The following is a 57,671-nucleotide window of genomic DNA, read 5'->3' on the forward strand; positions in this document are numbered from 1 at the left end:
CTTTTGCTAACTCAACATGCTTGGATTGCTTCGGTACAACAGTTGCCGTACCGCCCAAACCTGCCGAACGGTCGCCTCCCTCTTTCCATGCCGGAAGCGGCCGGATGGCAATCTTCCCTTTCAGATCAGGCATATAATCTATGAATCTTCCCATATACCAAATCGGCATCAGAACCGACGCTGCTCCGCCTTGGTTCATAAAGCCGTAATATTCTTCACTATGATGCCCGCCGCCTGGTGCGGCAATCATCGTTTTATCATTAATCATGTCCTTTAAATATTGAAGTGTTTTTACATTGGTGTCATTATTGAGGATCAGCTTGCCATTTTTATCAAAATAGCCTGAGTTTTGCTGTGAAATCATGGATAAGAACGTTCCGGAATCATTTGTTTCCACCGTTCCCATCGGCTTTCCGGTTACTTTGCGCACTTTCTGCCCGGCTTTATGGTAATCATCCCATGTTTTAATATCATCAGGATCGACGCCGGCTTTTTTCATAACATCCATGTTATAAAACATCACTGTCGTCCCTACATGCGTATCCAGCCCGTAAAGCTTGCCGTTTTTGCTGTACAGGGTAAGCCGTGCCTCAACGAATTTATCGCGGTCCTTTTCAATCAGCGGAGTCAAGTCGGCAAGCGGGATATCAGAGCCCTTCAAAAAGTTTGAAAAACGAGCCAATTCGACATCGGCAATATCAGGGACACCTTCTCCCGCGATTAAGGAGATAGACAAATTATCGTGCATTTGCCCATATGGATAAACGACCGTATTCAGTTTAATTTTGCGGTCAGGATATTTTTTGTTCCATTCCTTCACCATTTCCACATAAAATTGCTCATGAAGTCCGTTAAATGTCCAAAAGGTCAGTTCGGTTTCACCCGATTTCCCGGATGATCTTTCTGCTGAACACCCAGCAATGCATAATGTCAGCAGCATCATGAGCACAAGAAAACAGGCAGTCATTTTTTTCATTTGCGTTACCCCTTCCATTCGAGGTGCGGGCTATTCATATAGACCATGATTGATCAGCGTTTTGTTTTCATTGATGATTCTTAATCCGGTGCAGCGGTCTCTTAAGGTGTGCGCGTGTCTGAAGGCATTCTTGACGGAATCCTGCCCGACACCGATTTCGTCAAAAAACGCAGGGCCTCCGGCTGATCTCAGCCAATTGGCCAATACTTCTCCTTCTGGGAGCGTTTCATAAGCCGATTGAATGGCTTGCCGCTGGCGCGGAGAAAATTCGTTCAGCCCGTCGTCCTGGGCGAGCTTTCTGTATGTGTCAGTTAATAACACAGCGGCACAGCCCACCTTTGCCCCATGGAGAATCTGAGGCCGGTTTTTCTCCATTAATTCCATCTCAATCCAATGGGAAATATGATGCTCTCCCCCTGATGCCGGGCGGGAATGATCTAAAGCCAGCATGACAAGCCCCGACACAATTAAAGATTCCATTAAAACCTGTATGCCTGTTTCCGTTTTCATCGCAATGTCTTCTGTGTGTTCGATACAGGCATCAAGTGCCTCCTGAACGATCTTAGCCCCTGCTGGCGAATAAGGCTCGCCGGCAAGATGGCGGGATATCTCCCAATCAGCTAAAGACGTGATTTTACCGAGCATGTCGCCAAATCCAGCCGCCACCATTAACTGGGGTGCTGCTTTTAATAGATCCAGATCAGCGAACAGCGCGGACGGCGCCTTCGTTTGGATGGTTGTTTTCGTACCGTATAAAATAAGCGGCGCTCCGGCTGATGTAAAACCGTCTACAGATGGGGCAGTCGGGTAAGAAATAAACGGCAAATCCCTCTGAAACGCTGAGAAGCGCACAATATCATGAATCGTGCCCGAACCGACTGCGATCATGACATCCGTTGTTTTTTTCATATGGATCAGTACATGAATGAGAGACCGTTCATCAGCCGTCACATCTCCGGCTTCATTTTCCGGAATGATCAGGCACTCGGCGTGGAATCCTTCTTGATTCAAGCGGTCTTCCAAATCAATTCCGGCAATGCGATGTGTATTCGAGTCGCAGACTAGGACGATCTGTTTGTGTTTTTTTCTTTTTACATACTCTAAAAGCGAATCGGCTGCTTGTTTTTCGAGAGCAATTTCTTCCATTTCGATAGGAAACGTCTTTTCTCCGGCTTGTTCAAAAGCACGCTGAACGTCAGCTGCGATACGATTCATAACAGAATCCCCTCCTCAGCTAATTTGGTTACATCCTTAATAGACTCCAGCACATAATCCGGTGTGTACAAACGCTGTTCACCCGGTTTCGCAGAACCAGTAAGCACTAAGGCGCTTTTCATGCCATAAAGCTTCCCCATCGCAATGTCTGATTCAATGCTGTCTCCGATAATCATGCATTCATGTGCGGACAGCCCCATTGCTGTACATGCAGCCTCCGCCATCAGCCATGACGGCTTTCCGACAACAAGCTCCGTTTTCGCTTGAGCGGAAGCCTCTATCGCCCCAATCATTCCGGCCACATCGATGGCATTGCCGTCTTCATTTGGAAAAGAGCGGTCTTTGTTCGTAGCAATGATACGAGCTCCGCCTGCGGCCGCTTGAAAGGCTTGATTTAAATCTTTGTACGTGAGCGTTTCATGAAGGGAGATCACAAGCCAATCCGCTTCCTTCGGTTCGTTCGCGTGCTGCACGCCGGCCAGCCTCAGCTCGTCAACCAAGCCTTGTTCTCCAAGCACCCACACCTTTGCAAAACGATAATGGTTTTTCAGAAAAGCTGCTGTGACACTTGACGACAGAACAATATCGCTTACATCCGCCTCTATCCCCGCGCCGAGAAGTTTTTTTCTGCACATGGCACGGGAGATATTCCCCCGATTGCTCAAAAAGACGATTTTCTTCCCCATTTCTCGGAGTGTATTGATCGCTTCTCTTGCCCCTTCAATCAATTCATTTCCTCTGAATACAGTACCGTCCAAGTCAATCAGAATGCCGGCCGGTGACACAGCTGAATCATGACTGGCCATAATACGCATTTGCTCCGTGTTTTCGATAAAAATGCTTTTCATGAAGGACTGTATTAATTGGATTTACATCCTTGTTCAACATAATGGAGTGATAGGCCATTTCCGCAACCGTTTCTAATACAACGGCGTTATGAATGGCATTTAAGGCGTCCGTGCCCCAGCAGAACGGGCCGTGATTATTCACAAGCACACCCGGAACCTGTTCGTAGTTATGATGCTGAAAGGTTTCCGCTATGACTTTTCCTGTATTCAGTTCGTAGTCATGAATGATTTCTTCATCGTACATTTCTCTTGTACACGGAATCGCACTGTCAAAGTAATCAGCATGGGTCGTACCTAAAGGCGGTATGTCTCTGCCCGATTGCGCCCAGCTTGTTGCCCATTGAGAATGGGTATGGACAATTCCCCCGATGTTCGGAAAGGCTTTGTACAAATAAACATGAGTAGGTGTATCTGATGAAGGCTTGAGCGAACCTTCGACGACCTCTCCTTCAAGATTCAAAACAACCAAGTCATCAGCTGTCAGGTCGCTGTATTCGACTCCGCTTGGTTTGATGACAATTCTTTCTTTTTCACGGTCAATACCGCTGACATTTCCCCACGTAAAGGTTACCAGCTGATGCTCTTGAAGCTTCAGGTTGGCAGCCAGCACTTCTTTTTTTAATGTTTCAAGCATGCTCCATCACCCTTTATGAATTCTTTTTGGCGGCAGATGAAAATTGAAGATTTTTAATTGTTTTCAGACGTTTCATGACATGGTTTTCTTTTCCGAAGTAGTGAACAAGCTCTTTATATTCAGCGTACAATTTTTCATACACCGCAGCGTTTTCGGCGTTTGGCGTATAAGAAATATCTTTCAGTTTTCCCATGTGCGCCGCTGCCTCTTTGATGTCGTCGTATCCGCCGTTTTCTTTACCGGCAGCAAGCGCGCCGAAAATGGCAGATCCTAAGGCAGGGGCTTGCGGGGAACCAGAGATTTTAATGTCCATGTTTGTCACATCCGCATAAATTTGCATGACAAACGGGTTTTTCTCAGCAATTCCGCCAGCTGCGTACAGCTCCTCAATCGGAACCCCGCTTTCTTTGAACGTTTCGATAATCATCCGGGTTCCGTAAGCCGTCGCTTCAACTAATGCTCTATACATCTCTTCAGGCTTCGTCAGCAGCGTCATGCCAAGCAGCATCCCAGTTAAATCAGCATCAACAAGGGTTGAACGGTTTCCATTCCACCAATCTAAAGCAAGCAGGCCGCTTTCACCTGGCGCTTGAAGGTTTGCCTTCTCACTCAGCAGCTCATGAACGCCAATGTTTTTTTCCTCTGCTTCCTCTCGATACGCTTGCGGGACACATGTTTTTACAAACCAGTCAAAATGATCGCCAACACAGGACTGCCCGGCTTCATATCCCGCGTAGCCCGGGAGAATTCCGTTGTCCACGACACCGCACATACCCGGCACGATATGTACCTCTTCGCCCAGAAGAACATGGCACGTTGAAGTTCCCATAATCATCAGCATTTTTCCTGGCTCTGTGATGCCGACCGCTGGCACGGAAACATGAGCATCAACATTGGCAACCGCAACAGCCGTACCTGGAAGAAGGCCTGTCAGCTGTGCCATTTTTTCAGTCAGTTCGCCGGCTTTTTCCCCTACCGAATGAATAGAACCCGCTAATTTGTCATTTGTAATCGTTTTCATTAAAGGGTTTAATTTGCCAAAGAAATCTTCTGACGGATATCCCGCTTTTTCACTCCAAATTGCTTTATACCCTGCAGTACAGTTGCTTCGCTTAAGCGAGCCGCACAGCTGGTACACGATCCAGTCTGCAGCCTCGATAATCCGGTCAGCCGCTTCATAAATGTGAGGCGCTTCTTCGGCAATCTGCATGACCTTCGGAATCATCCATTCTGATGAAATTTTTCCACCGTACCGCTGTAAAAAAGCTTCTCCTTCTTCTTCCGCGATTTGATTGAGCCGATCAGCATGCTTTTGGGCCGCATGATGCTTCCAGAGCTTCACATAGCTGTGCGGCTCCTCTTCATATTCCGGCAGCATGCATAACGGCTGCCCTGTACTGTCAACTGGCAGGATCGTACAAGCCGTAAAATCAATACCGATCCCGATAATGTCTTTCGGTTCAACGTCCGTCTGTTCGAGTAAAGACGGAATGGTTGTTTCCAAGACTTCAAGGTAATCAGCCGGATCCTGCAGCGCCCAGTCCCGCGGCAGCTTATGACCCGTTTTTGGAAGGACTGTATCAATGACCGCATGCCTGTATTCTTTCACAGCAGACGCCAGTTCCTCCCCTGTTTCGACATGAACGAGCACCGCTCTTCCTGATAAAGTTCCAAAATCAACCCCTATTGTGTAAGCCAAGTGACATCCCCCTCTCTACTTTTGAAGCCGGTAAAGCGCCTCGTTCCATTTTAATTCGTGTTTCAGCTTGTGAATTGTCGTATCACGGGAAATGAGAACACTTTCGATCCCCGCCATTTCCGCCCAATCGAGCATTTGCTCTACTGTCAGTTCATAAGACAAGCAGGTGTGGTGTGCGCCGCCGGCTAAAATCCATGCCTCCGCCGCTGTTTTCAATGACGGCTCCGGCTTCCAGAGAACACGGGCCACCGGCAGATTCGGCATGTCTTTTTCAATTTCCTGTCCGTTGACCTCATTCAAAACAAGACGGAAACGCCCACCAATATCAACAAGGCTTGCTTGAATGGCTGAACCGCTGATGCCGTTAAATACAAAACGTGCAGGGTCCTCTTTTCCGCCGATAGAAAGCGGATGAACCTCAATTTTCGGCTGATCCAAAGCGACAGTCGGACACACTTCAAGCATATGTGAACCCAGAATCATTTCATTTCCCGGTTCAAAATGATACGTATAATCTTCCATGAAGGACGTTCTTTTTCCTTGAGACATGATTTTCATCATCCGTACAAGAGCCGCTGTCTTCCAATCTCCTTCACCTGCGAACCCGTAGCCTTTCTCCATCAGGCGCTGAACAGCAAGTCCCGGCAGCTGTTTCATTCCGTGCAGCACTTCAAACGATGTCGTAAAAGCTGAGTATCCGCCTTGTTCAAGGAATGTGGTTAAGCCAAGTTCAATTTTCGCCTGTTCTTTAATCGACGCTACCTTTGCTTCGTCGCGTTTTGTTTCCTCGCTGATGACATAAAGCCTGTCATACTCCGCATAAAGCGTGTCAACCTCGTCGTCCGTAATTCGGTTCATCACTTCAACAAGGTCTCCGATGCCATATCCGTCAACTTGCCAGCCAAATTGAATATGCGCCCCCACCTTGTCTCCGTCCGTTACCGCGACGTGACGCATGTTATCTCCGAATCTGGCAACCTTAATATGTCGGCTTTCATTTAATGCAGCCGCCGTATCCATCCACTGTGAAATCTCTTTCTTCACTTCTTCATCATCCCAGTAACCGGCAACGACTTTTCGGCTCAGCCCCATTCTCGAGTTGATGTAACCATACTCACGATCGCCATGTGCGGATTGGTTGCTGTTCATAAAATCCATGTCAATCGTACCCCACGGAATATCGCGATTATATTGAGTATGCAGATGCATAAGCGGTTTTTGATAAGAAGAAAGGCCTTCTATCCACATTTTCGCGGGAGAAAATGTGTGCATCCATGTAATGATGCCCGCGCATGTCTCACTGTACTCCGCTTCTCTTAACAGTTGTCTGATGGTTTCCGATGAAGTGACGACAGGCTTGTGAGTGATTTTATATCTAGAAGAAACCCCGCTAAGCCCCTCACAAATGCTTTTCGCATGCTGATCGACCAGTTCCAGAGTCTCTTCCCCGTATAGGTGCTGGCTTCCTGTTACAAACCAGAATTCATAATCCTTTGTCTGAAGCATGTAAACTGCCCCTTTCTTCCTATAGTAAAACGCTTTCAATTACCCAAACAGATACGGACTAATAACAAAAAATAAACTATTTTCAATTAATTTGTACGAACAACTTTATTATATTAGTAGGTTTATTTACTGTCAATCATTTTTGTATTCTTTTACAAAAAGAAATGATTCGTTACCTAGGTTTTCAGGTAAAAAAACGTGTTCTTAAGAACTACGATTGCTCTGTCAATCAATCTTCCGATTCGTTTTTCCATTAGAAAAAGCCCTGATGTATCAGGGCTAAACAAAGATGATAAGATGTGCATGATTAAGCTTTCTCTTAATAAGACGGCCAGCCTGAGCTCCAATTCAAATCATTGATTAACATCTTTGGAGTGCCGTTGTCTTTTGCATCATAAGCATGACGCACGAGTATGTTCCCGTTTACGATATCCTGTCCGCCCGGCCCTTTCCACTGTTCATTGCCGGCATCAAGAATCGTACCTCCTCCGTCCATCATGCTTTTACCGTTTCTGTCTACATAAGGACCTGTAATATTTTTCGATCTGCCGTAAGCAATTTTGTACGTACTATTTACGCCTTGACAGCATTTATCGAATGAAACCATTAAGTAATAGTAGCCATTATTGTATGTTAATGTAGGGGCTTCCAGAGCGCCGCCGTTATTTGGTCTGGCCGCTATCGAATATAATGAACCGGTTGGTTTCATCGTAGATTTATTTAATTTTGTTAATTTAATTCCGCCCCAAAATGAACCAAATGCTAGCCAAGGGTTTCCATCTTTATCAATAGTTAATTCAGGATCAATGGCATTGTAATTATTGGCACTTGTCGACCGAGTAACAAGTCCCTCATCCTTCCAGCTGCCCGAACTGAGACTTGTAGTTGAAGCAAGCCCAATTAAAGAGGTATTGCTGCCAAATGAAGAAACTGAATAGTAAAGCCAGTACTTTCCGTTGTAGTATGTCACATCCGGTGCCCATTGGTTTCGTTCGTAATTAGGCACATATTGCTTCCACCAAGATAAAGGACTAGTGAAAATTGACTTTTGAACCCTCCATACTCCGTTACTGTCCGCTTTTAGAACACGTAATCCGTTTTCCTCAGCAAGACCTGTCCCAAAAGCATACCAAGTATTCCCTTCTTTTGCCATTGTCGGATCATGCAGAAGCTCGTTCGATGCCCCCCAAAAAGCCGCTGATGCCGGTAAAGCGGACAACATTACAGCACCAGCTGTTAAAGCTGCACAAGAAAAACGCAATAATCCAGAAAACGCTTTCTTTTTCATATTCATCAAATCCCCCTTTTTTGGAATATAGAAAACTTGTCTATCATCCAGACTAGCACAAATTTTCTATATATATCCTTATTGTAGAGTTGCTTATTGAATTTGTACAGACAAAAAAATAGAATCCGCCTTTTACAGCGGATTCTGATGGTTTTTATTCATATGTGATTTGGTCAACTGTCTTTCGGTCTAATTTCTTAATCACTTCTGTAATTAATTTGACCGCGTTTTCATAATCATCACGGTGCAGCATGGCCGCGTGCGTATGAATGTAGCGGGTTGCAATGGTAATAGAGAGCGCAGGAACGCCATTTGCCGTCAAATGGATGGCTCCCGAATCTGTTCCGCCGCCGGCGATGGCATCAAACTGGTACGGAATGCCTGCTTCCTCTGCGGTAGCGACAACTACATCGCGCAAGCCTTTATGAGAGACCATGGATGCATCGTAAACGATAATCTGCGGGCCTTTACCCATTTTGCTTTGCGCTTCCTTCTCGGAAATGCCAGGCGTGTCTCCTGCTATTCCTACATCAACACCAAACGCAATATCAGGCTGAATGGTATGCGCAGCCGTTTTCGCTCCCCTCAGGCCAACTTCCTCCTGCACGGTTCCGACACCATACACAATGTTTGGATGATCTGTATTTTGTAAGTTTCTTAACACATCAATTGCAATCGCACAGCCAATGCGGTTGTCCCAGGCCTTCGCCAGTAAGAATTTTTCATTGTTCATGACCGTAAATTCAAAATGAGGTACGATCATATCTCCCGGGATTACACCCCATTCCAAGGCTTCTTCTCGGCTTGAAGCTCCAATATCAATAAACATGTCTTTTATTTCCACTGATTTTTTTCTCGCTTCAGGAGATAAAATATGCGGCGGCTTGGAGCCGATAACCCCTGTGATTTCGCCTTTTTTTGTCACGATGGTGACACGCTGGGCCAGCATAACCTGAGCCCACCAGCCGCCAACGGTTTGAAAACGGATAAAGCCTTTATCGGTGATTTGTGTCACCATAAAGCCGACTTCGTCCAAATGCCCGGCGATCATAATTTTCGGGCCGTTTTGCACACCTGTTTTTTTGGCAATTAAACTGCCCAGCCGATCTGTTGTCACCTCATCAGCAAATGGTTCTATGTATGATTTCATCACTTGCCTTACTTCTCTCTCATTGCCCGGTATGCCTTTTGCATCTGTTAAATCTTTCAGCATGGTCAATGTTTCATCTAATTTTGCCATGTTTCAAAACCTCCTTCATCAGTCCTGCCTTCTTATTATACAAAACCTGGCGCTAACCATACGACTATTTCACTTGAAAATCGGGTATATGTTTTTAGAACTTTCTTTTTAAAAAAGTGAAACCTTTTTCTATGCTCTTCGTATTACATCAGATCATCACAATAAGGGAGGTGCCTTCACACAATGTTTGTCATGGTTTTAAGGATTATATTGCTTGCACTTTTTGCTTATTGTATTTATGCCGCAGTCAAATATGTCGCGAATCCAAAGAGAAGGCTCAAGCTGGCCCAATCAAAAGAACATTTTTATATTATTGATGAACAGAACAATACCCGAAAGAACTTTCAGCTGACGTATAAAGGCGTGCTTTTTGAAGGAGAAAAGCATATTCCTTCCAAGGACCATCCGCTGTTTATCCACACCATCTTTGTCTGGACAGAATCTCCTGAGAAGCTGAAACATTTTTCTGCAAAAGATTTTGAGAACATTGAAGAAAAAGTGCTGGAACGCTATCCGAATTGTAAGATTGACTGGGACCAGCCCATTAAACTCGCAAAAAAAGCAGAAGAGCGTTAAAACGCTTTTCTGCTTTTTATAAATCAAACGGGCTGTAATAAATGCCGATCAAGATCGCTTCAATGACCAAAAGAAGTGGCACTCCGTACTTAAAAGACGTGTGTTTCGTTTTATGTCTGAAGGTTTGCATGCCAAGCCAGACACCGAGCGCTCCAAACACGATCGCTATCAGCCACAGCCGTTCTTCAGAAATTCTCCATTTGTGCTGCTGCGCTTTTCGTTTGTCAACGCCCATCACCCAAAAACCGCATAGATTAATCAGCACCAAATAGACAGCAATAACCATGTGGCCTCATCCTTTATATAAAAAAGCCGCTCTGCTGGAGAGCGGCTCTATATGATTACTTGTTTAATTGAGCTTTAGCAGCATCAGCAAGCTGATTGAATGCAGTAAGATCGTTTACAGCAAGATCAGCAAGCATTTTACGGTTTACTTCGATACCAGAAAGCTTAAGACCGTGCATTAAACGGCTGTAAGAAAGACCGTTCATGCGAGCAGCTGCATTGATACGAGTGATCCAAAGTTTACGGAAATCACGTTTTTTCTGACGACGGTCACGGAAAGCATAGTTTCCAGATTTCATGACCTGCTGGTTAGCTACTTTGTATAATGTATGTTTTGAACCGAAATAACCTTTTGCTAATTTAAGAACCTTTTTACGACGCTTACGCGCAACAGTTCCGCCTTTTACTCTTGGCATTAAATTTCCCTCCTAATTGTTCCTTATCCGATTACTTGATGTTAGCAAGCATTTGTTTGATACGTTTGAAGTCTCCTGCACTTACAACAGCACTCTTGCGAAGCTTACGCTTTTGCTTTTGAGATTTGTTAGCGAATAAGTGACTTGTATACGCGTGAGAACGTTTTAACTTCCCAGAACCTGTCTTTTTAAAACGTTTAGCAGATCCGCGGTGAGTTTTCATTTTTGGCATGGGATTTCCTCCTTATTGCTTTTCGTTTTTCGGCGCGAGCATTAAGAACATGCTACGGCCGTCCATTTTTGGTTTTGTTTCGACAGTCGCAACCTCAGCACATGCTTCAGAAAAACGGTCTAACACACGCTGACCGATTTCTTTATGAGTGATTGCGCGTCCTTTAAAGCGGATAGAAGCTTTCACTTTATCGCCTTTTTCAAGGAATTTAATCGCATTGCGCAATTTCGTGTTAAAGTCATGCTCATCGATTGTCGGACTTAACCGAACTTCTTTTAAGTTAATGATTTTTTGATTCTTGCGTGCTTCTTTTTCCTTTTTCTGCTGCTCAAATCGGAACTTACCGTAGTCCATGATTCGGCAGACAGGCGGTTTTGCATTCGCTGCAACTAACACAAGGTCAAGATTTGCGCGGCCGGCGATTTCAAGTGCTTCCTGACGGGACTTGATTCCAAGCTGGTCGCCATTTTGTCCGATCAAACGGACCTCACGTGCACGGATACCCTCATTAACCAATTGATCTTTGCTAATAATGAGCCACCTCCATAGTTTCTTCGAATTGATTCACAACTCATTTTGACTGCATTCTGCAGGCAAACAAAAAGTGTGGGCATTATAAAACACCCACACTACGAACATCTGTATCAATAAAAATGTACGGTCAACCTGCCAACTACATGCATGTGTCAATCAGGTGAGAAGCGGGTGCTTCTGCTTGTGATTTATATTCAATTCAATAACTATTCTACACAATACCGGATCTTTAGTCAAGGACGACTTATCCGGAACAACTTTTACATTGTAACATGGGTTTTCTATGAGCGCAAGAGAGAAAAAGAAAATCTTTCATCCTCATCCAGAATGTAAAGTTTCTGAACGGCTTAGCCACGCATCAAGTGTTCTGTTGAATAACATCGGTTCAGCCAGCGGTGGCCGATCCCCGGATAGGCTGAAAATAGCTGATTTGCTCTTCCCACATCCAGCCGCTGACACCCCCGCCATGAATAAAGACCATGCGCCGAGGATAGTGTACCCTGATTCTGTTATATGAAGAATCAATAGTCTCCCCCATCCTTCTCCTTATTTCACAGTTTATCATGAAACCACTGACAGGAAAAAATGTAAAGTAAAGTTAATCCCTAACCGATATAGCAAGCAGAAGGGAGTCTGACACATGAACAAACTGATACAGCTTGCTTTATTTTTCACATTGATAGTAACCGGTTGCTCGAATAGCAGCACATCTTCCGAACCAAAAGCTGAAACGGTTAAGACAGCCGTAGCATTTAACCAAAAGGAACTAGAGCTGAAAAAACTAAAACCCGTTTCATTGGAAATGAAGTTTGAAAGTCCGCTCGCTGCTGAATTAGGAAAGCTGAAAGCAAAAGAAGAAGCAGAGAAACAAAGACAAATCGAGGCCGCAAAAAAACGTGAAAAAGAGCAAGAGGCGAAACGAAAGAAACAGCAGGAGGAAGAAGCTGAGAGACAGCGATTGGCAGAGCGGCAGGCGGCAGCAGAGAGACAGCGATTAGCGGAAGCTGAAAGACAAGCTGAGCTTGAAAGACAGAGACAGGCAGCAATCCAAAAAGAGCAGGAAGAGAATGCTGAAAAAAAGCGGCAATCGCAAGCACAACGGCAGCAGACCGAAGCACCCTCATCTAATAGCCAACATGCACCATCTTCTTCGAAACAGACAGATGATACCATTCAACAGCCGGCTTCAGAGCTTCCTGATGACGATGGTTATGGTTATGAAGAACGAAAAAAGTGGCATGACGATCAAGTGGAATGGGGCATTAAACAAGGATATATCGACCCCGAAGACGCACCATAAAATAGAAAAAGCCAAGGCTTTCAGCCTTGGCTTATCCTCCGATCAGCTGCACGAACACAGGAATGACAAGAACCGTTACCACTCCTACTACGACAACCGCAATACTTGCCATCGCAGCTTCGACTTCTCCCATCTCGATCCCGACGGCTACACCGAGTGCATGTCCGGACGTTCCGAGAGCCAATCCTTTAGAAATGGGATTCTTTACTTTAAACACCTTCAAGAACAATGCTCCGAGCGCATAAACAATTACAGCGTTAAAGATGACCGCAAAGGCAGTGATGTCGCTGATGCCTCCAATGTCTTTTGATAGAGGAAGCGCAATTGCCGTTGTAGCCGCCTGCGGAAGCATGCTTTTCATCACTGCCGCATCAAGGTGAATACCTTTTGCGAGCAAATAAACAATCGTGACAGAGCAGATAGAGCCGACAATAATGGAGGACATGATTTGCCACCAGTATTTTTTCAGCTTATCTCTTTGTTTGTAAAGAGGAATTGCAAAAGCGATCGTCGCCGGTTCAAGGAAAAACTTAATGATTTCTCCCCCGTTATGATAGTCCGCATAGGAAAAACCGCCAATTTTTAAAAATGCGATCCCAAGCACCATGGCAACAAACAAAGGAGTGAAAAGGAAGAAGCCTTTCGTTTTCTTAAATAAAAAGGTGCCGATGCCGAATGCAGCAAGTGATACGACAATTCCGAAATAAGGACTCATTGTGCTTTCCATCTGATGAACCTCCTGTTTCCTTAATGGTGAACGAGTTCTTTATTGTTCTGCGGGCTTTGCACTGTTTTTGTTTTCATATCCGCTGCGGATTTGCGTTTTCCGCTCAGCGAAAGAATCAGCTGAGAAAACAATCCTGTAGCCCCTAGCAAAATGATCGTTGCGAGCAGAATGACAAGAACAATTTGCAGACCGTATTGCTGCATCACACCTAGCGAATTCATAACAGATATACCTGACGGGACAAATAAAAACCCGATCAGAGAGGTTAAAGACGTTCCGAGCGTTTCTACTTGTTCCAATTTAATGACTTTCAAACATAATAGAAGAAATAATAAGACCAACCCTACAACCGATGCCGGGATAGGTATCGGGACAATAGCTGCAATCATATTCGAAACCAGCATAATGACGGCAAAAATAAATGCTTGTGTTAAAAACCCGTACACTTTTTTAGCACTCATTTTCTTCACCTCTTTCTCTTTGGTACCCTCATTATAAATAAGAATCCCCTGTTATGAAGCGCTTACAAGATAACATGCCGAATAGCGGGACTGAGTTGCAGAATCAAATGGCTGAAATGCAAAAAGCCGCCCATCAAATATGGAGCAGCTTTTTCAATTCCTTTGCATATGTCCGGCTGACCGGTATTTTTGATCCGTCTTTCATGATCAGATTGTACGTTGAATTAAACCACGGCTGAATTTCTTTAATATATTCGGTATTGACGACAAAGCTTCGATGGACGCGGATAAAGTCAGCATCAGGCAACTTTTTCTCAATCACAACGAGCGTATCGCTGACCGAATAAGATGTATCGAAGGTTTTTACATTGACATGACCATCTTCCGTCCCAGCATAGATAATGTCCTTCGTATCTATGATTACAATTGATTCTCCGACAGATAGCGCGAGTTTATGCTGGCCGGCATGGCTGTTCTGTTCTATTTCAACGATATCCCGATTTACTTTTTTATATTTTTTCAGCGTTTGCTGAATTCTTTCCTCATCGAAAGGCTTAGTTAAATAATCAAGAGCGTCCACCTCAAACGCTTTGAGCGCATATTGGTCATACGCTGTCGCAAATACAACAGCAGGAGGATGCTTCATTTTTTTCAATCGCTTTGCGATATCAAAACCGTTTTCTCCGGATAAATCAACGTCTAAAAACAGCAAATCAGGTTTTTGATCCATCATTTGGTCAAAAGCAGATTCGATATTTTCCGCTTCATTGATTTCTATTTCCTCATTGGTCCGCTTGAGCAAGTAAGCCAGTTCATCCCTTGCCAGCATCTCATCATCAACTATTAACACCCTGAGCATGTTCTTCTCCCTCTTTCATCTGTTGCATTGGCACTCGAAAGGAAACCTCTGTCCCTTTCTGAACCTCACTCCTGATATTCAGTGCGGCTTGCTGTCCGAATAAACCGACCAGCCGCTGATTCAGGTTATAAAGCGCTGTACCGGTTCCCTCCTTAGACGGAAACGGTTTCTTTCCCAGCTCCGGCAGGATGTCCGGCGGAATTCCCCGTCCGTTATCCGTCACCTTCATATAGACGAATGTATCATCAGATAAGACACAGACCGTAACTTTGCACATGTCTTGTTTTTTCGGAAACGCATGACGAAGCGCGTTTTCCACAAGCACCTGTAAAACAAACGGAGGGATTTCAGTCTGTTCCAGCCTGCTGTCGATATTCAGCTCAATCTTATATTTCCCGGGAAAACGCGCCTGTTCTAATGATAAATAGGCGTGGAGGTGGTTCAGCTCCTTTGAGAGCGGAATCAGCAGCTGTCTCGCTCCTTGAAGGTTTGAACGAAAATAAACACTGAGCTGCAATAAGAGCTTACGTGTTTTTTCAACATCCGTGCGGCATAACGCAGAAATCGTATTGATCGCATTAAATAAAAAATGCGGATTCACCTGTGCTTGAAGCGCTTTGATTTCAGCATCCTTGAGAAGCTTGCTTTGCAGCTCTGCTTCCCCAAGCTCAAGCTGTGTCGAAAACAGCATGGCCAGCCCCTCAGCAAGCTCCTCCTCTACTTGGCTCAGGCCAGCCGGGTTTTTAAAATACATTTTTAAAGTGCCGATTGTATTGCCGTTTGATGTCAGCGGCAGGACAATCGCCGCATGCAAAGGACATTCAGAATGCGTGCATTCAATCTCTTCCTGGGAAATCGCCTTCATGATTTGCCCTGTTTTTATCACCTTTTTGGACAGGCCGGTGATCAAGCTTTTTGATGGGATGTGGTGATCCATTCCCGCGCCGACATGCGCAAGGATCTTCTCATTGTCAGTGAGAGACACCGCATCTGTTCCGGTCAGCTTATGGATAATAGCCGCCACACTTTTACAGGAGTTTTCATTTAGACCTTGGCGAAAAAAAGGAAGCGTCTGGTCAGCAATTGTCAGCACTCTGTGCGTTTCAAGCGCCCTTGCCTGCTCTTCCTTGCGGATGATCGCTTGAATAATCGACAGGAAAATAAAACTGCCTGTTCCGTTGATGAGTATCATCGGAATCCCGATCATACTGACAAGCTCCCAAGCGTCACTGAATGGCTTCGCCATCAGCAATATAATCACCATCTGCAGTGACTCCATGCCGATTCCCACAAGAGCGGCGATACGCGGTGTCGGCATTCGGTACCGCTTCGTAAAATACCTGCCGATCAAGCCTGCAAGAACACCCGCTAAAACGGATGATACCGCACAGCTTAAGGCCGTGCTGCCGCCGAGCGAAAAACGGTGCAGGCCTGCCAGTATACCGATCCCCGCTCCTACAAACGGACCTCCGAGAAGGCCTCCGATTTCCACGCCCAAAATACGGGTATTCGCGATAGAGCCCGACGGATCTATCGCAAACACCCAGTCATTGTTTACAATCATATTTTTTTGAATTTCGATGCCTGTATAATTGCTGATGATACTAAAGAGAGAAAAAATAGAGATTAAAACCACTTTTCCTTTATAGCCGTCCTGATTTTGCAAAGCTTGTCTGAAAAGCTTCGTATGGGCGAGAATGAAGCCCAATATAACGATAATCCCTACCCTCTCAAGCATCATAATCATTAAATGAATCATGCATGTCACCTGTTCTTTCCGTTTTCATTCTAGCATGTTTTCGTTTCACGGCTGACTGTTTTTTTAAAATCGTCTGAAAACATATTTCACAAGGCTTTTATCTATTGTAAAATAAAATGTGAGCCTTTTGGCAGAAAGATTTGAATCTGAAGCAGAGGAGAAGATCATGAAAGCCGTATTTTTTGATTTAGACGATACACTACTTTGGGACGAAAAAAGCGTCAGAACAACATTTGCAGAAACTTGTTTACAGGCGGAGAAAAAATATGGCCTTGACCCGCAGGCATTCGAAGCAGCTGTTCGCGAAGCGGCGAGAGAATTGTACATGTCATATGAGACGTATCCATATACAGTGATGATCGGCATTAACCCGTTTGAAGGACTGTGGTCCAATTTCTCCGAACCGATCAGTGAAGGCTTTCAGAAGCTGAACAAGATTGTGCCGGAGTACAGAAGAAACGCATGGATAAACGGGCTGAAAGCGCTTGGCATCGATGATCCTGCATATGGCGAATACTTGGGAGAGTTTTTCGCGGCAGAGCGCAGAAAACGCCCCTTTGTATATGATGAAACATTTGCTGTACTCGATCAATTAAAAGGCAAATATGAATTGCTGCTTTTGACAAACGGCGATCCGAGTCTGCAAAAGGAGAAGCTCGCCGGCGTGCCTGAACTCGCCCCTTATTTCAATGAAATCGTCATCTCGGGCGCTTTCGGAAAAGGGAAACCGGATGTTTCAATTTTTGAACACTGCCTTAAGCTGATGAATATTGAAAAAGACGATGCGATCATGGTCGGCGATAATTTGAATACTGATATTTTAGGCGCTTCAAGAGCCGGTATCAAAACTGTTTGGATTAATCGGACAGATAAGAAAAACGAGACCGATGTGACGCCTGATTACATCATCAGCAGCCTTCATGATTTGTTTCCTATATTAGAGAAATAAAAAAAGCATGATCTCTTCAATGAGATCATGCTTTTTTATGTTATTTTTTCGCTTCAGATACTGCCTTTTTCACAAAATCATCTAGTGAAATGGTTTCAGAGTTCTGCTCTCCGTACTTACGGACGTTTACCGCTCCGTTTTCTGCTTCTTGGTCACCGACCACAAGCATGTACGGAATTTTTTGCATTTGCGCTTCGCGAATTTTGTAGCCGATTTTTTCATCACGGCTGTCGACTTCTACACGCAGGCCTTCACGCTGCAGGCGTTCCTGCACTTTTTTCGCGTAGTCTAAATGCACAGCCGGAGACACCGGGATGACTTGGAACTGAACAGGTGCAAGCCATGTTGGCAGCGCGCCTTTGTGTTCTTCGATTAAGAAGGCAACAAATCGTTCCATTGTTGATACGACACCTCTGTGAATAACAACCGGACGGTGCTGCTTGCCGTCTTCACCGATATAGGTTAGATCGAAACGTTCAGGCAATAAGAAGTCAAGCTGAACCGTAGACAATGTTTCTTCTTTGCCAATCGCTGTTTTCACCTGAACATCAAGTTTAGGGCCGTAGAATGCCGCTTCACCTTCTGCTTCGTAATAGTCATGGCCGATTTCGTCCATTGCCTCTTTCAGCATGGATTGTGCTTTGTTCCACATTTCATCGTCATCAAAATATTTCTCTGTATCTTCCGGATCACGGTAAGACAGACGGAATGTGTAATCACTTAAACCGAAATCTTCATATACATCCTGGATTAAACGGACTGTACGGATAAACTCATCCTTAATTTGATCCGGGCGCACAAAGATGTGTGCATCATTTAACGTCATGCCACGTACGCGTTGAAGCCCTGACAGCGCACCTGACATTTCATAGCGGTGCATCGTTCCCAGCTCCGCAATACGAATCGGAAGCTCGCGGTAGCTGTGAATGTCTTGTTTGTAAATCATCATATGGTGCGGGCAGTTCATTGGACGCAACACAAGGGTTTCATTGTCCATTTCCATCGGAGGGAACATGCCTTCTTGATAATGATCCCAGTGTCCTGATGTTTCATACAGCTCTTTGCTCCCAAGCACAGGTGTGTATACATGCTCATAGCCGAGGCTGATTTCTTTATCAACAATGTAGCGCTCGATGACGCGGCGGATTGTCGCGCCTTTTGGCAGCCAAAGCGGCAGGCCTTGTCCGACTTTTTGAGAGTTCGCAAACAGCTTTAATTCTTTGCCGAGCTTTCTGTGGTCACGCTCTTTCGCTTCTTCAAGCATGCGAAGATGCTCTTCAAGATCAGCTTTTTTGAAGAAAGCTGTGCCGTATACGCGCTGAAGCATTTGGTTGTTGCTGTCACCGCGCCAGTATGCGCCTGCAAGGCTTAACAGCTTAAACTCTTTGATTTTTCCTGTTGAAGGAACGTGCACGCCGCGGCACAGGTCAAAGAATTCGCCTTGCTCATAGATCGAAACGGTTTCTCCTTCAGGAATGGCATCCAATAGTTCAAGCTTCAGGTCGTCGCCGATTTCTGCAAAACGGGCTTTCGCTTCTTCACGGCTGACTTCTTTTCGAACGATCGGGAGGTTCGCATTGACGATTTTTTTCATTTCTTTCTCGATTTTCGGCAGATCCTCCGGTGTAATCGCTTCTTCCATTTCTACATCGTAGTAAAAACCGTTTTCGATGACCGGACCGACACCGAATTTGACATCTTTATAAATGCGTTTAATCGCTTGAGCAAGCAAGTGAGCCGTACTATGGCGCATAATTTGAAGACCTTCTTCTGAGCCTTCAGTAATGATTTCCACTGTACCGTCTTCATTGATCGGTGTTCTCAAATCGATTTCTTTTCCGTTCAGTTTTCCGGCTAATGATTTTTTCTTTAATCCCGGACTGATGGATGCCGCGATATCTTCTGTTGTTGTTCCTTTCGCAAACTCCTTGACTGCTCCATCAGGAAATGTGATTTTTACCATATCTGACATCTATGTCACTCCTTTTTTGCATATAAAAACCCCGCCCCCTATGAAAGGGACGAGGTTGAATAAACGGAATCGTGGTTCCACCCTTTTTTCCGCAAAGCCAATACTCCGGCAACTGCGGCTCTAAGCTCTGTAACGGGAGTTCCCGTCAGCCATTACTGCTCCTTTAAAGGGGTTCACAGCTGAAGTTCAAAGGCGGTAAAGTGAATGGTCCTTAGCTGGGAAGCTTGCAGCCGGGGCTTCCCTCTCTTTGAGCCGGTATCATTCCTTCGTGTCCTTATCAATACGTGTGTCTTTCTTAATCTCCTATGTATTATAAATTGTTCAATCCAAAAAATCAACACGATCGTATTTCCTTTTTCAAACCGACAGCCTTATATATACAGGCTGCCGGCCCTTATCCTTCCGAGTGCTTCACAGGTATTTCTGCGTCTGAAAAAGCGTGCAGCGGAAGCATTTCCATTCTCTCTTGAAATACGTTTTGAATGGTCCTTGCCATCATGTGCTCGGGCTGGTCGGTGTAAAGCACCACTTCATCAGGCGCAATGGAAATCAGCGGCGCGAGCAAATGAGAATCAATGTACATAGGATGATCGCGGACGAATCGCCTGTCTATGTATTTCATTTTTTCCCGTTCCGGCACATAGCGCAGTTCCCATAATGTAAATGAACCATCATGGACAATATGCACCTTTTTGATTCGCGGCTGTTTTGCTGTTACATAGTCTCTGAGTGTTTGAATAAAGTTTTGATATTCCTGTTCCATCTTATATTCATCTATCGCCGCTTCCGTAATGTCTCTAAGCTGCTTGTAGTATTGTCCGAGTCGGAAGGTCTGAAAGGAACGAATGGAAAATAAGCCTTCCTCTAAACAAATCGTTTGGAGTTCATCCAAAATTGATTGTTTCCGCGAAAGCTTTAGCGGCTCAAACGGCAGATCGTCCGCTTCTCCTTCAATAATACTGTGTGCGAGCTGAAGGATTTGCTGCTGTTCATCCTGGTCCGTGAAGCAGTATGTTCCCTCAATCAATGACAGCATATGCTCGTCTTCTTTGCATTCTAAAAAAAACTTGACCAGAATCGGCTCCATAAAATGCTGAATAGAGAAAGCCGGCTTAGCTTTTTCAATCCCGATTTTCCGTATGCCTTCACGGACAATGATATTGTTCCGATCGTCCGAATGCTGAATGAGATGTAAAAAAGCGGCTGCATCATGGTCATCTTCAAAGATTATTTCAAGCATGTTTGTCCCCCCTTACGGCATCTGTTACAAGTATATGGGGGATGTTTTTAAAATAGACGTAAAGGTCATTGGCAAATCTTAATTTGATTCTTGGAACAGGTTTTGCATTTTCTTTCTGAAGATGAACGGCAGCGAGATAAACACGATATACAAAGCGAGCACCATAAAGAAAGCGGGCAGATTGCCAGCCAAAAAGCTCGCACCCAGCACATTAAGCGCAATGGTCCCAGGGATGATTCCCGCGGCCGTCGCCGCAAAATATGGCAGCGCTTTGACATTGGAAAGACCTGCCGCATAACTGACGAAATCAAAATTGATCGGCAGGATTCTTAAAAGAAAGATATAAAAAAATCCGTTATCCTCCATCTGCTTCTGAATGGCTTCCAGCTTTTCGTAATGGCCGTTCTTTTTCGCAGCAAACAAACCCGCTGCAAAAAACGAAACAGCTGAGGCGCACATCGAACCGAATAACGTGTAAAGCGTGCCGAGAAGCGGGCCAAACGCAAGCCCGCCCGCTATAGAAATAACAGACACCGGAAATAAAACAAGAGGTCTGACGATGGATATCCCGATAAACATCAGCGGTGCAAAGACCCCGAATGACAATATCCATACCCTGATCTCTTTCGGCGATACATTCAAATACCTTTTATTTCCCCAAAAGATTAAACCTGCAACGGCCAGCACTGCCAGCCATTTAAGAGCGGTTTTTCGTTTCATACCCTCAGTTCCTTCCCCTTTGAACCGCAGCGATTACGGATGGCGGCGGTTTTCTCCGTCAAGGCGGATTGGAGCAGCCAAATATAATATCCGCTCCATTAATCTTGCCGCTTTTACTTCTTCCTTTTCTCCCCTTTGCGAATACGTAAAATGATGCTTCAGTTCGTCAGGTGAGAAATTAGAAGAAAAGAACGTCGGAAGCTGCTGGGACATTCTGTGCTGAAGCACCGTTCCGATGACTTCATCCCTTACCCAGCTCGTCATTGATTCCGCTCCGATGTCATCAAGCATCAATACAGGTGTTGTTTTGACCATATTGAGCTTCTCTTCCAATGAATGGTCTTGAAGCGAATTCTTGAGCTCTCTCACAAATTCGGGTACATATACGATCATGGAGGAATACTCTTTTTCCGCCAGTTCATTGGCAATCGCAGCGAGCATAAACGTTTTTCCTACCCCGAATTTCCCGTATAAATACAGTCCTTTCCCTTTTCCCGTCTCATTATAGCTTTTCAGAAAATCCGTAACATGCTGGAACATCGCGAGCCTGCTCGGATCACTGATATCAACCTGCTGGAATGTCGCTCCGAGAAGGTCCTGCTGGATATACATGCTTTTCATAAGAGACTTTTGTTTTTTCTGTTGGTCGAGCTTCCGTTTGACCGGACATTCATAATACTCGATATCAATAGAACGGCCATTGACAACAAGCTTCGGATGGTAACCCTCCAACAGATTGTTGCAATCTTCATCTTCTGAACAATAGGAGCAATTCTTGCTTTGTCCGCTATATTCATAAAGCTTATTTAAGCTCTTTTCAATCATTTTTTGATCAATCATTTCTTCGTTTTCCTTCAAAAATGCCTGAACATCTTGATCCTTCATGACTTTTTCCTTCATTTGTTCAAGACGTTTTTGGAAATCCGGTCTGCCGGTTACGCCCTGCAGGGAACGGCCGATTGGTTCCATCTATTACTTCACCCCGCATCTCTGTCTTTAATAGGCAGAGTATTTTTTCAGTTTTTGCATCTCTTCCATCATCTTTTTCTTCTGTTCTTCCAAATCCTGAGGTTGCAGCTTCTGCTGTCCGGATTCTGAATCGGAGGCTGTTTCCTTTTCTTTCATCCAGTCAGGAAGTTTTTCTTCGCGAATCACTTTTGAGTTTCGTTTTGATGGCTGATTTGCTTTCCCTTCAGCCCATTCAAGGTATTGGCGGTTTTCTTCTATCGCGAGCTTCATCGCTTCTCTGACCGTTTTTACCTTTTTGCGCGCCCAATGCGACGCGATTTTTTGGATATAGTTTTTCGACAGCTTCATATCGGTTTTCAGCATGACGTAATAAATTAACACATTTGTAACGCCTGGCTCGAGCTTCTGTTCAAACATAATTTCTTCTATGATTTTCAGATCAGCTTTTGACGGCTCAGTTCCGTCGGCAATGTCCTGCAGAAGCTTCTTCGGAGAAATCGCCTCAAGCAATGCGATCAGTTTCCCGTCCAGCGAATCCCCTTCCGCCGGTTTTTCGCCTTCACGCAGATGCACCGGCTGTGTTTTTTCCACTAAGTCAGGCAGTTGTCCGTTTCTTTCGATTTGATACCAGTCACTTGCCGCTTTTCTTAAAGCCTCCGTCGTAATGACGTCACGCTCATCAATCGCGCTCATCACGACATTTTGCATTTGCAAAGGATCTATGCCGTACAGATAAGAAAGCTTTTTGATTGTGTCCCGCACCTGCTGAGTCATTGCTTTTCTCGGAATCATCGTCTCAGAAAGTCCCGCTAAAAACAAATCAAAATCAAACACATCCTCCGTTATGGTGTAGGACGGTGCCTGTCCGACAGAAGTATACTCTGTGCCCTGCGCAAGTTTCACCGTTTCCTCCATATCAGATGTGAGCTTCCATTCACTCGGCTGCAGCGATTCAAACGCATGATTAAACGGCCGCGTAATGTCCTTCGCATCTTCTGAAATGGCCGGGTGCGTGAAAAATTGTTTTAATTGCTGATATTTTGTTTTTCCGACTCTATTGTACAGAAAAACATTCAGCATTCCGTCTTCAAAAAAATCATTTGGCCTGAGCGGCGGAAGGAGTTCATATATAAAGAGGCGCTCCTGCCGCTCGGATTCCTTCATATATACTTTTAGCAATCCGATGCCTTCGAGCTTCCCCTGTTCCTGATGGATCGTTTTTAAGTTAGACTGTGTCATCCCCATCAGCTGTCTATGTGTGGACTCTCCGCCCCACAGACGGTTTTGTTCAAGCTCTCCCCACAATGTCATATAAAGAGAGAATGCAACAGGGCCGATTAAGGGCTGATACAGTTGTGTAATAATTTGTCTGTCTATATCCTGCAGCATCGATCTGCTTTTGACCACATACGGATCTACAGGCAGTACATCTTTCCAATAGTCAGCCATACATTCTCAAACCTTCCGAATTTGTTTCTACCTTTCATTTTACACCGTTTCTCATATCTATCAAATGCCAATTTTGCACATGAGAAAAGAGCTAGAAGAATCCTCTTAGCTCTTTTAACGCTCTTTCTTTATTAAATCTTTTAATTCATCGATAAAGACGTTTATATCTTTAAACTGCCGATAGACTGACGCGAACCGTACATATGCGACTTCATCAATCTTAGCCAGCCGGTCCATCACCATTTCTCCGACGAGCTCGCTTTTCACCTCAGAGCAGCCTTGATTGCGAAGTTCTTTTTCAATATCAAAGCACATGTCTTCAAGCGTTTTGAGTGAAACAGGTCTTTTTTCACATGCTTTTATGAGGCCGCGCAGCATTTTTTCTCTGCTGAATTCCTCACGCACACCTTCTTTTTTCACGACGATGAGCGGGGTTTCCTCCACTTTCTCAAAGGTCGTAAACCGGTAGTGGCAGGATTCACACTCGCGTCTTCGGCGAATCGATTTTCCGTCATCCACAGGCCGTGAATCGAGGACTCTCGTTCCGTTATGCTGGCATGAAGGACATTTCAATAAAATCAGCTCCCAACTATTTCGTTCCCTGCAATGTATTTTCGGCAGCCTCCGCCTTTTAAAATAGATGTGAAAGCATCTGTCGGGAGAGCCGTTGTGTAAAGCTGTGTCTACAGCATCTGGTGGTTTGTGAAAATCTCTTTCTTATTTTACAAAAAAAACGAAAAAAGAAAAAGCTGGACCACCCTTGTTTCTTTATAAAAATAAAAGGAGCATAAGCTAAAAAGCGCAAAATGGCTTTCTAGCTTCAGCTCCCTTTGTGTTCGTGTTTACTATAGTACTTTCGCTTGCGCCTGTTTAATTTGCACAGGCCCCATTCCTCTTGGTATTTCAATGTTTTCTCTTGTATCAGCATGTAATGCCTCTGCGATGTAATCAGCAGCGACATTAGGATCTAAGTCTCCACAAGTATAAACATCAATGCTCGCATATCCGTGCTCAGGAAAACTGTGAATTGTTAAGTGTGATTCAGAAATAATCACAACTCCGCTTACGCCTTGCGGTGCAAATTTGTGAAATGCAACCTCGCGCACCTCAGCACCTGATTTTAGAGCAGCATTTACAAACGTTTTTTCAATAAAATCCATGTCATTCAGCTTATCAAAATCGCATCCCCATAGCTCGGAGATAACGTGACGCCCCATTGTTTCCATAGTCATGGACCCCCCTTAACAAGAATTAAAAAGTGAAATTCCAACAACTGGGTCGGCCATTTACCACGGGGGAAAGTTAGTCCGGAGAGGTCCTAACCCTTTAAGTAATTCCGAAACAGTCTCAAGCAAGAAGTTCACGAAAAATAGTATACTGTGTTTAAGTCTAATTTGCAAGGTGCGTTTTTTCAGAAATATGCTGTTAAGGGTTTTTTCTTCAAAATGCGTCCATGACCTTATTTTATACAGCAGACGGATGTTTCATTCGTGCCGCTACATGGCGGATCAGATCAACGACTCTGCATGAGTAGCCCCATTCGTTGTCATACCATGCGAGCACCTTTACTTTTCTGTCTTCCATTACCATTGTCGTAAGCCCGTCAATGATCGCTGAATGCGGATTTGTATTATAGTCAGTCGAAACGAGCGGTTCATCTGAATAATCAAGAACGCCGTACATCGAAGTTTTGGCAGCCCGTTTAAATGCCTCGTTTACCTCTTCAGCCGTTACATCAGTTTTCAGATCGACAACGAGATCAACCAGTGAGACGTTCGGAACAGGGACGCGCAAGGCAAGGCCGTGAAGCTTTCCTTTCAGATGCGGCAGCACGAGCGAAAGCGCCTTTGCCGCTCCTGTTGTCGTCGGAATGATGGATTCACCGCATGCCCGCGCCCGGCGCAAATCTTTATGCGGATTATCAATATTTTTCTGGTCATTCGTATATGCGTGAACTGTAGTCATCAGCCCGCTCTCAATGCCAAATTCTTCATCCAGCACTTTTACAACAGGCGCAAGGCAATTTGTCGTGCATGACGCATTTGAAATAATGACATGGCGGTCGGCGTCGAATTGGTCCTCATTTACTCCCATCACAATGGTAACGTCTTCATTTTTTCCCGGAGCAGTCAGAATGACTTTTTTGGCCCCCGCTTCTATATGACCCATCGCTTTATCTTTTGAATTAAACTTCCCTGTCGCTTCGACGACAATGTCAATATCATATTCCCGCCAAGGCAGCTGTTTTGGATCACGGCTGTTTAATAAAAGCACTTTCTTTCCATTCACGATTAGGCAGTCTTCACCAGCCACAACCTCTTTGTCGTACCTGCCGTGATTTGTGTCATACTTTATTAAATGAGCCAGCGTTTCTGCGGAATAGCTGGCGTTAATGGCCACTACTTGAATTTGATCATCTAACATTGCTTTTCTAAAAACCATTCTCCCGATTCTTCCAAACCCGTTGATCGCTACTTTTACCTTCATGTTGGACACCCCTTATCGATTATGTCATTCTAATTTGTTGTCATCTGTAATTAGTATAACACATTAAAATGGATTCGCCAGTACATATTGTTAAAAATCAACGATTACAACGCTAATTTATGATACATTATATGTTTTCTTGCACACAAATTAGGCGTAAGAACCAAAAAGCAGCCAGCGTTCCGCACTGACTGCTCTCATTTTTTATGACTCCTGTTTTAACTTATCATTGAGCACACTTTCTTCTAACACAGAAAATGTATCCCCGTACACTCTGTTAATATGACTCGCTCCCCAAGCACACAGCATGTCTAAAATCCCTTCTAAGCTGCGGCCGTATTCGCTAAGCTCGTATTCCACTTTGGGAGGAACCTGATTGTACACGATCCGGTTAATGACACCGTCCGCTTCCAGCTCGCGCAGCTGCTGGGTCAGCATTTTTTGCGTGATGTTAGGCATCAGGCGCTTTAATTCACTCGTGCGTTTTTTTCCGTGCGTCAGATGGCATAAAATGACGCATTTCCATTTCCCGCCGATCACTTCAAGAGTCGCTTCAACTGAAATGTTATATTTTTTCTGCTCCATGCGGTTCACTCTCCTTACAGGCACTAAAAAGTGACTATAGCACTTAAAAGTACGTACTTTTCTTTTTTGACGATATCTTTCATAATCACATTTGCCGGCTGATTTGAATCTGCTCTTTTTTATTTATATAGCTTACTCGGCAGAATTTCAATCATACAACACATCATACAAAGGAGGAACATGATGACTTCAGCCAATAAAAGCAGCATTCCTGCACTACTGGCTTTGGCCGTAAGTGCATTCGCCATAGGAACAACCGAATTTATCAGCGTCGGCCTTTTGCCGCTCATTTCTGATGACCTGCACATCCCTGTCACAACAGCGGGATTGACCGTTTCCCTTTATGCGCTTGGCGTTACATTCGGTGCACCTATATTAACTTCATTGACCTCAAGCATGTCACGTAAGACGCTATTGCTTTGGATCATGTTGATTTTTATTGCCGGGAATACGATGGCCGCTACCGCTTCAAGCATCGGGATTTTATTAGCAGCACGTGTGATATCAGCTTTTTCGCACGGTGTGTTTATGTCGATCGGTTCGACAATCGCAGCGGATATCGTCCCTGAGGATAAAAGGGCTAGCGCGATTTCGATAATGTTTACAGGGCTCACTGTGGCAACTGTAACCGGAGTTCCTTTCGGCACGTTTATCGGCCAGCAGCTCGGCTGGCGTTTTGCCTTTATGGTCATTATCGCCGTCGGAATCATTGCTTTCATTACAAATGGCATTCTTGTCCCGTCCAAATTACGAAAAGGGACGAAAACAACGATGCGGGATCAATTGAAGCTTGTGACAAACGGCCGGTTATTGCTTCTATTTGTCATTACAGCTCTTGGATACGGAGGAACATTCGTTGTATTCACGTACCTGTCTCCCCTGCTTCAGGAAGTAACAGGCTTCAATGCCGGAACTGTAGCAGTGATCCTGCTTGTATACGGAATTGCCATTGCAATCGGCAATATGATTGGCGGAAAGCTGTCAAACCGAAATCCGATTGCCGCTTTATTCTATATGTTTATCGTACAGGCACTCGTTCTATTCACGCTGACATTTACGGCTCCATATCAAACAGCAGGCCTTATCACCATTCTCTGTATGGGATTGCTGGCCTTTATGAATGTGCCCGGCCTTCAGGTGTATGTCGTCATGCTGGCTGAGCGTTTTGTCCCGAGTGCAGTTGATGTCGCATCCGCGATGAATATCGCTGCCTTTAATGCAGGGATTGCGCTTGGCTCATATCTTGGGGGTGTGATCACCGATTCAATCGGACTGATTCATACCGCTTGGATAGGCGGATTAATGGTAGTCGGTGCAGTTATCTTAACAGGCTGGAGCCGCTTGATGGAAAAACGGGATCAACAGGAAGCCTGACAATTTTAAAGGAGGAAATCAATATGACAACACATTTACAAGCAGCAGCAACACTTCATAACAGGGTAAAAATGCCATGGTTCGGCCTAGGCGTATTCCAAGTGGAAGAAGGATCTGAACTGGTAAACGCAGTTAGAGCCGCCATTGTTCACGGATACCGCAGTATTGATACTGCCGCTATCTACGGAAATGAAGCTGGAGTCGGAGAAGGGCTTCGGCAAGGCATTGAAGAAGCAGGCATCTCAAGAGAGGATCTGTTTATTACATCAAAAGTGTGGAATGCAGATTTAGGCTACGAGGAAACACTTGCCGCATTTGAAGCAAGCGTGTCAAAACTCGGTTTGGATGATTTAGATCTATATCTTATCCACTGGCCTGTAGAAGGAAAATATAAAGAAGCCTGGAGAGCGCTTGAAACTCTGTATAAAGAAGGCCGTGTCAAAGCGATCGGCGTGAGCAACTTCCAAATCCATCATCTTGAAGACCTGATGACGGCTGCTGAAATAAAGCCTATGATCAACCAAGTGGAATTTCACCCGCGTCTTACACAAAAAGAGCTGATGGCATACTGCAAAAAACAAGGCATCCAGATGGAAGCTTGGTCACCTTTAATGCAGGGACAGCTGCTGGATCACCCTGTACTGGCAGACATCGCTCAAACATATAACAAATCAGCAGCACAAATTATTTTGCGCTGGGATCTGCAGCATGGCATCATTACGATTCCTAAATCAACGAAGGAACACCGCATTAAAGAAAATGCCAATGTGTTTGACTTTGAGTTAGCACAGGATGACATGAACCGAATCGATGCGCTGAATGAAAACCTGCGCGTCGGTCCTGATCCGGACAACTTTGATTTTTAATGACAAAAACACCGTTCTAACGAACGGTGTTTTTGTATTCTGCCCAGCTAGTGATGATTTCATCAAGCTGCTGTTTGGTCTCTGCAAGCGTGCCGCTGTTATCAATGACTTGATCTGCTCTTGCTGTTTTTTCCTCTAAGGGCATTTGAGCACGGATACGGCTGACCGCCTCTTCTTCCGTCAGCTGATTGCGCTTCATCAGACGTTCCAGCTGAAGCTCTTTGGTCACACTGACCACAATAATTTTATCAACTAAAGATTCCAATTTGCTTTCAAACAATAGCGGGATATCTAATACAACAAATGCCTCGCGATTTGCTATGGCTTCATCACGGCGATTGAGCATTTCCTGCCTGACTGCGGGATGAACAATTGCATTTAAAGCAAGACGCTTTTGTTCATTTGTAAATACCAGTGCCCCAAGCTTTTTTCGATCTATATCACCGTTTGGGAGCAGGATGTCTTCACCGAATTCGTCAATGATTTGCCGGTAGGCCGGCATCCCTTTTTCTACCGCTTGTTTGGCAATGATATCTGCATCTATAACTGTTATTCCTTTTTCAATCAGCATATTGGCTACCGTACTTTTGCCGCTAGCTATTCCTCCCGTTAAACCAATGACTAAGGTCAAGAGATCCACTCCTTTTTACAATTTCCAGAGCCCAATCGTGATCAGCAGAAGCCCCGGCAAAAACGCCATCTTATCAATCCATTTCCATTTAGAAAGAAAATGGCCGGCATTGATTCCGATTGATACAAACAGCGAGCTCATGATTGCCACGGCGATGCTCATCACAATCGGTGAAAAACCGAGAATGGCTGCGCCAATACCTGCTCCGAAGGCATCAATCGATAAGGCAAATCCCAACAAGACCGCCTCAATTCCATTGATCACACCCGATTTGTCGATATCCGCACTCATAGGTTTTCTCAAAATATGAATCACAATCCCTAATGACCGAACCTCTAAATTAAGCAGCGTTTTTTCATGCAATAAGTATTCTTTGTCTTTTGCCGGTTTGAAAAATTGATACAGAACCCACGCACCGATTCCGACCAATACCAAACCGCCAAGCTTCTCCGTTACATATACAGGAAAAAACTTTGTAAGAAAGCTTCCGATCAGCATGGATATAAACATGACAGCACCGGAACAGCAGGCGATAATTAAAATCGCTTTAAACGGTATTTTCATTTTTCTCAATCCGTACGTAAATCCGACTGAAAAACTGTCCAAGCTGACAGCCAACGCCAGCAGCAGTATAGAAACCATTTGCATATCCGTTTCTTCCTTTCTGTTGGTGCTCTTGTATCAGATGTAAAATGCCCGGGATTCATCACAATCATATATATGGTAAAGTGAAAAATCCGTGTTTCGAAAATGGCATCCTCTATTACAGAGTTACTGATATATGCACCGACAGCTTGGACGATGAAGCATTATGCTACTTTTTTTTCTGGCACTTCGCGCAAAAATGCGTGCCCCTGCCTCCGACGACAATTTTTGAAATCATCGTTCCGCAATTTTTGCACGGCTCGTCTTTTTTTCCATACACAAAATGCTGCAGCTGGAACATTCCAATTTCCCCTTGGGAGTTGATATACGAGCGGACTGTGCTGCCGCCCGCGTCAATCGCCTCCTGCAGGGTGTTTTTGATTTCAGCATGAAGTGTTTTGATTGTTTTATCTGATAATTGATTTGCTTTCGTCTCAGGATGGACACCTGCTCTGAAAAGAGCCTCGTCCACATAAATGTTCCCGAGTCCCACAACTGTTTTCTGATCCAGTAGGGCGGTTTTGACAGCACGGTTTGTTTTGGCAAGCCGTTCTTTTAAATATGCACTCGTAAATTCTTCTGCATCCGGTTCCGGCCCTAATTGAGAAAGAGGGAGCTCGCCCGCTTCCTCTCCCGGTTTAAATAAGTGCATGGTCCCAAACTTCCGCACATCCCTGTAACGAAGCTGTGTTTCGTCTGTCATCGTGAATATGACATGCACGTGTTTATCGTCTGGCTCCTCCGCTTGATGAAGCCCGTATTTCCCTTCCATTCGAAGGTGGGAAACCATGACATAATGATCTAAATGAAACAGCAAAAACTTTCCCCGTCTTCCGATAGACTGTATCGTTTCTCCTGCTAGATTTCGCGCAAATTCCTCCGGTTCGGCAGGCCGTTTGATGATATTCGGCCATCTGATCTCTACCGATTTGATTGTTTTTCCCTTTACAAGCCCGGTCAGAGTGCGCCGGACCGTTTCAACCTCTGGTAATTCCGGCACATCCATCACTTCCTATCTCTGTTTATTTCGCATCGTACCAAGATGGGCCTGATGCAAAGTCCACCTTTAACGGCACATCTAATGCAAGCGCATGTTCCATCACTTCAGGAACAAGCTTTTCAAGAATTTCAATTTCTTCTTGCGGCGCTTCAAAAATCAATTCATCGTGTACTTGAAGCAGCAGTCTTGCTTTCAGCTGTTTTTCTTTCAGCTTGGCAGCCATATCAATCATGGCTTTTTTTATAATATCAGCTGCGCTTCCTTGAATCGGCGTATTCATTGCCGTACGCTCCGCAAAACTGCGGATATTAAAGTTTCGGCTCGTCAGCTCAGGAATGTAACGGCGGCGATGCATAAGCGTTGTCACGTATCCTTTTTGCTTCGCGTCCTGAACTGAATCTTCCATGTACGCTTTTACGCCTTGGAAGCTTTCCAAATAGCGTTCGATGAATGCTCCGGCTTCCTTCCGGGTAATGCCGAGGTTCTGTGACAGCCCGTAATCGCTGATGCCGTATACGATGCCAAAGTTGACCGCTTTCGCCTGGCGTCTCATCGCAGAAGTCACTTCATCCTCGGCAACATGGAACACATCCATTGCCGTTTTCGTATGAATATCCATATCATTTGTAAAAGCTTCGATAAGATTTTGATCCTTTGAAATATGGGCAAGCACCCGCAGCTCGATTTGTGAGTAATCGGCTGCAAAAATAAGCCAGTCTTTTTCAGACGGAACAAAAGCTTGGCGGATTTTACGCCCTTCTTCAAGCCTGATCGGAATGTTTTGCAGATTCGGATCAGTCGAGCTGAGACGGCCTGTTTGCGTTAAAGCCTGGTTAAAGCGCGTGTGCACCTTATGCGAATCCGGTCTCGTCACCTTTAAAAGCCCTTCGACATATGTCGATTGAAGCTTGCCAATTTGTCTGTACTGCAAAATATAGTCGACAATCTCATGCTTGTCAGCCAGCTTTTCAAGCACATCAGCAGACGTTGAATAGCCTGTTTTTGTTTTTTTCACGACAGGCAAGCCGATCTTTTCAAACAAGATGACGCCGAGCTGTTTCGGAGAATTGATATTAAACGGCTCTCCCGCAATCTCATGGATTTTTTCTTCATATTCCTTCAGCTTCGCACCCAGTTCTTCACCCATTCGTTTTAAACGATCAACATCGACCTTGACGCCAGTTGATTCCATTTCGCCGAGAATAAGCGCAAGCGGCATTTCGAGCTCTTCAAACAGCTCAAGCTGATCGTTGTTTTCCAGCTCCTGAACAAGCTTTTCCCGCAGGCTTTGAATGGCTAACGCTTTTCGGACAAGATGCTCAGACAGTACATCTTCTGAAGGTACCGCCCGTTTTGCTCCTTTGCCATAAACTGATTCGTCGCTTGATACGATATGCAGGCCGTAATCCTTGGCCACACTCGCAACGTCATCATATGAATTGCCCGGATTGATGATATAAGCCGCAAGAAGCGTATCAAACTCCGCCCCCTTCAGCTCAATGCCCTGCCAGCGCAAAGCGACAACAGCCCGCTTGCTATCGAAAAGCCATTTCTTCTGCTCGTCATTTTCCGCCCATTCTTTAAACACCTTAGACTCCACGGCAATGTCTTTCGGAATAAAATAAGATCCCGTTTCATTTATGATCGAAAATCCGAGAAGCGGCTCTTCATGATAATTGTCGCCAATCTGTTCAACGACAAATGCGGATGGAGAAACCAATATGCCGCTTGTTACGTCTGTGACGGTTTCGACCTTAATTTCCTCTAATGCCTGATCCTGCTCTGCTTCTTCACTGTCTTCCCCAAGACGTTCAAGAAGCGTGTTGAATCCAAGATCTTTAAAGATGGCAATCACCTGTTCACGATTAAAGCCTTGATATTCCAAGCCGGAAACGGATACCTCAATCGGCGCATCCGTCATGATCGTCGCAAGCTCCTTGCTCATCAATGCCTGATCCTTAAATTCCTCAAGCTTTTCCTTCAGTTTCTTTCCGCTCACCTCGTCAATGGACTCCAGCAGCTTTTCCACGGAATCGAACTGTTTTAAGAGCTTAATCGCTGTCTTTTCTCCGACGCCGGGCACACCTGGAATATTATCCGAGGAATCGCCCATCAGACCCTTCATGTCAATGATTTGTTCAGGCGTAAGCCCGTATTTCTCTTTGACGTGCTCCGGTGTGTAAAATTCAACATCGGTAATTCCTTTTCTCGTAATGGCAACTGTTGTTTTGTCTGTTGCCAGCTGAGTTAAATCCTTATCTCCTGAGAAAATCTTTACTTCAAATCCGTCTTTTTCAGCCGATTTGGCCAGTGTGCCGATAATATCGTCGGCTTCGTATTGTTCCAGTTCGTAGCGGCTGATCTGATAGGCATCCAGCAGCTCGCGGATAAATGGCATTTGTTCGGAAAGCTCAGGCGGGGTTTTCTGTCTGCCGCCTTTATATTCTTTAAATGTGCCGTGACGAAATGTTGTTTTCCCGGCATCAAATGCAACCAGCATGTGCGTCGGTTTTTCATCCTCAAGCATCTTCATTAAAATCATCGCAAAGCCGTATACGGCATTCGTATGAATACCTTTATCATTGCTTAACAGCGGCAATGCAAAAAACGCCCGGTAAGCCAGACTGTTTCCGTCTACAAGCACTAATTTTTTTCGTTCCGTCATTCAATATCCTCCTAAGAAGCCTCAGGCTTCCATTCATCTCTTACATAGTCATTAGCTCCTCTTATTTTAACAAAGTTCAATTTGAAAGGAAAATACGTGAACTGAGGAGAAGACACAAAAAAGGACGGGAACACAAAATGGTTCCCGCCGTCAAAATTGGCTCCTTGGATGAAGGGGTTCTACTACATCCTACCAGCATAGGTTTAACAGTGCATGAAGATATTGTTAAACCTTTGTAAACATTAGGCGGACTTTTCAGCGGCCCGTTTCAGCGTCACTGTAAAGACCGTTCCCCGTCCAGGCTCGCTTTTGACATCGATTTTCCCTTCATGAGCCTCTATTAAATGCTTTACGATTGCAAGGCCCAGGCCGGTGCCGCCCGAATTCCTGCTTCTGTCTTTATCTACGCGGTAAAAACGTTCAAAGATGCGAGGAATTTCTTCTTTCTGAATGCCGATTCCGGAATCGGCAACTTCAATCTGAATGTCTTTTTCTCTGGGCGTTACATTGATAGCTACAGAGCCCCCTTCAGGCGTGTAGGTTAACGCATTGTTTACGAGATTAAGAAATACCTGTTTCAGCCTGTACGGGTCGCCTGATACGTATAGCGGATCTTTCGGGACATTCAGTTGTAAGGAGATGCCTTTCTCATCCGCCTTATGCTTAAGAAGCGTTTCAATCTCACCAAGCATTTTGACTGGTTCAAACGTTTCAATGCTGAGCGTAAAATTTTGCTGCTCGATTTTTGAGAGATCGAGAAGATCCTGAACCAAAGACTGAAGCCTTTCGCTTTCCTTTAGAATAATAGAGAGAAATTCAGAAAGCGCTTCTTTGTCCTCCATCGCCCCGTCCAATAACGTCTCCGTAAACCCTTTAATGGACGTAATCGGCGTTTTCAGCTCATGAGAAACATTCGCCACAAAATCCTTTCTCATCTGCTCTAATTTCTTCGTCTCCGTCATGTCATGGAAAACGAGCACAATTCCTTTCCATTCATCGTCCGGCCCCATAATCGGTACGCCGTCCACTTCAAAATAACGCCGTTCAATTTTGATCGGAAGCCTTAACAGTTTGCATTTCTTTGTCTCCGTCATAAAAATGTCTTCGACAAGCTGGATCACTTCTTCATGTTCAAATGCATCATGATAAAGACGGCGCAGCATCTGATTCGGATTGATATGAAACTGCTTGGCGTAAGCCCTGTTCACGAGATTGATAAAGCCTCTTCCATCAATCATAATCAGCCCAGAGCCGATATTTTCAATGACTGTCAGCAGCCGGTCCCGCTGCATTTCCTGCGTTCTCGTCATTTCCATCAGATCAACAGCAAGACTGTTCATCGCACGGCCGAGCTTATCAGAGCGCCTGATATAGCCGCCGTATGTCCTGGCATCGTAGTTCCCCTTAGACAGTTCTGTCGCTACGTTTGTCGCTGCTTCAATCGACCTTTTATAGCGTGAGGTCATACTGGAATAAAAATAAACAATGACGATAAAAGCGGTACAAAGACTGGCCGTCAGCATCCCCCACATTTCGCCTTTCAAGCCGTAGCTTTTTTTAGAGGCAGAAAGCAGCACATATCCTGTTTTTTCACCTTCGCTTCTAAGCGAGAGTCCGTAATAAAGCTCGTTATCCGCTGTTGAAAGAACACCCTCATGGCCAGAGACAAGCGCCCGCACCTTTTGAGAATCTGCTGCTCTCCCATTTGACCCGTACAGCACCTTGCCGTCTGTATCGATAACGGATGCGCTCACATCAAGCGCGCCGCCTGCATCTTTAATGATTTTCTCATTTGCTTGATCATTCAGATTGCCGGCATCAAGAAGCGAAGCCATGTATTTGGCTTCTTTTTCAATGTGTTCCTCTGCTTTCCTTTGATCAGATGTTTCAAAGAGCTGCTGCAAAAACAGCCCGAGGACACTAAACACCAGAATCATACAGACAACGAGTACAGAAAAAAGGCGCACACGGTATTTATTCATTCATTTTTGGCTCCTCCAGTTTATACCCCAATCCCCTAATCGTTTTAATATAGATCGGTTTTTTCGTATTGTTTTCAATTTTGTCGCGGAGATGGCTGATATGTACATCAACAATTCTCGTATCTCCGGCAAAATCATAATTCCAGACAGCGCTCAACAAAAGATCTCTCGTCAGCACTCTGCCTTTATGTCTGCCCAAATACAGCAGCAGTTCGAATTCTTTCGGTGTCAGCTCAAGCTGATTTTCTTTAAAGTACGCTTCATAATGATCAGGCAGGATTTTCAGATCGCCAATTACGATCTGACCTTCAATTTCATCGTTTTTCATTTCACTAGAGGGCGCAGCCATTTCCGAACGCCTTAAAATCGCTTTGACTCTTGCATTTACTTCCCTTGGACTGAACGGCTTGGTCATATAATCATCAGCACCGAGCTCAAGCCCTAATACTTTGTCGAATTCCTCATCCTTCGCTGTCAGCATTAAAATCGGAAACATCAGTTTTTGCTGTCTCAGCTGCTTGCATACTTCGATTCCGTCCAGTTTTGGAAGCATCACATCAAGCACAATCAAATCAGGCTTCTCTGTCTCCGCTTTTTTGAGTGCTTCTTCCCCATCCGAGGCGGTAATGACATCATAGCCTGACCGTTCCAAATTGTACTGTAAAAGAGTAACAATAGATTCTTCATCATCCACAACTAAAATTTTCTTGTTCATGCTGTGCCTCCAGTATTATAATTCCCCGACATCCTATTTCTCTATTTTATGTCATCTTAACATGTTTCATGATTTTATTTTAGCGAAAGCAGGATATTCCGACAATTCGTCTTTTACATCATTTTTAAAAGAAATAAAGAAGTTGATGACAACGCTTTCATTTATAGCAAAAAGAGAAAGGCTCTATCAAGCAAGCCTTTCTCTCTTTTTATTAAGATAATACTTTCATGACATTTTTGACAGATTCAACTGATTTATTCAGCTGTGCTCTTTCATAGTCTGTCAGTTCAAGTTCAATGATTTGCTCAAGACCGTTGCCGCCTACGATTGTAGGAACACCAAGGTAGATGCCTTCATAGCCGTATTCCCCTTCAAGATAAGCAATTGTAGGAAGGACGCGGCGCTGATCTTTCAAGATCGCTTCAACCATTTCTGTCAGAGAAGCCGCAGGCGCATAATACGCGCTTCCGTTTCCAAGAAGATTTACGATTTCGCCTCCGCCTTTTCTAGTGCGCTCTACAATTGCGTCAATCCGTTCCTTCGGAATGAGAGTTTCAAGCGGGATACCGCCAGCATAAGAATAACGCACAAGCGGCACCATATCGTCACCGTGGCCGCCAAGAACGAAACCAGTCACATCTTTCACTGACAGGTTTAATTCCTCTGCCACAAATGTTCTGAATCTTGCCGTATCAAGCACACCGGACTGGCCGATTACGCGCTCTTTAGGGAAGCCTGATTCTTTGTACACCGCGTATGTCATTGCATCAACAGGATTTGTCAGCACCACAATGATAGAGTCAGGAGAATATTTCACGATTTCTCGTGTAACGCTTCTCATAATTTTTTCATTTGTAGAGACTAGATCATCTCTGCTCATACCAGGTTTTCTTGCGATACCGGCTGTAATGACAACAATGTCAGAACCCGCTGTATCCTCGTAATTGGATGTGCCCGTAATTTTTGCGTCAAAGCCTTGAACCGGACTTGCCTCAAACATATCAAGCGCTTTTCCCTTTGTCGGGTTCTCCAATTGCGGAATGTCAACAAGAACTACGTCTGCCAGCTCTTTTTGAGCGATTAAAAATGCAGTTGTCGCTCCGGTAAACCCTGCTCCGATAACAGAAACTTTTTTACGAGTATTTCCCATGTCTCTCTTCTCCTTTATGGCTAGTTTTAGGCTGTTTCCTTGCTTAGTCCATGTTTTTAATCAGTTCTTCTCCGAACTCTGAACATTTCACTTCAGTTGCGCCGTCCATTAATCTGGCAAAATCGTAAGTTACGACTTTAGAAGCGATTGTTTTTTCCATAGATTTGATAACCAAATCAGCCGCTTCGTTCCATCCTAAATGCTCAAGAAGCAGAACGCCTGAAAGAATAACTGAAGATGGGTTTACTTTATCAAGGCCTGCATATTTAGGAGCCGTTCCGTGCGTCGCCTCAAAAATCGCATGTCCTGTTTCATAGTTGATGTTCGCTCCAGGAGCAATGCCGATTCCGCCGACTTGCGCAGCAAGAGCATCAGAGATGTAATCTCCGTTCAGGTTCATTGTTGCAACGACATCAAATTCGTTCGGACGCGTTAAAATCTGCTGAAGGAAGATGTCAGCAATGCTGTCTTTGACAATGATTTTGCCTGCTGCTTCCGCTTCGCTTTGCGCTTTGTTGGCAGCGTCTTTTCCTTGTTCTTCAGCAATGCGGTCATATTGAGCCCATGTGAATACTTTTTCGCCGTATTCTCTTTCAGCAAGTTCATAGCCCCAGTTTTTGAAGGCGCCTTCTGTGAACTTCATGATGTTTCCTTTGTGAACTAGGGTTACTGATTTGCGGCCGTGCTCGATCGCATAATCAATGGCTGCTCTGACCAAACGGCTTGTTCCTTCTTCAGAAACAGGCTTAATGCCGATACCTGATGTCTCAGGGAAACGGATTTTGTTGACGTTTAACTCATTTTGCAGGAAGCTGATGAGCTTTTGCACTTCTTCAGAGCCTTTTGCGTACTCGATGCCTGCGTAAATATCTTCTGTATTTTCACGGAAGATGACCATATCAGTATCTTCAGGGCGTTTTACCGGTGACGGCACTCCAGTAAAGTATCTTACAGGTCTTAAGCAGACGAATAGGTCAAGCTCTTGTCTGAGCGCTACGTTCAAAGATCGGATTCCGCCGCCGACAGGTGTCGTTAACGGGCCTTTAATCGCGATGAAATATTCGCGGATCACATCTAATGTTTCAGCAGGCAGCCACTCACCTGTTTTATTATAAGCCTTTTCTCCGGCATAAACTTCTTTCCACGTAATTTTCTTTTCACCTTTGTATGCTTTTTCAACTGCTGCTTCCAACACCTTCGAAGCCGAGTTCCAAATATCAGGACCGGTTCCGTCTCCTTCGATAAACGGGATAATCGGGTTATTTGGTACGTTTAATACTCCGTTAGAAACTGTAATTTTTTCACCTTGTGCCACAATAAAAACCTCCCAGTATGTAATTCATATTTAGAAAACATTTTATTTTTCCTATATAGAAAACAAAATGATTTTTCTCAACATTCAATGTAAAGTGTAAACCACTTTTGATGTTCTGAACAAGAGGCTAACCTCATTAACGCAAGCCAGCCTCCAATGGTTCTTTAGGCTCTTTCTTCAATCGGAACAAATGCTTGTTTATCAGGGCCTGTGTAATCTGCCCGCGGGCGGATCAGTCGATTGTTGTCATACTGCTCAAGAATATGTGCAAGCCAGCCGGACATTCTGCTTATAGCAAAAATCGGTGTGAACAAATCATGGTCAATACCGAGGCTGTGATAAACAGAAGCCGAATAGAAATCAACGTTAGGCGGTAGCTTTTTCTCTGATGTGACGATCTCTTCTACGCGAATCGACATCTCATACCATTTGCTTTCGCCTGTCAGGTTGGTCAGGCGCTTGCTCATTTCTTTCAGATGCTTCGCGCGCGGGTCGCCATGCTTATACACGCGGTGGCCGAATCCCATGATTTTTTCTTTCTTTTCAAGTTTGGCGCGGATGTACGGCTCAGCGTTTTCTACTTCACCGATTTCTGTCAGCATCTTCATCACGCCTTCATTTGCACCGCCGTGAAGAGGACCCTTCAGTGCGCCGATTGCGGCAGTAATGCCTGAATAGATATCAGAAAGTGTTGCGACGCAGACCCTTGCTGTGAACGTTGACGCGTTCAGCTCATGGTCAGCATGTAAAATCAGCGCTTTGTTGAAAGCTTCAACCTCAATTGGCGAAGGCTCTTCACCGTTTAATGTGTAGAGAAAATTCTCGGCAATGCCGTAGTCTTCTCTCGGTTCAACAGGTTCAAGGCCTTTGCGGATTCTGGAAAACGCTGCAACCAAGCCAGGCACCTTTGCCTGAAGGCGGATCGCCTTTCTATAGTTGGCTTCCGGGTTCATGGTATCAGCCTCGCTGTCAAGCAGGCCTAGTAATGAAATTGCTGTCCGAAGAGCAGCCATGGGATGAACATTTTCGAGGGAATAAGATTTGAAGTGCTCAATAATTTCTTGCGGAACGACAGCTTCCTTTGCAAGCTGCTGCTTTAACTCATCAAGCTCCTTTTTGTTCGGCAGCCTTAAATGCCAAAGCAAGTAGATGATTTCTTCAAAACTTGCATTCTCTGTTAAATCATCGATATCATACCCCACATATGTAAGGGTATCGTCAATAATAGAACTAACAGATGATGTTGTTGCTACAACCCCTTCTAGACCGCGTGTCGCTGTCATATATAACATCTCCTTTTCAATAAATTTCCCCTTTAAGAGTGTTGTAAAAACATGAGGCTTACTTAAAAAGCATGATGCAAGTATTTCTCTCCCCCTAAAAGAAAATGCTTACATTTTACTGCCTGCTTCTACTGAAACCCTTTGCTTATGAAAGAACATAACAAATTCTTATAAGCTTATTTAAGTTTAAGCCTATTCTCATTATAAACAATAATCAGACATTTGTTAAATGTTTACCTATAATTTTTTTTTTCGTTCTGTGTTTTCCCCGAAAAAACGCCTTTATTTGCGGGTTTTTGCATATAAAAAAAAGCGGCCTGAGAGCCGCTTTTTTTTATGAAGTGAACAGTTTTACGATCTGCATGGCTAAATAAGCAATCCCCGCTCCGATCAGCGGTCCCACCGCAACTCCGCCAAAAAGCGCGACTGCAAGAATGGTCCCGATCACAAGAGCAGTTGTAATATGCGGGTCATTTTCCAGCAAGGTCAGGCCGTTTTTGGCAATCAGCGCCACTGCAATTCCTGCTCCCAAGGCGATCCAAGCGTAGGAAGACCGCACTGCTTCTCCAAGCTGCTTAAATCCGATTTCTCCCGTGGCAATCGGAACAAGAACAGCGATCGTGATAATGGTCACTCCCCAGTTAATGCCTTTTGACTGGATGGTTGGAAATAATTTCTGGTCAAGTCCAACGATTTTGATGATCAAAAGGACGGATACAGCAAAGAGCAATGATTGGTTTTTTGCGATAAGTGCAATAGCCAAGAGTATAATTAAAAATAAATTCGCTTGTGTAAACACATGCCATCCCTCCTTAAAGATGAATGTATTCATATTCAGCCGGAGCGTGAATACATATAAAAAATAGGACATGCTGACGAGAGGAGGACCGATTTCGTGAATCAATCTTACATCACTATTTTATTCAGAACCCTCTTTGTCATATCAGTTACCGCAGGATCGATAGCTGCGGCCTATTATTCGTTTCCGTTAACTTATCCGTTCCTAATCGCCCTTATTCTCTCATCAGTGATTCATCCTGTTGTTGACTATTTGGACAAAGTGACAGGATTCCCCCGAACGGTAAACGTGCTGGGCGTGCTTGCTCTTTTTCTGCTCGCTGCCTTCGGCGTGCTCACCATTCTTGTAGCGGAAATCGTAACGGGAACAGCCTATCTTGCAAAAACACTGCCACCGCATATCAGCACATTTATCTCATATTGCGAAAAATTATTTACGACTCATATCCAGCCGCTCTATAACGAACTGACCCTTTTGTTTCAAGAATTGGAGACCAACCAGCAGGCTTCCATCGTTACTCACATCCAGACACTCGGTGATTCCGCCGCTAAAAATGCCGGGCTGCTGCTGTCCCACATTCTAGAAATGATCCCGAGGTTTTTCGCGCTTCTTCCCAATACGGCGGCTGTTCTGATTTTTTCTCTCCTGGCAACATTTTTTATGACAAAGGATTGGCACAAACTGAAAGCGATGCTCGTTTCGATTCTGCCTGATCGGGTTACAGCTAACAGCAAGGCCATAAGCAGCGAATTAAAAAAAGCAATGACCGGTTTTATCAAAGCTCAGGCCGTTCTCGTTTTCATTACGATGGTAATTGTATTTATCGGCCTTTCTCTCTTAAAAGTAGAACATGCTGCAACAATTGCTTTTTTAATCGGGCTTGTTGATCTTCTCCCTTATTTGGGTGCGGGTTCCGTATTTGTGCCGTGGATTTTGTATTTATCGATTACAGGCCAGCTGCCTCAGGCGATCGGAATCGGTGTACTGTACCTCGTCGTTCTGATTCAGCGGCAGCTGACAGAGCCTAAAATACTTAGTAAATCTATCGGGATCGATCCGCTGGCAACGCTCATCGCCCTGTTTGCCGGTTTTAAATTATTCGGGTTTTTAGGATTGATTGCCGGGCCGGCTGTTCTCGTCATCATCCAAGCCTTCATCACAACAGGCGCATTAAAGGAAGTATGGTCCTACATTACTGTTCAACAAAAATAAAACAGCAGCCCATGTTGCATGGCTGCCGTTTTTTATTTGATGATGATCCGCTTGTTCTTCGACATCCCTCTCAGCCATTTGAACAGAATCGGCTTGCACCAGCTGCGGGTAAACGGGATAAGCAAACAGGCGCCGGCCAAATCTGATAAAAAGCCCGGAAGCATCAGCAATAGACCGCCAATGAAAATGCACAGGCCGTCAGCAATCGCTTCCCCCGGCATTTTGCCATATTGAAGATCACGCTGAACCTTGTAATATACTTCGGTTCCTTGTTTTTTTGCAGCTGCTGCGCCGATAATGCCCGTCAGAATCATTAAAAGGACCGTCGGCAAAATGCCGATCAGCTTGCCTGAAAATAGGAATATGCCGATTTCTATTGCCGGAAATACAATAAAAAGCAAAAATAAAAATCTCATATCCAAGCCCCCCACACGTGTAACACGCCTCTGTTCAACATTAGGCGAGATAAAGAGAAAAGGAAGGGATTCCCCTTCCGTTTTCACCTGTGATTAAAGAACGCTCGCACGGCCTTGGTAGACTGCGCCTCTGGAAGCGTCAACTGTAATTTCCTGGCCTTCTGTCAAAATAGATGTCGCATTTTCAAGGCCAACGATTACCGGAATGCCAAGGCTTAATCCAACTACCGCAGCATGGCTTGTCAAACCGCCTTCTTCTGTAATAAGGGCAGACGCTTTTTCAAGAGATGCAATCATATCACGGTCAGTGCTTTTTGTAACGAGTACCGCACCGTCAGTCATTTTTTGCTCAGCTTCTTTTGCATTTTGTGCAATGACAACCGGACCGAAAGCTGATTTACGTCCAATGCCTTGGCCTTTAGCGATGATATCGCCGACAGTGTAAACTTTCATTAAGTTCGTAGTGCCAGACTCACCGACAGTGCCTGCTGTAATGACGATTAGATCGCCGTGTTTTACAATTCCGCTGTTCAATGATTTTTGGACAGCATCCTCAAGCATCTCATCCGTTGTGTTCGCATTTTGGCCGCTTTCTGCGAATACGCCTGATACGAGCGCAAGTTTTCTGGAAACAGCATCATTTACAGTAACCGCAACAATCGGCGCCTGTGGACGGTATTTCGCGATCATACGCGCTGTATGGCCGCTTTCAGTCGGTGTTACGATCGCAGCAGCATTCAGGTTAATTGCCGTATGTGCGACAGATTGTCCAATTGCGTCTGTAATTGTCATTCCTACTTGATCTCTGCGTTTTGAAAGAATTTCTTTATAATTTAAAGCTTCTTCAGAACGGGACGCGATGTTGTGCATCGTTTGAACCGCCTCAACCGGATAGCTTCCGGCAGCTGTTTCACCAGAAAGCATGATCGCATCTGAGCCGTCGAAGATCGCGTTTGCAACGTCACTTGCTTCCGCACGAGTCGGACGCGGGTTGCGCTGCATGCTGTCAAGCATTTGTGTCGCTGTAATAACAGGTTTTCCTAGCGCGTTGCATTTTTTGATCAGCTCTTTTTGCACGAGTGGCACTTCTTCAGCTGGAATTTCCACACCTAAGTCTCCGCGTGCAACCATTAAGCCGTCAGACACTTCGAGAATAGCATCGATATTGTCAACGCCCTCTTGGTTTTCGATTTTAGGGATGATTTGAATATCCTGAGCGTTGTGCTCTTCAAGAAGCTCACGGATTTCAAGCACGTCCGTGGAACGGCGAATGAAAGATGGCGCGATAAAGTCTACTCCCTGCTCAATACCGAAAACGATGTCTCGTGCATCTTTTTCAGTGATACCCGGAAGATTGACACTGACGCCCGGTACGTTAACACCTTTTTTATTTTTGAGTGTTCCGTTGTTCAATACTTTTGTTTTGATTTCGCGTTTAGCAGCATCTACATCTAGTACCTCAAGGCCGATAAGTCCGTCATCTAACAGAATCGTTGAACCTTTTTCAACGTCGTCAACTAAACCTTCATATGTGACTGAGATTTTATCTGTTGTTCCCACTACCTCGTCCATTGAAACGATAAGCTCTTTGCCTGTTTCGAGCTCAATGCCGCCGTTTTCCATTGTATGTGTGCGGATTTCAGGACCTTTTGTATCAAGCAGGATACCGATGTTTTTGCCAAGCTTTTTGCTTGCTTCGCGGATATTTTTAATTCTTGCACCGTGCTCCTCAAAATCTCCGTGAGAAAAGTTTAATCGAGCCACGTTCATTCCTGACTCCATTAATTTCGTAAGCATTTCAACACTTTCACTTGCCGGACCGATAGTACAAACAATTTTAGTTTTTCTCATTTGGTTCACTTCCTTCTGAAATCTTCAGCCTTCAGCTGACATTAAATAGACAGTTCTTTTGAAAGCTGATACATGTTTTGCTCAACTGTGTGTTTTGTATCCAGTATTTCTATAATATCATGGTCTACAAGCTTATTGTTTTGTATACCTACACAGCGTCCGCCTTTTCCTTCTAGCAGCAGTTCAACAGCATATGCGCCAAGACGGCTTGCCAGCACGCGGTCAGCAGCGCTTGGAGAACCTCCGCGCTGGATATGGCCCAGTACAGATACCCTAGTTTCAAGATTTGTTTCTTCTTCAATGCGTTTCCCGAATTCAACACCGCTGCCTACACCTTCGGCAACGATAATAATACTGTGTTTCTTGCCGCGTTCGTGGCCGCGTTTTAAGCGGGCAATGATTTCGTGCATGTCATAGTCTGCCTCAGGGATTAAGATTGATTCCGCGCCCCCTGCAAGACCGGCCCACAATGCGATATCACCGGCATGGCGGCCCATTACTTCGATCACATATGTACGTTCATGAGAAGTCGCTGTATCGCGAATCTTATCAATTGCGTCAATTACTGTATTTAAAGCTGTATCGAAACCGATTGTAAAATCAGTGCCCGGAATGTCATTATCAATTGTACCCGGTACACCTACACATGGAAACCCATGTTCTGTTAATTTTTTCGCACCCATATAGGAACCGTCTCCGCCGATGACAACAAGACCTTCAATACCAAGCTTTTTCAAGTTTTCTATCCCTTTTTCACGGCCTTCAACCGTTTTGAATTCAGGACATCTTGCCGTATAAAGCTTTGTTCCTCCGCGATGTATAATATCGCCTACAGATCCGAGCTCAAGCTTTTCAATCTTTCCGCTGATCAATCCTGCGTATCCGTTGTAAATGCCGTACACTTCAACGTCATGATAAATCGCTTTTCTGACTACTGCGCGAACTGCTGCGTTCATTCCCGGGGAATCCCCGCCGCTCGTTAATACCCCTATACGTTTCATTCTCCATTCACCTCAGCAACATATATGATTAAACATAACATGATCATTGCCCTAAAAACAATGAAAAGGGATCTCCATCCTCCCTATCAAACCTTACCTATTATACAATTAAATAAATTGTTTTTAAATAAAATTTAAAGAATGTCACAAAAAATAAACGTGAGCCAAAGGCTTCACGTTTATTTAGTTTACCCCGATATATTGATCTTCAACCGAGACTTTGCCAATTGCTTTATATTTTTCATAGCGCTGCTGAACTAATTCTTCTTCGCTCAGCTTCAGCAAAGTTTTTAACGATTGTTTAAGGGTTTCGTCCATATAGCTAGCCTGCAGCTTTACATCGTGATGCGCTCCGCCTTTTACTTCTTTTATCATATGATCTATAATACCTAATTCTTTTAAATCCGGCGCAGTGATTTTCATTGTTTCGGCTGCTTTTTTAGCAAGACTGGAGTCCTTCCATAAAAGTGCCGCGGCACCTTCCGGAGAAATAACAGAATAAGTAGAGTTTTCCAGCATATGCAAGTGATTGCCTACACCCAGACCAAGGGCTCCGCCGCTCCCGCCTTCACCGATGACGATGCAGATAACAGGCACTCGAAGGCCGGCCATCTCAAACAGGTTTTTGGCAATGGCTTCGCTTTGTCCTCTTTCCTCCGCTGCTCGTCCAGGGTATGCTCCCTTCGTATCAATAAAACAGATAATCGGTCTGTTGAATTTGTCAGCCTGTTTCATGAGACGAAGCGCTTTTCGATAGCCTTCAGGGTGAGGCATCCCAAAATTGCGGACTAGGTTTTCTTTCGTGTCTTTGCCGCGCTGATGCCCGATAACCGTTACAGGAAGGCCATGGAACTTCGCAATCCCGCCGACAATGGCTTCATCGTCCCCGTACGCTCTGTCTCCGTGACATTCAAAAAAGTCGGTAAACAGGTGTTCGATATAATCAAGCGTTGTCGGCCGGTCCGCCAGACGCGCGATTTGAACACGGTCCCAAGGCTTCAGATTTTTGTAAATATCATCCTGAAGCTTAGCGAGACGGTCTTCGAGCCGTTCGATTTCAGCACTTAGATCCATATCGGAATCTTGGGTGAATTTTTTTAGTTCGGCGATTTTGGTTTGCAGTTCAATCACCGGTTTTTCAAATTCTAATCTTGCAGCCACTCTATGTCACCTCCTGTTTGATGCATATCCAGCAGATTCTCTAACGTTTTTTTCATATCGTCGCGGTGAATAACCGCATCAAGCTGTCCATGTTTTAATAAAAATTCAGCCGTTTGGAAGTCCTCAGGCAGTTTTTCTCCTATTGTCTGTTCAATAATGCGTCTTCCGGCAAAACCGATTAGCGCGCCAGGCTCAGCGAAATTGTAATCGCCAAGGGATGCAAAGCTTGCTGATACGCCCCCGGTAGTCGGATGCGTCATCACTGAGATAATGAGGCCTTGTTCTTCACTGAACAGTTTTAAGGCAGAGCTTGTCTTAGCCATCTGCATCAAACTTAATACGCCTTCCTGCATTCTAGCGCCGCCTGAAGCCGTAAAAATAATAAACGGAACTTTATCAGCTTTTGCTTTTTCAATCGCAAGCGTGATTTTTTCACCGACGACTGAACCCATGCTGCCCATTCTGAATGAAGAATCCATGACGGCGACAACAGCCGGGTGTCCGCCGATGGTGCCCTTGCCTGTCACAACAGCCTCGTTTAAGGATGTTTTCTCGCGATCTTTTTCAAGCTTTTCCAGATAACCCGGGAAACCAAGCGGGTTTTCCGACACCATTCCCTGATTGAATTCCTCAAAGGATTGTTCATCCATCAAGCTTTCGATACGTTGTTTTGCGTTCATTGGGAAATGATAATCGCAGTTCATGCATACCCGCATATTTTTATCCAACTCTTTAGTGAGCATGATTTTTTTACACTTAGGACATTTTGTCATAATGCCTTCCGGAACATCGTGCTTCGCTTGATCAGACGGTACGGAAGCATACTTTTTCTTTTTCGTGAATATATCCTTTAACAAATGATTACCTCCCTTTTGTGAAGGGTTCTCTTCACCGCATGTCATCAATCAGATAGACTTGCTAATAACTTTACCGAAACTATTGTACTTTTTTTGTCAAACGCTGTCATCCTCAATTCGACAACTTTTTATTCAATGACGTGTTCGGAAAGGTTCGGATGAATTCAGATAAGACATTGAAATAACAGGATTGGCAGCGCATTCAAAAATAATGTTAAACCCGGCTGAAATTTTTTTAAGGCCAACCCCCTAAAAAAATTTCAGCCGCCAGTTTAACTTGAGAACAGCGCGCCGGACTCCGCCAACACGCTGCCATTTTTGGAATGAATTAAAATTATTCACCAATAATCGTAAGTTTTCTCGTTTTTTCTGCGACTTCCTCAGGGTCAACTGTGATTCTTGCAACACCTGTTTCCATCGCCGCTTTTGCCACAGCTTTCGCAACAGCAGGCGCAACACGTTTATCAAACGGTGCAGGGATGACGTAGTCTGCGCTAAGCTCATCTTCTGAAACCAGTGAAGCAATGGCTTCAACTGCTGCGATTTTCATTTCTTCGTTAATGTGAGTGGCGCGAACGTCAAGCGCACCGCGGAAAATACCAGGGAATGCAAGAACATTGTTTACTTGGTTCGGGAAGTCAGAACGGCCCGTTCCAATAACGCTTGCGCCAGCTTCACGCGCATCTTCCGGCATAATTTCCGGATTTGGATTTGCCATCGCAAAGATAATAGGATCTTTTGCCATGCTTTGAACCATTTCTTTTGTTAACGCTCCTGCTACAGACACGCCGATAAATACGTCCGCATCAACGATGACATCTTTCAGAGAACCGTCTTTGCGGTCTTGGTTTGTGAATTTCGCCACTTCATTTTTGACATCGTTCATGCCTTCCGGACGCCCTTCATAAATCGCTCCTTTTGAATCGCACATCACGATGTCACGCACGCCGTAATGGTGAAGAAGCTTGATAATCGCAATACCAGCTGCACCGGCGCCATTTGCGACAACTTTAATGGATGACATGGATTTTCCAGACAGTTTCAGCGCGTTTACAAGACCTGCTACCGTTACAATGGCAGTACCGTGCTGATCATCATGGAAAACCGGGATGTTTGTTTCTTTTTTGAGGCGTTCTTCAATGATAAAGCAGTTTGGCGCTGCAATATCTTCAAGGTTGACGCCGCCAAATGTCGGTTCAAGCAATTTAACAGTTTCAACGATTTTATCAACATCGTTTGTGTTTAAAGCAATCGGGAACGCGTCCACGCCTGCAAAGCTTTTGAATAGAACAGCTTTCCCTTCCATGACAGGAAGCGCGGCTTCAGGGCCGATATTTCCAAGGCCAAGCACAGCTGTACCGTCAGTTACAACTGCTACCATGTTCCCCTTCATTGTATAATCATATACTTTGTTAATGTCTTCATGAATATCCTTACACGGTTCTGCAACACCCGGGGAATATGCTAGACTTAAATCTTTCGCGTTTCTGACTTCTACTTTTGATTTAGACTCAAGTTTCCCTTGATTGACTTTATGCAGGTGTAATGCTTCTTCTCTTAATGACATTCTCCTAAACACTCCTTATGGATATTTTTTGATTCGTATATTGCTGCGTTGATTGCTGCATTCTGCGGAGTTGATCTATCTGAATATTTAAACAGGGTCACATAATTGCTCCAATTGTATAACAAAAAGTGAATCGTTACCACTGTTTTAAAACGACGTTTTTTTGACCCAACAGCTCTTTTAAGCGATATAATACCTGGTGATCCGCATTGATATGAAACGACTCAGGAAGCTTAATCGTCTGTTTCTGCCTTTCATAATAGAGATAAACGCCTGTTTCCCCTTTATGCTCCAGCAAAATGCGCTTAATCTTTGCCAGGATCTCCTGACTGTGCTGACTGCTTTCTATTTTTATATAAACCGATGGCGCTTTTTCTGCATCCATATTTTCTAATAATTCTGCCCGGGACATGATAAACTGGACCTTATCCTGCCTTACTTCACATTTCCCCGCTGTGAACAAAAGAGCGCCTTCTCTTAAAACGGGAGAAAGCTGTCTGAATTGTTCAGGGAAGACTACGGCTTCCATTTCGCCGGTTTCGTCACCGAGCGTTAAAAACGCCATATTTTGACCTGTTTTCGTCCGAATCGTCTTGAGCTTTGACAGCAGAACTCCGAGAGAAAGCTGCCTTTTGACAGCCTGCTGGGCCTGCAGAATGGACACTGCTCCGTGCGCAGCCAGCTGTTTTCGGTAGGCAGAGAGCGGATGATTTGAAAAATAAATGCCGAGCGTCTCTTTTTCAAACGCAAGTAAATCCACAAGCGGAAGCTCCTCCGTCTCCACATACTTCGGCTTAATTGAAAACGATTCATCTAAAAACAATCCCATTTGGTCATCGTCCGCGGCGAATAGCTCAGCATGTTCCAAAGCAACATCAATGGATGCGAGCAGCGTGGCCCGGTTTTGGCCGAATTCGTCCATCGCACCAGAAAAGATAAGTGCTTCAAGCATTTTGCGATTTACGCTTTTTGACGGCACGCGAAAGCAGAAATCGAAAAGATCTTTAAATGGTTTCTCTTTTCTTGCTTTATATATATCTTTTACTGCTGAGACGCCTACACTTTTTATCGCGCGGAGGCTGTATCTGACAGATCCGTCTTCAACTGTAAACGGAAAACTGCTTTTGTTCACTGACGGAGGAAGGATACGAATCCCGCTCCCCTTTGCTTCGTAAAGATATTGAGATATTTTATCCTCATTGCCAATGACGCTTGTCAGCAATCCGCACATAAAATATAACGGATAATGAGCTTTCAAATACGCAAGCTGGCAGCCAATCATGCTGTATGCCACCGCATGGCTTCGGTTAAAGCCATAGTTTGCGAATTTGACGATTAAATCGTAGACTTCATTTGCAGTGTCTACAGAATACTCCTTTTTTAAGCACCCTTCAACAAAATGGCTTCGCTCTCTGTCCAGGATTTCTTTTTTCTTTTTGCTGACCGCCCGTCTCAGCATGTCAGCTTCGCCTAAAGAAAACCCTGCCATGCGGGAAGCAATCATCATAATTTGTTCCTGATACACAATGACGCCATATGTATCGTCCAAGATGCTCCTTAAATCTTCATGAGGATAGTGAACAGGCGCCCGACCGTGTTTACGGTCAATAAATAGCGGAATATTTTCCATCGGACCAGGCCGGTACAGCGCATTGACCGCCACAATATCCTCCAGGCCTGAAGGTTTAAGCCTCTTCAAGACGCTTCTCATCCCTGCAGATTCAAGCTGGAAAATCCCTGTCGTATCCCCTTTTGACAGCAAGGAGAACGTTTTGTCATCACGGTAGGAAATACTTGAAAGATCTATTTTGATGTTTTCTTCTTTTTCGATCATTGAAGTGATGGACTCGATCAGAGTCAGGTTGCGCAAACCTAAGAAATCCATTTTTAAAAGGCCCAAGTCTTCAAGATGATCCATCGCGTATTGCGTCAAATATATCCCTTCATGCCCTTCCTGAATCGGAACAACATCGGTTAATGGCTCTTCACTCAGGACAACGCCTGCTGCGTGTGTTGATGTATGCCTTGGCAGCCCTTCTATTTTTCGGGCAATCGTATAGACTTGCTGAAGCAGGCTTGACTCCCGAAGCCGCTTATCCAGCTGCGGCGACTGCTTTCTCGCCTCATCCAGCGTCATGCCCGGCCTTGCTGGAATGAGTTTTGCAAGCTGATCTGCTTCCTTCGGGCTTACGCCGAATACTCTGCCGACGTCCCGAAGCGCCGCTTTTGCCGCAAGTGTTCCAAAGGTTATAATCTGCGCAACATGCATCGCACCGTATTTCTGCTGAACGTATTGAATGACTTCATCTCTTCTTGTATCCGGGAAGTCAATATCTATATCCGGCATACTGATACGTTCGGGATTTAAAAATCGTTCAAACAGCAGGTGATGTTTAATCGGGTCAACATCTGTGATATACAGCACATAAGCCACTAGAGAGCCTGCCGCAGAACCCCTTCCCGGTCCCGTGACGATCCCTTTTTCATGGGCATGCTTCATAAAATCCCATACGATCAGAAAGTAATCGCTGAATTTCATCCGCTTGATGACACCAAGCTCATATTGAAGGCGGCGAAGATATCGTTCATCAGGCGTGCCAAAACGGCTGCGGAGTCCTGCCATACAGATGTCCGTTAAATAATCATCAGCGGACGTTCCGTTTGGAGTCGGGAAAGACGGGAGACGGGTCTGCCCGAGGCTGACATCAACCCGGCATTGTTCCGCGATCTCAACAGAAGCTTGCAGTGCTTCAGGATGCCCTCGATAAATATTTTGCATTTCTTCGAGCGGTTTCAAATCGAGATCAGGAAGATCTTCGGCGGGTGCATCCGTCAGTTTTTCACCTGCTTTAATCGCTTTCAGACAGCGGTAGGCAGCCTTATCTTCTTTCCTTATGTAATGCACATCGCCTGTCGCCGTTACAGGGATACCCGTTTCTTCAGACAGACGCAGAATCTGCTCAGACAAGGTTTGATGCCCTTTAAAAGGCTGATAGGAGAAATAAAAGGCTCCCTTACCGAATATAGACTGAAATTCAAGTGCGGCTTGAGCGGCCTGTTCAAACAGCCCTTCTTCAAGAAGCATTTCAATATATCCTTTTTCGCCGGGCGTTATTGCGATAATACCTTCTCGATAACTGTGAAGCCATTTCGGCTTTAGCCCGCCTTTTGATTTCGATTGCAGGACGCTGCTGATTTTCAGCAGGTTTTGATAGCCTGTATTTGATTTGGCCAGCAGGACGAGCGGGTAGGCTTCAAGCTCGTTATCATCTGTAAAAACTGAAGCCGTCAAACCGATTATCGGGTTGATTCCTCTCGCCTTGCATGCTTTATAAAATTGAATAGCTCCGTACATGACATGATCATCTGTCAGCGCCAAAGACGCATATCCGAGCCTGTCAGCTTCACTGACGAGCTCTTCCACAGCCGCGGCGCTGTTTAGCAGGCTGTACCCGCTATGCACTTGCAGGTGAACAAAAGACATGCTATCACCTCTTTCTCATTACGATCCATTTCTTTCTTCATTATAAGTCCGGTTCCCAAAAGAAACAAATGTTCTTTTTCGACTACTCATCATACTTGTCCTGAAAGCTCAATATGATATAAAAGGTGAGGTGATAAAGATGGATCAGGAAGCAGGATTTATGGTGAATTTTATTAATAGTTACTTCATTGCGTTAGGGGTGCTGATCGGGGGCGCACTCATTGGAGGGCTCGGAGCATATTTGGCAGGCGAAGCCCCGCTTACGGCGATTACAAAGCTTGCAAACCGGTTAAAAATATGGGCGCTTGTCGCAGCTATCGGAGGCACCTTTGATGCAGTTTACAGCTTTGAACGGGGCATTCTTGAAGGCAATACGAGAGATATTTTTAAACAGCTTCTTTTGATTATCTCGGCCATGGGCGGCGCGCAAAGCGGCTGGCTCATTATTTCATGGCTGACTCAGGAGCATCTTTCTTCATGAGGGTCCCCCAGCATTACAAAAAACCGGGGTGGCAGCGCTTTTTCGCGGGAATGATGTGCGGAGCCGTAATCAGCTGGTTTTTTTTCCTGTTTACTTACGGAACATTCCAAGAGGAGCAGGTCAGCCTCATCGAAAAACAAAAAGAGCATGTAAAAGACTTGAACAATCAAATTTCGATCTATCAGGAAGACCTCCATAAACTGAATGAAGATAATAAAAGAAAACTGCTGATTCAAAGCGTCAGCGTTAAATTGCTGAATGGGGATAAATATAAAATATCGCAGCCGGATAAAACGAAATTCGAGGAGCATGTAAAGGATGATATTTCAGAGGTGATTACAAAAGACATAGAAAGCGTCTATCAAACAAAAGATCTTTTAAAACGGACAATCGAAAATAAAGTGTATATGATCAATGAAAAAAAATACGAGGCAACCGTCAAGGAATTAACGATTTATACAAGATTGACAGTAGAACTTGAAATATCATTCGCCACATAATTATGGATTTTTTTTAAATTCTCCAAACTTCTGTCGCTTTTTCCCATTCTTTTTTATAAACTATATGTGAGGCTTCAAAAGGAAGGAGGAAGGGAAATGGAGGTTTACAGTGACCGTCAGTTAGCAAAAGATCAAGCAGCCCGGCTCAGACAAGGTTTTTCTGCATATGCCGAAACACACTCACTCGCTTCCCTCATCAAAAAAGAACTTCAATCTCACAATCTCCAAGTCTATGAGGACCTTACTGATTTTGGCTGCTGGTTCATCCCCGTCACAGATGAACACTAAGAGAGAGGGTCTCCCCTCTACTCGTGTTCTTTACATAATATTTCCAGATCAGCTAAAATCCGATCAGCTTCATCCCAACTGTAAATAGAGGCGCCCGAAGCAAGCGGATGCCCTCCGCCGTTATATTTCCGGGCAAGTCCGTTAATGACAGGCCCCTTCGAACGGAATCTGACTCTGATTTGATCGTCTTCTTCTACGAAAAACACCCAAGCGCGAATACCTGAGATATTCCCAAGCGTCCCGACAAGCTGCGACGCTTCTGAAGCCGTTGTGCCGAACTTTTCAAGCGTATCTTTTTTGATAAAAACAGAAGCGGCACCGTTTTCGGACAATGACACATTTTGAAAGATATAGCCGTTAAGCTTCACCACATTCAGTTTTGTTTCATACAATTGATTAAACAACTCTGAGGAAGAGAATGGATACTGAATGAGCTCGCCTGCATATTTTAATGTTTTTTCCGTTGTATTCGGAAATAAGAAGCGCCCGGTATCTCCGACAATGCCGGCGTAGATGAGCTCTGCCGCTTTCGTATTCAGCTTCCAGCCGTGCTCTTTTCCTTCTAAATACAGCTCGTAAATCATTTCACTTACTGAGCTGGCGCTTGTATCGACCCAGAGAAGGTCACCGTATGGATCTTCGTTCGGATGGTGGTCGATTTTCATCAGTTTGGCGCCTGAAGGATAACGCTGATCGTCGATTCTTTCCTGATTTGCCGTATCGCAGACAATGACAAGTGCGCCTTCATATGTTTCATTGTCCACCTCATCAAGGGAATATAAGAAAGAGAGGGACGGTTCAGGCGTGCCGACCGCAAAAATATTTTTTTCAGGATATGTTTCACGCAGGATTTCTGTAAGTCCGCACTGTGATCCGTAGGCATCCGGATCAGGACGCACATGTCTATGTAAGATAATCGTGTCATATAATGATATGGTTCTGATCAGTTCTGTTTTCATTTGATACTCCTTTATTGTTTTTATTTATTAAATCACATTCTCTGCCGACGGAAAAGAAAAATAACGTCAAAACCAAGCCCGTTTTTGTATAGGTTGGGTTTGTAAACTTTTACGATGGAGGATTTCATTTATGCTGGTTCTTGTTTTTTTGATTGGGCTTTCAGCCTGCTTTTATGTGTACTATAAAGTAAAAGGCGTTCGGGCTAAGCAATCTTTGGAGAAAGAAATCTGTTCAGCAAAATCAAGCATGGCCTTAGGGTCACTGGTCCTGTTCTACGGGCTCAACCAAATGATATTATTTCATTCTGTATTAACGTTAGTAATTGGCGGTATCTTTATCGTCATAGGAGCAGGAAGCGCTTGGGCAGGTTATAAAGCCTACAGGCATTACTATCCCCTTCACGCCAAAGAAGCTGAAAGAGATCACGCGTAAGGGGCGCCTGAAACGTCCCTTAGCTTCTTTCCATCAGCTGAACCATCAGCATCGCTTTTGACACGATATGGCCTTGGCTGTGCACTTCAACTTCCATTTTTCCGAACTTTCGGCCAGCCTCCAAAATGCGTGGTTTGACTTCGATGACCGACTCCATCTGCACAGGCTTCAAAAAGAAAATGGTGATGCTTTCGATTACGAGCTCGCCGCGTTTTTTCGAGCGCAAAAACCGGTTTGCCGCTTGCGTCAAAATGGTCGTAAACACACCATAAGAAATTGTTCCGAGCTGGTTTGTCATCTGCGGCGTGACTTCATACTCGTAAACCGTTTGATCCTCTTTATCATCACCCTCATCTTTAAATCCCCTTGAAACGATATCATCAAGCTTCTCCCCAACCTGCGGCTGCTTTTGAATCATTTGAAGCGCTTTTAACACGTCTTGGCGGCTGATCATGCCGATCAGTTTTTGGTGGCCGTCAGTGACGGGAAGCACTTCGATCCCTTCCCATACCATCATTTGCGCAGCTGAGGCGACAGATGTTTTCCCAATAACCGTAACGGGATTTTTAGTCATGACCTTTTCGATAGGTGCGTTTCGGTCATGGCCAGCAATATCTTTTGATGTCAGGATGCCGTGGATTTTCATCTGATCATCGACAACCGGGAACCGGCCGTGCCCCGTTTCAAAGTTTTTCTCATACCATTTTTCAAGTTTATCCTTAGGCGAAAGATATACCGTACGGTCAGCCGGCGTTAAGATGTCCTCCACCAGGACAATTTCTTTTTTGATCAGCTGGTCATAAATCGCCCGGTTGATCATTGCGGCGACTGTAAAGGTGTCATAGCTTGTGGATAAAATCGGCAGCTCAAGCTCATCTGCCAGCTGCACAATGCTGTCATCCGTGTTAAAGCCCCCAGTCACCAATACAGCCGCGCCCGCTTCGAGCGCCTGTCTGTGTGCGTTGATTCTGTTTCCGACAATCAAAAGATTGCCCGCTGCGGTGTAACGCATCATCGCGTCCAGCTCCATCGCGCCGATGACGAATTTATTCAATGTCTTATGGAGTCCAGCCCGGCCTCCGAGCACCTGTCCGTCTATAACATTTACGACCTCTGCATATGTAAGCTTTTCAATATTCTCTTTTTTCTTTTGTTCAATCCTGATTGTGCCCACACGTTCAATCGTGCTGACAAACCCTTTATTCTCTGCTTCCTTGATCGCTCTGTACGCGGTCCCTTCGCTTACTTTCATTTCCTTTGCAATTCTTCGCACAGAAATTTTTTCACCGACAGGCAGTGAATCAATATACGTTAAAATTTGTTCATGCTTCGTTGCCAAGCGTTTCACCTCTAAGGACAGTCTTCTGCTTTTATTATAAGGTTTCGAAGGATTTATACGCAATGAGCGGAGAAAATAAAAAAACATCCCCTGAGAAATCAGGAGATGTTTTCACCCGTTTAAAGCTCGATCGTCTCACCGACCGCCATGACTTTACCGACTCCGCCCGGCAGGCTGTCAGCGAAGGCCTCAGGGTCTTGTTCGATGACCGGGAATGTATTGTAATGCACCGGCACGACCTGTTTTGCGCGCAGCCATTCAGCGGCAAGCTTGGCGTCTTCAGGCCCCATTGTAAAGTTATCGCCAATCGGCAGGAAGGCAATGTCAATATGATTCAATTCGCCAATAAGTTTCATATCAGAGAAAAGAGCCGTATCGCCCGCGTGGAAAATCGTTTTATCTTCTACTGTCAGCAAAATACCGGCTGGCATGCCTGTGTAAGTGATCGTTTTGTTTTCTTCATCTGTGATGGCTGATCCGTGAAAGGCCTGTGTGAGCTTCACTTTTCCAAAATCGAACTGGCGGGAGCCGCCGATGTGCATTGGATGAACATTCAAGCCTTTCCAGCCTAGGTACACGGCGAGCTCGTTCGGAGCTACAACCAGCGCGTTGTTTTGCTTGGCAATTTGCTCAGTGTCACCGACATGGTCATTGTGGCCGTGCGTTAATAAGATGACGTCTGCTTTTACATCCTCCGGCTTTATATCTGTTAACGAATTCCCTGTCAAAAACGGGTCAAATATAATATGATGATCCTTCGTTTCCACTGTG

55 protein-coding genes and 1 other annotated feature (2 of these 56 cut by a window edge) are annotated in these 57,671 nt (G+C 44.7%); of the genes, 10 read left to right on the forward strand and 45 right to left on the reverse strand.

Translation table 11 applies throughout. The annotated features are described in order from the left end of the window. The 8 genes from araN to GYO_RS36485 form a co-directional block, all read right to left on the reverse strand. Positions 1 to 976 carry the 5' portion of an arabinooligosaccharides ABC transporter substrate-binding protein AraN gene (araN, locus tag GYO_RS36450; protein WP_014114719.1) on the reverse strand. 326 nt of this gene lie to the left of the window's left edge, so only the first 976 of its 1,302 coding nucleotides appear in the window; it begins with the start codon at positions 974 to 976; its stop codon lies beyond the left edge, outside the window. A 30-nt stretch (positions 977 to 1,006) separates the two neighbouring features. Continuing rightward, positions 1,007 to 2,191, reverse strand: coding sequence for a sn-glycerol-1-phosphate dehydrogenase (egsA, locus tag GYO_RS36455; RefSeq protein WP_014114720.1), 1,185 nt, complete (start codon positions 2,189 to 2,191; stop codon positions 1,007 to 1,009). Then, positions 2,188 to 3,006 carry a sugar-phosphatase AraL gene (gene araL / locus GYO_RS36460; protein WP_072182852.1) on the reverse strand — a complete coding sequence of 273 codons (819 nt, stop codon included), beginning with the start codon at positions 3,004 to 3,006 and terminating at the stop codon, positions 2,188 to 2,190. Before araL ends, egsA begins: the two co-directional genes overlap by 4 nt. Continuing rightward, positions 2,984 to 3,673, reverse strand: a complete 690-nt coding sequence (gene araD / locus GYO_RS36465; RefSeq protein WP_003222433.1) for an L-ribulose-5-phosphate 4-epimerase — start codon at positions 3,671 to 3,673, stop codon at positions 2,984 to 2,986. Before araD ends, araL begins: the two co-directional genes overlap by 23 nt. Positions 3,674 to 3,686: 13 nt before the next feature. Further along, the gene (gene araB / locus GYO_RS36470) at positions 3,687 to 5,372 is read right to left on the reverse strand and encodes a ribulokinase (RefSeq protein ID WP_014114722.1); all 1,686 of its coding nucleotides are present in this window, start codon (positions 5,370 to 5,372) and stop codon (positions 3,687 to 3,689) included. A 15-nt stretch (positions 5,373 to 5,387) separates the two neighbouring features. Beyond that, the gene (gene araA, locus GYO_RS36475; RefSeq protein WP_014114723.1) at positions 5,388 to 6,878 is read right to left on the reverse strand and encodes an L-arabinose isomerase; all 1,491 of its coding nucleotides are present in this window, start codon (positions 6,876 to 6,878) and stop codon (positions 5,388 to 5,390) included. 319 nt (positions 6,879 to 7,197) lie between these two features. Next, the gene (gene abnA / locus GYO_RS36480) at positions 7,198 to 8,166 is read right to left on the reverse strand and encodes an arabinan endo-1,5-alpha-L-arabinosidase AbnA (protein WP_041521188.1); all 969 of its coding nucleotides are present in this window, start codon (positions 8,164 to 8,166) and stop codon (positions 7,198 to 7,200) included. Between the two features lie 154 nt (positions 8,167 to 8,320). Then, positions 8,321 to 9,406, reverse strand: coding sequence for a M42 family metallopeptidase (locus GYO_RS36485; RefSeq protein WP_014114726.1), 1,086 nt, complete (start codon positions 9,404 to 9,406; stop codon positions 8,321 to 8,323). Between the two features lie 183 nt (positions 9,407 to 9,589). Here GYO_RS36485 and ysdB point away from each other — a divergent pair, with 183 nt between their 5' ends. Then, a complete protein-coding gene (ysdB, locus tag GYO_RS36490; protein WP_003222423.1) occupies positions 9,590 to 9,982 on the forward strand; it encodes a sigma W pathway protein YsdB in 393 nt (130 codons plus the stop codon). Positions 9,983 to 9,998: 16 nt separating this feature from the next. On the opposite strand, the gene GYO_RS36495 is transcribed toward ysdB, so the two are convergent. Genes GYO_RS36495 through infC form a run of 4 tightly spaced genes read right to left on the reverse strand, consistent with a single transcriptional unit; the run spans position 9,999 to position 11,449 of the window. Continuing rightward, positions 9,999 to 10,268, reverse strand: coding sequence for a DUF1294 domain-containing protein (locus GYO_RS36495; protein WP_003222422.1), 270 nt, complete (start codon positions 10,266 to 10,268; stop codon positions 9,999 to 10,001). A gap of 55 nt (positions 10,269 to 10,323) precedes the next feature. Next, positions 10,324 to 10,683 (reverse strand): 50S ribosomal protein L20, encoded by a 360-nt coding sequence (gene rplT / locus GYO_RS36500; protein WP_014114727.1) that lies wholly within the window; start codon positions 10,681 to 10,683, stop codon positions 10,324 to 10,326. Positions 10,684 to 10,714: 31 nt separating this feature from the next. Then, positions 10,715 to 10,915: a 50S ribosomal protein L35 gene (gene rpmI / locus GYO_RS36505; RefSeq protein ID WP_003222418.1), complete on the reverse strand. Its 201-nt coding sequence runs from the start codon at positions 10,913 to 10,915 to the stop codon at positions 10,715 to 10,717. Positions 10,916 to 10,927: 12 nt separating this feature from the next. Then, complete coding sequence (gene infC / locus GYO_RS36510; RefSeq protein WP_010886591.1) at positions 10,928 to 11,449, reverse strand: translation initiation factor IF-3; 522 nt, start codon at positions 11,447 to 11,449, stop codon at positions 10,928 to 10,930. A 58-nt stretch (positions 11,450 to 11,507) separates the two neighbouring features. After that, positions 11,508 to 11,638: a sequence feature (ribosomal protein L20 leader region), on the reverse strand. 451 nt (positions 11,639 to 12,089) lie between these two features. Between infC and GYO_RS36520 the strand changes: the two genes are divergently transcribed. Then, positions 12,090 to 12,749: a hypothetical protein gene (locus GYO_RS36520; RefSeq protein ID WP_014114730.1), complete on the forward strand. Its 660-nt coding sequence runs from the start codon at positions 12,090 to 12,092 to the stop codon at positions 12,747 to 12,749. A 31-nt stretch (positions 12,750 to 12,780) separates the two neighbouring features. Here the strand turns inward: GYO_RS36520 and lrgB are convergent, their stop codons facing one another. The 4 genes from lrgB to lytS all read right to left on the reverse strand — a co-directional run bounded on the left by lrgB (position 12,781) and on the right by lytS (position 16,555). Further along, complete coding sequence (lrgB, locus tag GYO_RS36525; protein WP_014114731.1) at positions 12,781 to 13,476, reverse strand: antiholin-like protein LrgB; 696 nt, start codon at positions 13,474 to 13,476, stop codon at positions 12,781 to 12,783. 20 nt (positions 13,477 to 13,496) lie between these two features. Next, entirely contained in the window at positions 13,497 to 13,937 is a 441-nt protein-coding gene (gene lrgA / locus GYO_RS36530; protein WP_014114732.1) for an antiholin-like murein hydrolase modulator LrgA, read from the reverse strand. A gap of 133 nt (positions 13,938 to 14,070) precedes the next feature. Continuing rightward, positions 14,071 to 14,796: a two-component system response regulator LytT gene (lytT, locus tag GYO_RS36535; RefSeq protein ID WP_014114733.1), complete on the reverse strand. Its 726-nt coding sequence runs from the start codon at positions 14,794 to 14,796 to the stop codon at positions 14,071 to 14,073. Continuing rightward, complete coding sequence (lytS, locus tag GYO_RS36540; protein WP_014114734.1) at positions 14,774 to 16,555, reverse strand: two-component system sensor histidine kinase LytS; 1,782 nt, start codon at positions 16,553 to 16,555, stop codon at positions 14,774 to 14,776. Before lytS ends, lytT begins: the two co-directional genes overlap by 23 nt. Before the next feature lie 166 nt (positions 16,556 to 16,721). Here lytS and GYO_RS36545 point away from each other — a divergent pair, with 166 nt between their 5' ends. Continuing rightward, the gene (locus GYO_RS36545; protein WP_014114735.1) at positions 16,722 to 17,504 is read left to right on the forward strand and encodes an HAD family hydrolase; all 783 of its coding nucleotides are present in this window, start codon (positions 16,722 to 16,724) and stop codon (positions 17,502 to 17,504) included. Between the two features lie 40 nt (positions 17,505 to 17,544). On the opposite strand, the gene thrS is transcribed toward GYO_RS36545, so the two are convergent. The 9 genes from thrS to GYO_RS36590 form a co-directional block, all read right to left on the reverse strand. Next, positions 17,545 to 19,476, reverse strand: coding sequence for a threonine--tRNA ligase (gene thrS / locus GYO_RS36550; protein ID WP_041521035.1), 1,932 nt, complete (start codon positions 19,474 to 19,476; stop codon positions 17,545 to 17,547). 394 nt (positions 19,477 to 19,870) lie between these two features. After that, positions 19,871 to 20,716 carry a putative sporulation protein YtxC gene (gene ytxC / locus GYO_RS36555; RefSeq protein WP_041521036.1) on the reverse strand — a complete coding sequence of 282 codons (846 nt, stop codon included), beginning with the start codon at positions 20,714 to 20,716 and terminating at the stop codon, positions 19,871 to 19,873. Between the two features lie 78 nt (positions 20,717 to 20,794). Next, the gene (locus GYO_RS36560; RefSeq protein WP_014114737.1) at positions 20,795 to 21,436 is read right to left on the reverse strand and encodes a TVP38/TMEM64 family protein; all 642 of its coding nucleotides are present in this window, start codon (positions 21,434 to 21,436) and stop codon (positions 20,795 to 20,797) included. 33 nt (positions 21,437 to 21,469) lie between these two features. After that, a complete protein-coding gene (gene dnaI / locus GYO_RS36565) occupies positions 21,470 to 22,405 on the reverse strand; it encodes a primosomal protein DnaI (protein ID WP_014114738.1) in 936 nt (311 codons plus the stop codon). Between the two features lie 27 nt (positions 22,406 to 22,432). Further along, positions 22,433 to 23,854, reverse strand: coding sequence for a replicative helicase loading/DNA remodeling protein DnaB (gene dnaB, locus GYO_RS36570; protein WP_014114739.1), 1,422 nt, complete (start codon positions 23,852 to 23,854; stop codon positions 22,433 to 22,435). Between the two features lie 114 nt (positions 23,855 to 23,968). Next, a complete protein-coding gene (gene nrdR, locus GYO_RS36575) occupies positions 23,969 to 24,427 on the reverse strand; it encodes a transcriptional regulator NrdR (protein ID WP_003223586.1) in 459 nt (152 codons plus the stop codon). A gap of 272 nt (positions 24,428 to 24,699) precedes the next feature. Further along, positions 24,700 to 25,080 (reverse strand): adenosylmethionine decarboxylase, encoded by a 381-nt coding sequence (speD, locus tag GYO_RS36580; protein ID WP_003223584.1) that lies wholly within the window; start codon positions 25,078 to 25,080, stop codon positions 24,700 to 24,702. A 238-nt stretch (positions 25,081 to 25,318) separates the two neighbouring features. Then, positions 25,319 to 26,341 carry a glyceraldehyde-3-phosphate dehydrogenase gene (locus tag GYO_RS36585; RefSeq protein ID WP_014114740.1) on the reverse strand — a complete coding sequence of 341 codons (1,023 nt, stop codon included), beginning with the start codon at positions 26,339 to 26,341 and terminating at the stop codon, positions 25,319 to 25,321. Positions 26,342 to 26,545: 204 nt separating this feature from the next. Beyond that, a complete protein-coding gene (locus tag GYO_RS36590; RefSeq protein ID WP_014114741.1) occupies positions 26,546 to 26,926 on the reverse strand; it encodes a winged helix-turn-helix transcriptional regulator in 381 nt (126 codons plus the stop codon). A gap of 183 nt (positions 26,927 to 27,109) precedes the next feature. Between GYO_RS36590 and GYO_RS36595 the strand changes: the two genes are divergently transcribed. Further along, positions 27,110 to 28,300 (forward strand): MFS transporter, encoded by a 1,191-nt coding sequence (locus tag GYO_RS36595; RefSeq protein ID WP_014114742.1) that lies wholly within the window; start codon positions 27,110 to 27,112, stop codon positions 28,298 to 28,300. 23 nt (positions 28,301 to 28,323) lie between these two features. Then, positions 28,324 to 29,166, forward strand: coding sequence for an aldo/keto reductase (locus GYO_RS36600; RefSeq protein WP_014114743.1), 843 nt, complete (start codon positions 28,324 to 28,326; stop codon positions 29,164 to 29,166). 16 nt (positions 29,167 to 29,182) lie between these two features. On the opposite strand, the gene coaE is transcribed toward GYO_RS36600, so the two are convergent. From coaE to GYO_RS36655, 10 genes are all read right to left on the reverse strand, one after another. Then, positions 29,183 to 29,797, reverse strand: coding sequence for a dephospho-CoA kinase (gene coaE, locus GYO_RS36605; RefSeq protein ID WP_014114744.1), 615 nt, complete (start codon positions 29,795 to 29,797; stop codon positions 29,183 to 29,185). Positions 29,798 to 29,812: 15 nt separating this feature from the next. Then, positions 29,813 to 30,445: a sporulation membrane protein YtaF gene (gene ytaF / locus GYO_RS43490; RefSeq protein ID WP_014114745.1), complete on the reverse strand. Its 633-nt coding sequence runs from the start codon at positions 30,443 to 30,445 to the stop codon at positions 29,813 to 29,815. 166 nt (positions 30,446 to 30,611) lie between these two features. Beyond that, positions 30,612 to 31,442 carry a DNA-formamidopyrimidine glycosylase gene (mutM, locus tag GYO_RS36620; RefSeq protein ID WP_014114746.1) on the reverse strand — a complete coding sequence of 277 codons (831 nt, stop codon included), beginning with the start codon at positions 31,440 to 31,442 and terminating at the stop codon, positions 30,612 to 30,614. Between the two features lie 22 nt (positions 31,443 to 31,464). After that, positions 31,465 to 34,107, reverse strand: a complete 2,643-nt coding sequence (gene polA, locus GYO_RS36625) for a DNA polymerase I (RefSeq protein WP_014114747.1) — start codon at positions 34,105 to 34,107, stop codon at positions 31,465 to 31,467. A 242-nt stretch (positions 34,108 to 34,349) separates the two neighbouring features. Continuing rightward, positions 34,350 to 36,089: a sensory box histidine kinase PhoR gene (gene phoR / locus GYO_RS36630; RefSeq protein WP_014114749.1), complete on the reverse strand. Its 1,740-nt coding sequence runs from the start codon at positions 36,087 to 36,089 to the stop codon at positions 34,350 to 34,352. Further along, entirely contained in the window at positions 36,082 to 36,804 is a 723-nt protein-coding gene (gene phoP / locus GYO_RS36635; protein WP_003223561.1) for a two-component system response regulator PhoP, read from the reverse strand. The genes phoR and phoP overlap by 8 nt, the downstream gene beginning before the upstream one ends. 211 nt (positions 36,805 to 37,015) lie before the next feature. Beyond that, positions 37,016 to 37,954: a malate dehydrogenase gene (gene mdh, locus GYO_RS36640; protein WP_003223559.1), complete on the reverse strand. Its 939-nt coding sequence runs from the start codon at positions 37,952 to 37,954 to the stop codon at positions 37,016 to 37,018. A gap of 43 nt (positions 37,955 to 37,997) precedes the next feature. Next, positions 37,998 to 39,269, reverse strand: a complete 1,272-nt coding sequence (gene icd / locus GYO_RS36645; RefSeq protein WP_003223557.1) for an NADP-dependent isocitrate dehydrogenase — start codon at positions 39,267 to 39,269, stop codon at positions 37,998 to 38,000. A gap of 164 nt (positions 39,270 to 39,433) precedes the next feature. Beyond that, complete coding sequence (gene citZ, locus GYO_RS36650; RefSeq protein WP_014114751.1) at positions 39,434 to 40,552, reverse strand: citrate synthase; 1,119 nt, start codon at positions 40,550 to 40,552, stop codon at positions 39,434 to 39,436. Positions 40,553 to 40,886: 334 nt separating this feature from the next. After that, entirely contained in the window at positions 40,887 to 41,351 is a 465-nt protein-coding gene (locus tag GYO_RS36655) for a DUF441 domain-containing protein (protein ID WP_014114752.1), read from the reverse strand. Between the two features lie 96 nt (positions 41,352 to 41,447). Here GYO_RS36655 and ytvI point away from each other — a divergent pair, with 96 nt between their 5' ends. Then, the gene (ytvI, locus tag GYO_RS36660; protein ID WP_014114753.1) at positions 41,448 to 42,563 is read left to right on the forward strand and encodes a sporulation integral membrane protein YtvI; all 1,116 of its coding nucleotides are present in this window, start codon (positions 41,448 to 41,450) and stop codon (positions 42,561 to 42,563) included. A 32-nt stretch (positions 42,564 to 42,595) separates the two neighbouring features. On the opposite strand, the gene GYO_RS36665 is transcribed toward ytvI, so the two are convergent. The 7 genes from GYO_RS36665 to dnaE form a co-directional block, all read right to left on the reverse strand. Further along, a complete protein-coding gene (locus GYO_RS36665; RefSeq protein ID WP_003237784.1) occupies positions 42,596 to 42,979 on the reverse strand; it encodes an FxsA family protein in 384 nt (127 codons plus the stop codon). 93 nt (positions 42,980 to 43,072) lie between these two features. Continuing rightward, positions 43,073 to 44,830 (reverse strand): pyruvate kinase, encoded by a 1,758-nt coding sequence (gene pyk / locus GYO_RS36670; protein WP_041521039.1) that lies wholly within the window; start codon positions 44,828 to 44,830, stop codon positions 43,073 to 43,075. Between the two features lie 41 nt (positions 44,831 to 44,871). Beyond that, on the reverse strand, positions 44,872 to 45,831 hold the full coding sequence (pfkA, locus tag GYO_RS36675) for a 6-phosphofructokinase (protein WP_003223547.1): 960 nt from the start codon (positions 45,829 to 45,831) through the stop codon (positions 44,872 to 44,874). A 183-nt stretch (positions 45,832 to 46,014) separates the two neighbouring features. Further along, positions 46,015 to 46,992, reverse strand: a complete 978-nt coding sequence (gene accA, locus GYO_RS36680) for an acetyl-CoA carboxylase carboxyl transferase subunit alpha (RefSeq protein ID WP_014114756.1) — start codon at positions 46,990 to 46,992, stop codon at positions 46,015 to 46,017. Continuing rightward, positions 46,977 to 47,849 (reverse strand): acetyl-CoA carboxylase, carboxyltransferase subunit beta, encoded by an 873-nt coding sequence (gene accD, locus GYO_RS36685; RefSeq protein WP_014114757.1) that lies wholly within the window; start codon positions 47,847 to 47,849, stop codon positions 46,977 to 46,979. Before accD ends, accA begins: the two co-directional genes overlap by 16 nt. A 334-nt stretch (positions 47,850 to 48,183) precedes the next feature. Then, a complete protein-coding gene (ystJ, locus tag GYO_RS36690) occupies positions 48,184 to 49,416 on the reverse strand; it encodes an NADP-dependent malic enzyme (RefSeq protein ID WP_003223541.1) in 1,233 nt (410 codons plus the stop codon). Positions 49,417 to 49,552: 136 nt separating this feature from the next. After that, on the reverse strand, positions 49,553 to 52,900 hold the full coding sequence (gene dnaE, locus GYO_RS36695) for a DNA polymerase III subunit alpha (RefSeq protein ID WP_014114758.1): 3,348 nt from the start codon (positions 52,898 to 52,900) through the stop codon (positions 49,553 to 49,555). 139 nt (positions 52,901 to 53,039) lie between these two features. Between dnaE and ytrH the strand changes: the two genes are divergently transcribed. The 3 genes from ytrH to GYO_RS36710 all read left to right on the forward strand — a co-directional run bounded on the left by ytrH (position 53,040) and on the right by GYO_RS36710 (position 54,169). Continuing rightward, positions 53,040 to 53,381 carry a sporulation membrane protein YtrH gene (ytrH, locus tag GYO_RS36700; protein ID WP_003223537.1) on the forward strand — a complete coding sequence of 114 codons (342 nt, stop codon included), beginning with the start codon at positions 53,040 to 53,042 and terminating at the stop codon, positions 53,379 to 53,381. Continuing rightward, the gene (ytrI, locus tag GYO_RS36705; protein ID WP_003223535.1) at positions 53,378 to 53,881 is read left to right on the forward strand and encodes a sporulation membrane protein YtrI; all 504 of its coding nucleotides are present in this window, start codon (positions 53,378 to 53,380) and stop codon (positions 53,879 to 53,881) included. Before ytrH ends, ytrI begins: the two co-directional genes overlap by 4 nt. Positions 53,882 to 53,977: 96 nt before the next feature. Continuing rightward, positions 53,978 to 54,169, forward strand: coding sequence for a YtzJ family protein (locus GYO_RS36710; protein ID WP_003223533.1), 192 nt, complete (start codon positions 53,978 to 53,980; stop codon positions 54,167 to 54,169). Between the two features lie 17 nt (positions 54,170 to 54,186). Here the strand turns inward: GYO_RS36710 and nrnA are convergent, their stop codons facing one another. Beyond that, positions 54,187 to 55,128 (reverse strand): bifunctional oligoribonuclease/PAP phosphatase NrnA, encoded by a 942-nt coding sequence (nrnA, locus tag GYO_RS36715; protein ID WP_014114759.1) that lies wholly within the window; start codon positions 55,126 to 55,128, stop codon positions 54,187 to 54,189. 130 nt (positions 55,129 to 55,258) lie between these two features. Here nrnA and GYO_RS36720 point away from each other — a divergent pair, with 130 nt between their 5' ends. Continuing rightward, the gene (locus GYO_RS36720; protein WP_003223529.1) at positions 55,259 to 55,561 is read left to right on the forward strand and encodes a YtpI family protein; all 303 of its coding nucleotides are present in this window, start codon (positions 55,259 to 55,261) and stop codon (positions 55,559 to 55,561) included. 19 nt (positions 55,562 to 55,580) lie between these two features. Here the strand turns inward: GYO_RS36720 and GYO_RS36725 are convergent, their stop codons facing one another. Beyond that, entirely contained in the window at positions 55,581 to 56,900 is a 1,320-nt protein-coding gene (locus GYO_RS36725) for a CBS domain-containing protein (protein WP_014114761.1), read from the reverse strand. A gap of 119 nt (positions 56,901 to 57,019) precedes the next feature. Beyond that, a protein-coding gene (locus tag GYO_RS36730; RefSeq protein ID WP_014114762.1) for a metal-dependent hydrolase crosses the window boundary here: on the reverse strand, positions 57,020 to 57,671 show its 3' portion. The gene runs 32 nt beyond the window's last position; 652 of the gene's 684 nt are visible here — the last part of the coding sequence; its start codon lies off the right edge, out of view — the gene reads right to left on this strand; its stop codon occupies positions 57,020 to 57,022.

Origin of the sequence: Bacillus spizizenii TU-B-10 (assembly GCF_000227465.1) — a bacterium.
GTDB classification, from domain to species: Bacteria; Bacillota; Bacilli; order Bacillales; family Bacillaceae; genus Bacillus; species Bacillus spizizenii.

What these genes read in the sequence shown, in the direction of transcription:
- speD (WP_003223584.1), bottom strand. Translation starts at nt 25,080, where the DNA reads ATGGAAACAATGGGGCGTCACGTTATCTCCGAGCTATGGGGATGCGAT.
- rpmI (WP_003222418.1), bottom strand. Translation starts at nt 10,915, where the DNA reads ATGCCAAAAATGAAAACTCACCGCGGATCTGCTAAACGTTTTAAAAAG.
- ytrH (WP_003223537.1), top strand. Translation starts at nt 53,040, where the DNA reads ATGGATCAGGAAGCAGGATTTATGGTGAATTTTATTAATAGTTACTTC.
- dnaI (WP_014114738.1), bottom strand. Translation starts at nt 22,405, where the DNA reads ATGGAACCAATCGGCCGTTCCCTGCAGGGCGTAACCGGCAGACCGGAT.
- GYO_RS36485 (WP_014114726.1), bottom strand. Translation starts at nt 9,406, where the DNA reads ATGGCAAAATTAGATGAAACATTGACCATGCTGAAAGATTTAACAGAT.
- GYO_RS36590 (WP_014114741.1), bottom strand. Translation starts at nt 26,926, where the DNA reads ATGGAGCAGAAAAAATATAACATTTCAGTTGAAGCGACTCTTGAAGTG.
- polA (WP_014114747.1), bottom strand. Translation starts at nt 34,107, where the DNA reads ATGACGGAACGAAAAAAATTAGTGCTTGTAGACGGAAACAGTCTGGCT.
- GYO_RS36585 (WP_014114740.1), bottom strand. Translation starts at nt 26,341, where the DNA reads ATGAAGGTAAAAGTAGCGATCAACGGGTTTGGAAGAATCGGGAGAATG.
- dnaB (WP_014114739.1), bottom strand. Translation starts at nt 23,854, where the DNA reads ATGGCTGACTATTGGAAAGATGTACTGCCTGTAGATCCGTATGTGGTC.
- pyk (WP_041521039.1), bottom strand. Translation starts at nt 44,830, where the DNA reads ATGAGAAAAACTAAAATTGTTTGTACTATCGGTCCGGCAAGTGAAAGT.
- phoR (WP_014114749.1), bottom strand. Translation starts at nt 36,089, where the DNA reads ATGAATAAATACCGTGTGCGCCTTTTTTCTGTACTCGTTGTCTGTATG.
- dnaE (WP_014114758.1), bottom strand. Translation starts at nt 52,900, where the DNA reads ATGTCTTTTGTTCACCTGCAAGTGCATAGCGGGTACAGCCTGCTAAAC.
- mdh (WP_003223559.1), bottom strand. Translation starts at nt 37,954, where the DNA reads ATGGGAAATACTCGTAAAAAAGTTTCTGTTATCGGAGCAGGGTTTACC.
- lytS (WP_014114734.1), bottom strand. Translation starts at nt 16,555, where the DNA reads ATGATTCATTTAATGATTATGATGCTTGAGAGGGTAGGGATTATCGTT.
- araD (WP_003222433.1), bottom strand. Translation starts at nt 3,673, where the DNA reads ATGCTTGAAACATTAAAAAAAGAAGTGCTGGCTGCCAACCTGAAGCTT.
- GYO_RS36665 (WP_003237784.1), bottom strand. Translation starts at nt 42,979, where the DNA reads ATGAGATTTTTATTTTTGCTTTTTATTGTATTTCCGGCAATAGAAATC.
- ytaF (WP_014114745.1), bottom strand. Translation starts at nt 30,445, where the DNA reads ATGCAAATGGTTTCTATACTGCTGCTGGCGTTGGCTGTCAGCTTGGAC.
- GYO_RS36595 (WP_014114742.1), top strand. Translation starts at nt 27,110, where the DNA reads ATGACTTCAGCCAATAAAAGCAGCATTCCTGCACTACTGGCTTTGGCC.
- GYO_RS36710 (WP_003223533.1), top strand. Translation starts at nt 53,978, where the DNA reads ATGGAGGTTTACAGTGACCGTCAGTTAGCAAAAGATCAAGCAGCCCGG.
- egsA (WP_014114720.1), bottom strand. Translation starts at nt 2,191, where the DNA reads ATGAATCGTATCGCAGCTGACGTTCAGCGTGCTTTTGAACAAGCCGGA.
- abnA (WP_041521188.1), bottom strand. Translation starts at nt 8,166, where the DNA reads ATGAAAAAGAAAGCGTTTTCTGGATTATTGCGTTTTTCTTGTGCAGCT.
- ytxC (WP_041521036.1), bottom strand. Translation starts at nt 20,716, where the DNA reads ATGCTTGAAATAATCTTTGAAGATGACCATGATGCAGCCGCTTTTTTA.
- GYO_RS36545 (WP_014114735.1), top strand. Translation starts at nt 16,722, where the DNA reads ATGAAAGCCGTATTTTTTGATTTAGACGATACACTACTTTGGGACGAA.
- lrgA (WP_014114732.1), bottom strand. Translation starts at nt 13,937, where the DNA reads ATGAGTGCTAAAAAAGTGTACGGGTTTTTAACACAAGCATTTATTTTT.
- phoP (WP_003223561.1), bottom strand. Translation starts at nt 36,804, where the DNA reads ATGAACAAGAAAATTTTAGTTGTGGATGATGAAGAATCTATTGTTACT.
- araL (WP_072182852.1), bottom strand. Translation starts at nt 3,006, where the DNA reads ATGCGTATTATGGCCAGTCATGATTCAGCTGTGTCACCGGCCGGCATT.
- thrS (WP_041521035.1), bottom strand. Translation starts at nt 19,476, where the DNA reads ATGTCAGATATGGTAAAAATCACATTTCCTGATGGAGCAGTCAAGGAG.
- rplT (WP_014114727.1), bottom strand. Translation starts at nt 10,683, where the DNA reads ATGCCAAGAGTAAAAGGCGGAACTGTTGCGCGTAAGCGTCGTAAAAAG.
- ysdB (WP_003222423.1), top strand. Translation starts at nt 9,590, where the DNA reads ATGTTTGTCATGGTTTTAAGGATTATATTGCTTGCACTTTTTGCTTAT.
- pfkA (WP_003223547.1), bottom strand. Translation starts at nt 45,831, where the DNA reads ATGAAACGTATAGGGGTATTAACGAGCGGCGGGGATTCCCCGGGAATG.
- lrgB (WP_014114731.1), bottom strand. Translation starts at nt 13,476, where the DNA reads ATGGAAAGCACAATGAGTCCTTATTTCGGAATTGTCGTATCACTTGCT.
- citZ (WP_014114751.1), bottom strand. Translation starts at nt 40,552, where the DNA reads ATGACAGCGACACGCGGTCTAGAAGGGGTTGTAGCAACAACATCATCT.
- ytrI (WP_003223535.1), top strand. Translation starts at nt 53,378, where the DNA reads ATGAGGGTCCCCCAGCATTACAAAAAACCGGGGTGGCAGCGCTTTTTC.
- ystJ (WP_003223541.1), bottom strand. Translation starts at nt 49,416, where the DNA reads ATGTCATTAAGAGAAGAAGCATTACACCTGCATAAAGTCAATCAAGGG.
- nrnA (WP_014114759.1), bottom strand. Translation starts at nt 55,128, where the DNA reads ATGAAAACAGAACTGATCAGAACCATATCATTATATGACACGATTATC.
- GYO_RS36600 (WP_014114743.1), top strand. Translation starts at nt 28,324, where the DNA reads ATGACAACACATTTACAAGCAGCAGCAACACTTCATAACAGGGTAAAA.
- araA (WP_014114723.1), bottom strand. Translation starts at nt 6,878, where the DNA reads ATGCTTCAGACAAAGGATTATGAATTCTGGTTTGTAACAGGAAGCCAG.
- GYO_RS36495 (WP_003222422.1), bottom strand. Translation starts at nt 10,268, where the DNA reads ATGGTTATTGCTGTCTATTTGGTGCTGATTAATCTATGCGGTTTTTGG.
- GYO_RS36560 (WP_014114737.1), bottom strand. Translation starts at nt 21,436, where the DNA reads ATGAAACGAAAAACCGCTCTTAAATGGCTGGCAGTGCTGGCCGTTGCA.
- GYO_RS36520 (WP_014114730.1), top strand. Translation starts at nt 12,090, where the DNA reads ATGAACAAACTGATACAGCTTGCTTTATTTTTCACATTGATAGTAACC.
- GYO_RS36720 (WP_003223529.1), top strand. Translation starts at nt 55,259, where the DNA reads ATGCTGGTTCTTGTTTTTTTGATTGGGCTTTCAGCCTGCTTTTATGTG.
- lytT (WP_014114733.1), bottom strand. Translation starts at nt 14,796, where the DNA reads ATGCTCAGGGTGTTAATAGTTGATGATGAGATGCTGGCAAGGGATGAA.